The 55,231-nt window shown below is 59.9% G+C and carries 59 protein-coding genes and 1 pseudogene (2 of these 60 only partly in view); 34 read left to right on the top strand and 26 right to left on the bottom strand.

Annotation, left to right across the window (positions count from 1 at the left end):
• From mdcA to mdcH, 8 genes and pseudogenes are all read left to right on the top strand, one after another.
• On the top strand, positions 1–1,290 hold the 3' portion of the coding sequence (mdcA, locus tag PVE98_RS14440; RefSeq protein ID WP_096072747.1) for a malonate decarboxylase subunit alpha. It extends 366 nt beyond the left edge of the window; 1,290 of the gene's 1,656 nt are visible here — the last part of the coding sequence; its start codon lies beyond the left edge, outside the window; its stop codon occupies positions 1,288–1,290.
• Positions 1,290–2,125, top strand: a pseudogene (locus PVE98_RS14435) (triphosphoribosyl-dephospho-CoA synthase). The gene mdcA and the pseudogene PVE98_RS14435 overlap by 1 nt, the downstream one beginning before the upstream one ends.
• 8 nt (positions 2,126–2,133) lie before the next feature.
• A complete protein-coding gene (mdcC, locus tag PVE98_RS14430; protein ID WP_096072749.1) occupies positions 2,134–2,433 on the top strand; it encodes a malonate decarboxylase acyl carrier protein in 300 nt (99 codons plus the stop codon).
• Positions 2,426–3,259, top strand: coding sequence for a biotin-independent malonate decarboxylase subunit beta (locus PVE98_RS14425; RefSeq protein ID WP_096072750.1), 834 nt, complete (start codon positions 2,426–2,428; stop codon positions 3,257–3,259). Before mdcC ends, PVE98_RS14425 begins: the two co-directional genes overlap by 8 nt.
• Complete coding sequence (gene mdcE / locus PVE98_RS14420) at positions 3,259–4,059, top strand: biotin-independent malonate decarboxylase subunit gamma (RefSeq protein WP_096072751.1); 801 nt, start codon at positions 3,259–3,261, stop codon at positions 4,057–4,059. Before PVE98_RS14425 ends, mdcE begins: the two co-directional genes overlap by 1 nt.
• Positions 4,060–4,195: 136 nt before the next feature.
• On the top strand, positions 4,196–5,155 hold the full coding sequence (locus PVE98_RS14415; RefSeq protein ID WP_096072752.1) for an AEC family transporter: 960 nt from the start codon (positions 4,196–4,198) through the stop codon (positions 5,153–5,155).
• Position 5,156: 1 nt separating this feature from the next.
• Positions 5,157–5,777, top strand: a complete 621-nt coding sequence (locus PVE98_RS14410; RefSeq protein WP_096072753.1) for a malonate decarboxylase holo-ACP synthase — start codon at positions 5,157–5,159, stop codon at positions 5,775–5,777.
• The gene (gene mdcH / locus PVE98_RS14405) at positions 5,774–6,676 is read left to right on the top strand and encodes a malonate decarboxylase subunit epsilon (RefSeq protein ID WP_096072754.1); all 903 of its coding nucleotides are present in this window, start codon (positions 5,774–5,776) and stop codon (positions 6,674–6,676) included. Before PVE98_RS14410 ends, mdcH begins: the two co-directional genes overlap by 4 nt.
• On the opposite strand, the gene PVE98_RS14400 is transcribed toward mdcH, so the two are convergent.
• The 4 genes from PVE98_RS14400 to PVE98_RS14385 all read right to left on the bottom strand — a co-directional run bounded on the left by PVE98_RS14400 (position 6,657) and on the right by PVE98_RS14385 (position 9,571).
• The gene (locus tag PVE98_RS14400; protein WP_096072755.1) at positions 6,657–7,592 is read right to left on the bottom strand and encodes a LysR family transcriptional regulator; all 936 of its coding nucleotides are present in this window, start codon (positions 7,590–7,592) and stop codon (positions 6,657–6,659) included. The two genes, mdcH and PVE98_RS14400, sit on opposite strands and share 20 nt — an antisense overlap.
• Positions 7,593–7,870: 278 nt before the next feature.
• Entirely contained in the window at positions 7,871–8,080 is a 210-nt protein-coding gene (locus tag PVE98_RS14395; RefSeq protein ID WP_096072756.1) for a YdgH/BhsA/McbA-like domain containing protein, read from the bottom strand.
• 223 nt (positions 8,081–8,303) lie between these two features.
• Positions 8,304–8,927 carry a pyridoxamine 5'-phosphate oxidase family protein gene (locus PVE98_RS14390; protein WP_096072757.1) on the bottom strand — a complete coding sequence of 208 codons (624 nt, stop codon included), beginning with the start codon at positions 8,925–8,927 and terminating at the stop codon, positions 8,304–8,306.
• A gap of 80 nt (positions 8,928–9,007) precedes the next feature.
• Complete coding sequence (locus tag PVE98_RS14385; protein ID WP_096072758.1) at positions 9,008–9,571, bottom strand: TetR/AcrR family transcriptional regulator; 564 nt, start codon at positions 9,569–9,571, stop codon at positions 9,008–9,010.
• 113 nt (positions 9,572–9,684) lie between these two features.
• Here PVE98_RS14385 and PVE98_RS14380 point away from each other — a divergent pair, with 113 nt between their 5' ends.
• Entirely contained in the window at positions 9,685–11,094 is a 1,410-nt protein-coding gene (locus tag PVE98_RS14380; protein ID WP_096072759.1) for an amidase, read from the top strand.
• Positions 11,095–11,126: 32 nt separating this feature from the next.
• On the opposite strand, the gene norR is transcribed toward PVE98_RS14380, so the two are convergent.
• The gene (norR, locus tag PVE98_RS14375; RefSeq protein WP_033751899.1) at positions 11,127–12,659 is read right to left on the bottom strand and encodes a nitric oxide reductase transcriptional regulator NorR; all 1,533 of its coding nucleotides are present in this window, start codon (positions 12,657–12,659) and stop codon (positions 11,127–11,129) included.
• 151 nt (positions 12,660–12,810) lie between these two features.
• Here norR and PVE98_RS14370 point away from each other — a divergent pair, with 151 nt between their 5' ends.
• The 7 genes from PVE98_RS14370 (at position 12,811) to PVE98_RS14340 (ending at position 17,899) form a co-directional block, all read left to right on the top strand.
• Entirely contained in the window at positions 12,811–13,068 is a 258-nt protein-coding gene (locus tag PVE98_RS14370; RefSeq protein ID WP_033751897.1) for a hypothetical protein, read from the top strand.
• A gap of 4 nt (positions 13,069–13,072) precedes the next feature.
• On the top strand, positions 13,073–13,306 hold the full coding sequence (locus PVE98_RS14365) for a DUF2526 family protein (RefSeq protein ID WP_096073881.1): 234 nt from the start codon (positions 13,073–13,075) through the stop codon (positions 13,304–13,306).
• A 12-nt stretch (positions 13,307–13,318) separates the two neighbouring features.
• Entirely contained in the window at positions 13,319–13,675 is a 357-nt protein-coding gene (locus tag PVE98_RS14360) for a DUF1971 domain-containing protein (protein WP_096072761.1), read from the top strand.
• A 206-nt stretch (positions 13,676–13,881) separates the two neighbouring features.
• Positions 13,882–15,348: an anaerobic nitric oxide reductase flavorubredoxin gene (norV, locus tag PVE98_RS14355; protein ID WP_033751894.1), complete on the top strand. Its 1,467-nt coding sequence runs from the start codon at positions 13,882–13,884 to the stop codon at positions 15,346–15,348.
• Positions 15,349–15,352: 4 nt separating this feature from the next.
• A complete protein-coding gene (gene norW, locus PVE98_RS14350) occupies positions 15,353–16,498 on the top strand; it encodes an NADH:flavorubredoxin reductase NorW (RefSeq protein WP_096072762.1) in 1,146 nt (381 codons plus the stop codon).
• 112 nt (positions 16,499–16,610) lie between these two features.
• Positions 16,611–16,883, top strand: coding sequence for a hypothetical protein (locus tag PVE98_RS14345; RefSeq protein ID WP_127908371.1), 273 nt, complete (start codon positions 16,611–16,613; stop codon positions 16,881–16,883).
• Between the two features lie 98 nt (positions 16,884–16,981).
• On the top strand, positions 16,982–17,899 hold the full coding sequence (locus tag PVE98_RS14340) for a LysR family transcriptional regulator (RefSeq protein ID WP_096073882.1): 918 nt from the start codon (positions 16,982–16,984) through the stop codon (positions 17,897–17,899).
• On the opposite strand, the gene PVE98_RS14335 is transcribed toward PVE98_RS14340, so the two are convergent.
• Together PVE98_RS14335 and PVE98_RS14330 are read right to left on the bottom strand one after the other, a co-directional pair.
• Positions 17,874–18,662 (bottom strand): extracellular solute-binding protein, encoded by a 789-nt coding sequence (locus PVE98_RS14335; RefSeq protein ID WP_096072764.1) that lies wholly within the window; start codon positions 18,660–18,662, stop codon positions 17,874–17,876. The genes PVE98_RS14340 and PVE98_RS14335 overlap by 26 nt on opposite strands.
• Before the next feature lie 10 nt (positions 18,663–18,672).
• Complete coding sequence (locus PVE98_RS14330) at positions 18,673–19,983, bottom strand: MFS transporter (protein ID WP_096072765.1); 1,311 nt, start codon at positions 19,981–19,983, stop codon at positions 18,673–18,675.
• 420 nt (positions 19,984–20,403) lie between these two features.
• Between PVE98_RS14330 and PVE98_RS14325 the strand changes: the two genes are divergently transcribed.
• Positions 20,404–20,970: a UPF0149 family protein gene (locus PVE98_RS14325; RefSeq protein WP_096072766.1), complete on the top strand. Its 567-nt coding sequence runs from the start codon at positions 20,404–20,406 to the stop codon at positions 20,968–20,970.
• A gap of 133 nt (positions 20,971–21,103) precedes the next feature.
• On the opposite strand, the gene PVE98_RS14320 is transcribed toward PVE98_RS14325, so the two are convergent.
• Positions 21,104–22,246, bottom strand: coding sequence for an AI-2E family transporter (locus PVE98_RS14320; protein WP_033751883.1), 1,143 nt, complete (start codon positions 22,244–22,246; stop codon positions 21,104–21,106).
• A 365-nt stretch (positions 22,247–22,611) separates the two neighbouring features.
• On the opposite strand from PVE98_RS14320, the gene PVE98_RS14315 reads away from it, so the two are divergent.
• The 5 genes from PVE98_RS14315 (at position 22,612) to PVE98_RS14295 (ending at position 28,211) form a co-directional block, all read left to right on the top strand.
• Positions 22,612–23,907, top strand: coding sequence for an HAAAP family serine/threonine permease (locus PVE98_RS14315; protein WP_033751882.1), 1,296 nt, complete (start codon positions 22,612–22,614; stop codon positions 23,905–23,907).
• A gap of 108 nt (positions 23,908–24,015) precedes the next feature.
• Positions 24,016–25,110, top strand: a complete 1,095-nt coding sequence (locus tag PVE98_RS14310) for an ABC transporter substrate-binding protein (protein ID WP_033751881.1) — start codon at positions 24,016–24,018, stop codon at positions 25,108–25,110.
• 143 nt (positions 25,111–25,253) lie between these two features.
• Positions 25,254–25,955 (top strand): EAL domain-containing protein, encoded by a 702-nt coding sequence (locus PVE98_RS14305; protein WP_160173335.1) that lies wholly within the window; start codon positions 25,254–25,256, stop codon positions 25,953–25,955.
• A gap of 794 nt (positions 25,956–26,749) precedes the next feature.
• A complete protein-coding gene (locus tag PVE98_RS14300; protein WP_096072767.1) occupies positions 26,750–27,223 on the top strand; it encodes an RcnB family protein in 474 nt (157 codons plus the stop codon).
• Positions 27,224–27,383: 160 nt separating this feature from the next.
• Positions 27,384–28,211 carry a Cof-type HAD-IIB family hydrolase gene (locus PVE98_RS14295; RefSeq protein ID WP_096072768.1) on the top strand — a complete coding sequence of 276 codons (828 nt, stop codon included), beginning with the start codon at positions 27,384–27,386 and terminating at the stop codon, positions 28,209–28,211.
• A 31-nt stretch (positions 28,212–28,242) separates the two neighbouring features.
• Here PVE98_RS14295 and PVE98_RS14290 read toward each other — a convergent pair whose 3' ends face one another.
• Positions 28,243–29,400, bottom strand: coding sequence for an iron-containing alcohol dehydrogenase (locus PVE98_RS14290; RefSeq protein ID WP_096072769.1), 1,158 nt, complete (start codon positions 29,398–29,400; stop codon positions 28,243–28,245).
• 290 nt (positions 29,401–29,690) lie between these two features.
• Here PVE98_RS14290 and gntT point away from each other — a divergent pair, with 290 nt between their 5' ends.
• Positions 29,691–31,007 carry a gluconate transporter gene (gene gntT / locus PVE98_RS14285; protein WP_033751872.1) on the top strand — a complete coding sequence of 439 codons (1,317 nt, stop codon included), beginning with the start codon at positions 29,691–29,693 and terminating at the stop codon, positions 31,005–31,007.
• A gap of 33 nt (positions 31,008–31,040) precedes the next feature.
• Here the strand turns inward: gntT and PVE98_RS14280 are convergent, their stop codons facing one another.
• Together PVE98_RS14280 and PVE98_RS14275 are read right to left on the bottom strand one after the other, a co-directional pair.
• Entirely contained in the window at positions 31,041–32,123 is a 1,083-nt protein-coding gene (locus PVE98_RS14280) for a malate/lactate/ureidoglycolate dehydrogenase (protein WP_096072770.1), read from the bottom strand.
• Positions 32,124–32,235: 112 nt separating this feature from the next.
• Complete coding sequence (locus tag PVE98_RS14275; RefSeq protein ID WP_033751866.1) at positions 32,236–32,481, bottom strand: hypothetical protein; 246 nt, start codon at positions 32,479–32,481, stop codon at positions 32,236–32,238.
• Between the two features lie 70 nt (positions 32,482–32,551).
• On the opposite strand from PVE98_RS14275, the gene PVE98_RS14270 reads away from it, so the two are divergent.
• A complete protein-coding gene (locus PVE98_RS14270; RefSeq protein ID WP_187143623.1) occupies positions 32,552–32,809 on the top strand; it encodes a hypothetical protein in 258 nt (85 codons plus the stop codon).
• A 30-nt stretch (positions 32,810–32,839) separates the two neighbouring features.
• On the opposite strand, the gene PVE98_RS14265 is transcribed toward PVE98_RS14270, so the two are convergent.
• Positions 32,840–33,052, bottom strand: coding sequence for a hypothetical protein (locus PVE98_RS14265; protein WP_033751863.1), 213 nt, complete (start codon positions 33,050–33,052; stop codon positions 32,840–32,842).
• Between the two features lie 381 nt (positions 33,053–33,433).
• Here PVE98_RS14265 and pagP point away from each other — a divergent pair, with 381 nt between their 5' ends.
• The 3 genes from pagP to PVE98_RS14250 all read left to right on the top strand — a co-directional run bounded on the left by pagP (position 33,434) and on the right by PVE98_RS14250 (position 35,062).
• Positions 33,434–34,006 (top strand): lipid IV(A) palmitoyltransferase PagP, encoded by a 573-nt coding sequence (gene pagP / locus PVE98_RS14260; RefSeq protein ID WP_407568515.1) that lies wholly within the window; start codon positions 33,434–33,436, stop codon positions 34,004–34,006.
• 152 nt (positions 34,007–34,158) lie between these two features.
• On the top strand, positions 34,159–34,368 hold the full coding sequence (gene cspE / locus PVE98_RS14255) for a transcription antiterminator/RNA stability regulator CspE (protein WP_033751857.1): 210 nt from the start codon (positions 34,159–34,161) through the stop codon (positions 34,366–34,368).
• Between the two features lie 268 nt (positions 34,369–34,636).
• On the top strand, positions 34,637–35,062 hold the full coding sequence (locus tag PVE98_RS14250) for a GNAT family N-acetyltransferase (RefSeq protein ID WP_033751856.1): 426 nt from the start codon (positions 34,637–34,639) through the stop codon (positions 35,060–35,062).
• Here PVE98_RS14250 and PVE98_RS14245 read toward each other — a convergent pair.
• Entirely contained in the window at positions 35,046–36,401 is a 1,356-nt protein-coding gene (locus tag PVE98_RS14245; RefSeq protein WP_096072772.1) for an aminotransferase class I/II-fold pyridoxal phosphate-dependent enzyme, read from the bottom strand. The genes PVE98_RS14250 and PVE98_RS14245 overlap by 17 nt on opposite strands.
• A gap of 131 nt (positions 36,402–36,532) precedes the next feature.
• On the opposite strand from PVE98_RS14245, the gene PVE98_RS14240 reads away from it, so the two are divergent.
• The 6 genes from PVE98_RS14240 to tatE all read left to right on the top strand — a co-directional run bounded on the left by PVE98_RS14240 (position 36,533) and on the right by tatE (position 41,231).
• On the top strand, positions 36,533–37,501 hold the full coding sequence (locus PVE98_RS14240; RefSeq protein WP_096072773.1) for a nitrate ABC transporter substrate-binding protein: 969 nt from the start codon (positions 36,533–36,535) through the stop codon (positions 37,499–37,501).
• Positions 37,501–38,295: a deaminated glutathione amidase gene (locus PVE98_RS14235; RefSeq protein ID WP_096073883.1), complete on the top strand. Its 795-nt coding sequence runs from the start codon at positions 37,501–37,503 to the stop codon at positions 38,293–38,295. The genes PVE98_RS14240 and PVE98_RS14235 overlap by 1 nt, the downstream gene beginning before the upstream one ends.
• Positions 38,296–38,316: 21 nt before the next feature.
• Entirely contained in the window at positions 38,317–39,204 is an 888-nt protein-coding gene (locus tag PVE98_RS14230; RefSeq protein ID WP_096073884.1) for an ABC transporter substrate-binding protein, read from the top strand.
• The gene (locus PVE98_RS14225; protein WP_333620633.1) at positions 39,201–40,157 is read left to right on the top strand and encodes an amino acid ABC transporter permease; all 957 of its coding nucleotides are present in this window, start codon (positions 39,201–39,203) and stop codon (positions 40,155–40,157) included. Before PVE98_RS14230 ends, PVE98_RS14225 begins: the two co-directional genes overlap by 4 nt.
• Entirely contained in the window at positions 40,154–40,924 is a 771-nt protein-coding gene (locus PVE98_RS14220) for an amino acid ABC transporter ATP-binding protein (RefSeq protein ID WP_096072775.1), read from the top strand. Before PVE98_RS14225 ends, PVE98_RS14220 begins: the two co-directional genes overlap by 4 nt.
• A gap of 103 nt (positions 40,925–41,027) precedes the next feature.
• A complete protein-coding gene (gene tatE / locus PVE98_RS14215) occupies positions 41,028–41,231 on the top strand; it encodes a twin-arginine translocase subunit TatE (protein ID WP_096072776.1) in 204 nt (67 codons plus the stop codon).
• A 103-nt stretch (positions 41,232–41,334) separates the two neighbouring features.
• Here the strand turns inward: tatE and lipA are convergent, their stop codons facing one another.
• The 13 genes from lipA to leuS all read right to left on the bottom strand — a co-directional run bounded on the left by lipA (position 41,335) and on the right by leuS (position 54,843).
• Positions 41,335–42,300 (bottom strand): lipoyl synthase, encoded by a 966-nt coding sequence (gene lipA / locus PVE98_RS14210; RefSeq protein WP_033751839.1) that lies wholly within the window; start codon positions 42,298–42,300, stop codon positions 41,335–41,337.
• Positions 42,301–42,469: 169 nt separating this feature from the next.
• Positions 42,470–43,129, bottom strand: coding sequence for a lipoyl(octanoyl) transferase LipB (lipB, locus tag PVE98_RS14205; RefSeq protein ID WP_033751837.1), 660 nt, complete (start codon positions 43,127–43,129; stop codon positions 42,470–42,472).
• Between the two features lie 81 nt (positions 43,130–43,210).
• Positions 43,211–43,474 (bottom strand): DUF493 family protein YbeD, encoded by a 264-nt coding sequence (gene ybeD, locus PVE98_RS14200; RefSeq protein ID WP_033751835.1) that lies wholly within the window; start codon positions 43,472–43,474, stop codon positions 43,211–43,213.
• A gap of 100 nt (positions 43,475–43,574) precedes the next feature.
• Entirely contained in the window at positions 43,575–44,786 is a 1,212-nt protein-coding gene (dacA, locus tag PVE98_RS14195) for a D-alanyl-D-alanine carboxypeptidase DacA (RefSeq protein WP_048783118.1), read from the bottom strand.
• 131 nt (positions 44,787–44,917) lie between these two features.
• Positions 44,918–46,006: an endolytic peptidoglycan transglycosylase RlpA gene (gene rlpA, locus PVE98_RS14190; protein WP_096072778.1), complete on the bottom strand. Its 1,089-nt coding sequence runs from the start codon at positions 46,004–46,006 to the stop codon at positions 44,918–44,920.
• 10 nt (positions 46,007–46,016) lie between these two features.
• The gene (mrdB, locus tag PVE98_RS14185) at positions 46,017–47,129 is read right to left on the bottom strand and encodes a peptidoglycan glycosyltransferase MrdB (protein WP_033751950.1); all 1,113 of its coding nucleotides are present in this window, start codon (positions 47,127–47,129) and stop codon (positions 46,017–46,019) included.
• Between the two features lie 8 nt (positions 47,130–47,137).
• Complete coding sequence (gene mrdA / locus PVE98_RS14180; RefSeq protein ID WP_033751830.1) at positions 47,138–49,042, bottom strand: peptidoglycan DD-transpeptidase MrdA; 1,905 nt, start codon at positions 49,040–49,042, stop codon at positions 47,138–47,140.
• Between the two features lie 34 nt (positions 49,043–49,076).
• Positions 49,077–49,547, bottom strand: a complete 471-nt coding sequence (rlmH, locus tag PVE98_RS14175) for a 23S rRNA (pseudouridine(1915)-N(3))-methyltransferase RlmH (protein ID WP_096072779.1) — start codon at positions 49,545–49,547, stop codon at positions 49,077–49,079.
• A 3-nt stretch (positions 49,548–49,550) separates the two neighbouring features.
• Complete coding sequence (gene rsfS, locus PVE98_RS14170) at positions 49,551–49,868, bottom strand: ribosome silencing factor (protein ID WP_033751826.1); 318 nt, start codon at positions 49,866–49,868, stop codon at positions 49,551–49,553.
• A gap of 119 nt (positions 49,869–49,987) precedes the next feature.
• Positions 49,988–50,632 (bottom strand): nicotinate-nucleotide adenylyltransferase, encoded by a 645-nt coding sequence (nadD, locus tag PVE98_RS14165; protein ID WP_096072780.1) that lies wholly within the window; start codon positions 50,630–50,632, stop codon positions 49,988–49,990.
• Entirely contained in the window at positions 50,625–51,656 is a 1,032-nt protein-coding gene (gene holA, locus PVE98_RS14160; RefSeq protein WP_096072781.1) for a DNA polymerase III subunit delta, read from the bottom strand. The genes nadD and holA overlap by 8 nt, the downstream gene beginning before the upstream one ends.
• Complete coding sequence (gene lptE, locus PVE98_RS14155; protein ID WP_407568514.1) at positions 51,653–52,246, bottom strand: LPS assembly lipoprotein LptE; 594 nt, start codon at positions 52,244–52,246, stop codon at positions 51,653–51,655. The genes holA and lptE overlap by 4 nt, the downstream gene beginning before the upstream one ends.
• A gap of 14 nt (positions 52,247–52,260) precedes the next feature.
• The gene (gene leuS, locus PVE98_RS14150; protein WP_096072782.1) at positions 52,261–54,843 is read right to left on the bottom strand and encodes a leucine--tRNA ligase; all 2,583 of its coding nucleotides are present in this window, start codon (positions 54,841–54,843) and stop codon (positions 52,261–52,263) included.
• A 224-nt stretch (positions 54,844–55,067) separates the two neighbouring features.
• Here leuS and PVE98_RS14145 point away from each other — a divergent pair, with 224 nt between their 5' ends.
• A protein-coding gene (locus PVE98_RS14145) for a zinc ribbon-containing protein (protein ID WP_033751817.1) crosses the window boundary here: on the top strand, positions 55,068–55,231 show its 5' portion. The gene runs 325 nt beyond the window's last position; the window shows 164 of its 489 coding nt (coding positions 1–164); its start codon is at positions 55,068–55,070; its stop codon lies off the right edge, out of view.

The following is a 55,231-nucleotide window of genomic DNA, read 5'->3' as shown; positions in this document are numbered from 1 at the left end:
CAGCTGGAAATTGGCGCCATCCACACCTACATCGAACTCTATTCCCGACTCTACGTCGATCTCAGTCCGAATGTGGCGCTAATTGCCGGTTATAAAGCTGACCGCAAAGGCAATCTCTACACCGGCCCCAGCACCGAAGATACGCCGGCGCTGGTGGAAGCCGCCGCATTCCGCGACGGCATCGTTATCGCCCAGGTCAACGAGCTGGTGGATGACGAAAGCGACCTGCCGCGCGTCGATATTCCCGCCTCCTGGATTGATTACATCGTCGTCGCCGACAAGCCTTTCTTCATCGAACCGCTGTTCACGCGCGATCCGCGCCTGATCAAACAGGAGCATATCCTGATGGCGATGATGGCGATCAAAGGCATCTACGCCGAACATCAGGTGCAGTCGCTCAACCACGGCATCGGCTTCAACACCGCCGCAATCGAACTGCTGCTGCCGACCTACGGCGAGCAGCTCGGGCTGAAAGGCAAAATCTGTAAACACTGGACGCTGAACCCGCATCCGACGCTGATCCCGGCGATTGAGAGCGGCTGGGTAGAGAGCGTGCACTGCTTCGGCGGCGAGCTGGGTATGGAAGAGTATATCCGCGCCCGTCCGGACATTTTCTTCACCGGCAGCGACGGCTCGATGCGCTCTAACCGTGCGTTCTGCCAGCTGGCCGGTCAGTACGCGGTTGATATGTTTATCGGCGCGACACTGCAGGTCGACGGGCTGGCGAACTCCTCTACCGTCACGCGCGGTCGCCTTTCCGGCTTCGGCGGCGCGCCCAACATGGGCCACGATCCCCACGGTCGCCGCCATGCGACGCCCGCCTGGCTCAATATGATTACCGAGCCGGACCCGATGCAGCGCGGTAAAAAGCTGGTGGTGCAGATGGTGGAAACCTTCCAGGCGGGCGCGAAGCCGACCTTCGTCGAGCAGCTCGATGCCGTGGACGTGGCGAAATCGTCCGGTATGCCGCTGGCGCCGGTCATGATTTACGGCGATGACGTGACCCACGTGCTGACCGAAGAGGGCATCGCCTATCTCTATCGCGCCGACAGTCTTGAAGAGCGCCGCGCCATGGTGGCCGCGGTAGCGGGCATCACTGATATCGGTCTGGGCGTCGACGCCGCGCGCGTGGCTGCGCTGCGTAAAAGCGGCAAGGTCGTCTATCCGGAAGATATGGGCATTCGCCGCTCAGACGCCACGCGCTCTCTGCTCGCCGCAGGCAGCGTCGCGGATCTGGTCGAATGGTCAGGCGGCCTCTACAACCCGCCGGCAAAATTCCGGAGCTGGTAATGAAACTCCTGTCACAGACTCAAGCCGAGGCGCAGGTTAGTCAGCTGGCGGCCATCGCGCGCGACTGCCTGATCGATGAGGCGCGCCTCAGTCCGAAGCCGGGTCTGGTGGACAGCCGCGGCAACGGCGCGCATCAGGATCTGACGCTGGCGCTGATGGAGCGCTCGGCCTGTAGCCTGCAGCCGACCTTTCTGGAGCTGGCGCGTCAGTGCTGGCAGCGTCCGGCCGCCTTGGGCGGGAAGGGGAGCGGCAGATGATGGCGGCTACCGGCGGGGTCAACACCCATCGGGGCGCGATCTGGGCGCTGGGCCTGCTGGTCAGCGCCGCGGCGATGAACGGCGGCCGCGCCGACGCGGAGCGGCTCGCCCGTACTGCGGCGTCGCTGGCCAGCCTGCCCGATCGCGCCGCGCCGAAGCTGTTCAGCAAAGGGCTGAAGGCGACGCATCGCTATCGCGTGCCCGGCGCGCGGGAAGAGGCGCAGCAGGCCTTTCCTCACGTCGTCAGGCTGGCGCTGCCGCAGCTGCTGCGCAGCCGCGCGGCGGGTGCGAGTGAAAGCGAAGCCCGGCTTGACGCGCTGATGGCGATCATGACCTCCCTCAGCGATACCTGCGTGCTTTCCCGCGCCGGCCTCGAAGGCCTGCAGGCGATGCAGGCGGGCGCCCGTGCGGTGCTGCTGGCCGGAGGCTGCATGACGGCGCAAGGCCAGCGCGCGCTGGCGCAGCTGGACGCCGACATGCTGGCCCTGAACGCCTCGCCGGGAGGCGCCGCCGATCTGCTGGCCGCCACGCTGTTCATTGACAGGGTAGCCGTTACTGCCCATCACTCTTTTCTTTAGAGGACGTTATGGAACACATCACATTATCTTTCCCTGCTAACCGCACCTTCAGCGGCAGAGCCCTTGCAGGGGTCGTTGGTTCCGGTGATATGGAAGTGCTGTTCACCGCAGCCGAAGGGCAAACGCTGAGTATTGATATCACCACCTCCCTCGACAATAGCGACGCTCGCTGGAAGGCGCTGTTCGATCGCCTCAGTCTGCTCAACGGCCTGCCTGCCGGGCAGCTGGTTATCCACGATTTCGGCGCGACGCCGGGCGTTGCGCGCATCCGTATCGAACAGGTTTTTGAAGAGGTAAGCCATGCGTAACGATCCGAGTTTTATCGAACTGCGCGCGCGCGAGCGCGCTCATGCGCTGCTGGACGAGGGCAGCTACCGCGAACTGCTCGATCCCTTTGAGGGCATCATGTCGCCCTGGCTGGCGCCGCAGGGCGTCGTGCCGCAGTCCGATGACGGCATGGTGGTGGCGCGCGGCACCATCAACGGCCAGTCCGCGGTGGTCATCGCCATCGAGGGGACCTTCCAGGGCGGCAGTATGGGCGAAGTCTCCGGCGCGAAAATGGCGGCGGCGTTAGAGCTGGCGGCGGAAGACAACCGCAAAGGTATTCCGACCCAGGCGGTGCTCTGCCTGGAAACTGGCGGCGTGCGCCTGCAGGAGGCGAATCTGGGACTGGCGGCGATTGCCGATATCCACGCCGCTATCGTCGATCTGCGCCGCTATACGCCGGTTATCGGCATTATCGCTGGCACCGTCGGCTGCTTCGGCGGCATGTCGATCGCCGCCGCGCTCTGCAGCTATCTGATCGTCACGCGCGAGGCGCGTCTGGGGCTTAACGGCCCGCAGGTTATCGAGCAGGAAGCGGGTATCGAAGAGTACGACTCGCGCGACCGCCCCTTTATCTGGAGCATGACCGGCGGCGAAATCCGCTACGCGAGCGGCCTGGCCGACGCGCTGGTCGATGACGGTATCAGCGCGGTGAAAACCGCGATGAATACCTTTATCGAGAAGGGCGTGCCGGCGCAGCACCGCAGCGACAAGTATGCCGACTTCCTGCCGCGTCTGACCCGCTTCGATACGCGTCAGCAGGCAGATACGGCGCAGATTAAACAGCTTTTTGCCCGGGAGGATAAATAATGACCCAGACTATCAGCCGCGGTGCGACCTGGCTGGAAAAACTGGCACCTAATGCGCAGCGCCTGAGCGGCCTGTGCGACTCGGTTCAGGTGGCTGACGGCGAACTCAACGGCGAGCGCGTACGTCTGATCGCCGTGGTTCCCGATGCAAACAACCACTACCCGCGCGCCGCGCGCGGCGAAGTCGGGCTGCTGGAGGGCTGGACGCTGGCGAAAGTGGTGAATGAAACCATCGACGCAGATAAAAACAGCGACGTGAAGCGCCCGATTATCGCGGTCATCGACGTGCCGAGCCAGGCCTACGGTCGACGCGAAGAGGCGTTCGGCATTCATCAGGCGCTTGCCGGCGCAGCCGGCGCCTATGCCAAAGCGCGTCTGGCGGGACATCCGGTGATCGGCCTGATTGTCGGCAAGGCGATGTCGGGCGCGTTTCTGGCGCACGGCTATCAGGCAAACCGTCTGATCGCGATTAACGATCAGGGCGTGCTGGTGCATGCGATGGGCAAAGCGTCCGCCGCGCGCATTACGCTGCGTACGGTCGAGGCGCTGGAAAAACTGGCGGCGACCATTCCGCCGATGGCCTATGACGTCAGCAACTTCGCCACCCTTGGTTTGCTGGCCGATCTGCTGACCATCAGCAACCCGGACGCGCCTTCCGACGCCGATCTGGCGCAGGTAGAAATCGCGCTGCAAAAGGCGATCGCCGACGCCCGCCAGGATCCATCGCTGAAAACCCGGCTCGGCGCGGAAAACCGCCGCAGCTCCTCCCTGGTGCGCGAGCGTATGCGCGCCGCCTGGTAAAACACAGAAACAGATAAAAAAGACCTGCCGAAATCGGTCTGTTCGGGGCGCGTCGCCGCGCCCCGGAGTGAGGGCCGCTTTTAGAAATTATAAACATCGCGTGACTGGAATCTTATTTCTTCAATACAGGTGATTTATGATTTACATAATTGTTCATGCCCTTGCTCCAATCTTTGTGATTATGCTGCTGGGTTTCTGGGCCGGTAAAGCCGGTATGGTCGACAATAAAGACGTCTCGCTGCTGAATATTTTCGTGATGGATTTTGCGCTGCCCGCCGCGCTGTTCAGCGCCACGGTGCAGACCTCCTGGCCCGGCATTGTCGCCCAGTGGCCGCTGATTGTGGTGCTTACCGGCGCCATGTGGATCACCTATGCGGCAATCTATTTTCTCGCCACCAAAGTCTTTAAAAAATCCCCGCAGGATGCGGCGGTGCTGACGCTGACCGTGGCGCTGCCGAACTATGCCGCGCTGGGGCTGCCGATCCTCGGCAGCGTACTGGGAGAAAATGGTGCCACTTCGCTGTCGGTGGCGATCTCTATCGCCTGCGGCTCGGTGCTGCTGACGCCGCTTTGCCTGCTGATTCTGGAGCGCGAAAAGGCGCGCGCCGCCGGCGAGGACCACGGTTCGACCTCTGCCATGCTGCCGGTGCTGATGTGGCGTTCAGTGAAAAAACCGATCGTGGTTGGCCCGCTGGTGGGCGTGGTGCTGTCGGCCATCGGCATTAAAATGCCGGATCTGGTGCTGGCGGCGATTAAACCGCTGGGCCTGGCGGCGACGGCGGCGGCGCTGTTCCTGACCGGCGTCATCCTCTCGGCGCGTAAGCTGAAACTCAACGCCGTGGTCGGCGTCGGCACCGTCGTCAAGCTGCTGATTCAGCCCTTTATCGCCTGGGGTATCGTCGCCGCGCTCGGCCTGAGCGGCCCGGTGGCGATTACCGCGATTCTGATGATCGCGCTCTCCGCCGGCTTCTTCGGCGTGGTGTTCGGCAACCGTTTCGGCGTGCAGTCGCCCGATGCGGAAGCGGTGCTGCTGCTTAGCTCGGTGCTCTGTATTCTGTCGCTGCCGCTGTTTATTACGTTGACTTCAGGAATTTGATATGACGATGACCCCGCGCCCTCACGACCTGCTCTGGCTTCGCGCCGACAGCGCGCTGCTGTCGGTGAAAGAGGCGTGGGTCAGCCAGCACTGGCACGTCGGCTTGCCGGTGGTGGTAAGGCGCGACGTCGCGACGGCGGAGCGGATCCCGGTCGGCGTGCGCGGCGAGCGACGGGAGCAGCGCGCCGCAGCGTGGGTGCAGGCGGCGGATATCCTGCGCGTCACCACGCCGGAAATGCTCGCCGATCGCGCCTGCCTGCTGGCGTCGCCTTTTGTCGCTTACCGCCCGATCCAGGCGGCGCTTGCGCTCAGCGAGCACCGCTGGCCCTGGCGCTGGGGCGTTACCGGCAGCGTCGGCTATGCGCTGGCGACGGCTATTTCGGTGCTGCATCCCGGCAGCGATCTCGATTTAACCATCCGCGCGCCGCAGCCGCTGGCGCGCGACCTTTTACAGCAGTGGCAGGCGCAGACGGAGAGTTTGCCCTGCCGCGTCGACACCCAGGTTGAAACGCCGTCAGGCGCGTTCGCGCTCAGCGAGTGGCTGCGCGACGGGCGCGCGCTGGTGAAAACCGTCACCGGCCCGGTGCTGACCGCGTCGCCCTGGAGCAGGGAGACTTTATGAAAATCCTCTTTACCTTTCCTGGCCAGGGCACGCAGCGTCCCGGCATGCTGCGCAATCTGCCTGACGGAGACGCGCTGCTGAGCAGCGTGCGCGCCGTGCTGGGAGAGGAGACCGACGCGCTCGACAGCCCAGAGGCGCTGCGCCACACACGCGCCGTACAGCTCTCTCTGCTGATCGTCGGCGTCGCCTGGGCGCGCGAGCTGATCAGAAACGGCGTGAAGCCGGACATCGTCAGCGGCTTATCTATCGGCGCCTTTCCCGCCGCCGTGGCGGCGGGCGCGCTCGATTTCAGCGACGCGCTGCGGCTGGTCGCCCTGCGCGGCGATCTGATGGAGAGCGCCTATCCCCACGGCTACGGCCTGACCGCCATCGTCGGGCTGACGCTCAGTCGGCTGGAAAAGCTGATGGCGGGCAGCAATACCTATATCGCCAATATCAATGCGGAAACCCAGACGGTGATCGCCGGACGCGACGAGGATATGGCTGCTGTGGCGCAAAAAGCGCTCGACGCGGGCGCCAGCAAGGCGGCGCGGCTGGCGGTCAGCGTGCCGTCCCACTGCGCGCTGCTGGATAAGCCAGCGGCGGAGCTGGCCAGCGCCTTCGCCTCGGTTTCGCTGTCACGGCCCTCATGCGCTTATCTGAGCGGCTCGACCGGCCGCGTGATCTGGGAGCCCGCCAAAATCGCCGACGATCTGGCGTTCAATATGGCGCGTACCGTGCAGTGGAGCGACGCCGTGATCGCGGCCAATCAGCGCGACGCCAGGCTGGCGATTGAGATGCCGCCGGGCAATGTGCTGACCGGGCTGACGCACCAGGCGGGCTGGCAGGGAGAGGCGATCTGCATGGAGCGCAACAGCGTCGAGGTCGCGCGCCACCTGGCTAAACGGCTGAGTCAGTAAGGCTGCGCGCGTACATGCGGCCTTCCGCTGCGAGCGCCAGCAGATCCTGATCGCGCTCGCGATGGTGCGAGTAGACGATGGAAACCCGCTGGCGCATCTGGTAGGGCTCTGCCAGCCGGACCAGCTGCACGCTGTTTTCATAAACCTTTTTCATGCGGCCGGGGATCAGCGAGAAGCCCATGCCCGCCTGCACCAGACTGACCAGAGAGAAGATGTCGTTTACTTTGGTGACGATGCGCGGTTCGAATCCGGCCACCTGAAACGCCTCCTGAAAGCCGGCGTAGGTGGCGAAGCCCTCCGCCAGCGAGACAAAATCGCGATCGGCGAAGTCGCGCAGATCCGCGTCGCGCGAGGTATCGAGCTTTTCGCCTGCCGGCGCGGCGAGAAAAATATGGTCGTGGAACAGCGGGATCACATCAAAATTGGGGTTGCTGAGTTCGCCGCTGTCGGTGGCGATTAAAATCGCGTCGAGCGCATCGTCCTCAAGCATATTGAGCAGCATCTGGTTGGAGCCCATAGTCAGATCGAGCTCAAGCGCGGGGCGTCGTAGCTTCATGCCCATAATCAGACGGGGAATGGTCTCCAGCGTAAGCGAGTAGAGCGTGCCGAGCCTTAATCGACCGCAGCCTACGCCTGCCACCTGTCTTGCCTCTTCTATGCCTTTGCTCATCAGCGCGGTAACGTCCTGGCAATACTCCAGCAGCGTCCAGGCGGCGGGCAGCGGCACCAGATTGCGCCCTTTATGGATAAACAGCGGGCAGTTGATTCCCTCTTCCAGCGTGTGCAGCGCGCGGTGCACGCTGACGCTGCTCAGATCGAGCGCCTCCGCCGTGCGCGCGATATTGCCTTTGGTCATAAACATCATAAACACGCTGAGCTTACGGAAGGTAATCTCCTGATTGATATCGTTATTCATGCTTTTTCCTTCGCAGGTGTCCTTAAGCGGGCGTAAAGAGTAATCCTGGCGCGACAAAAGAGGCAAAGCCCAACGCGCGGGATCGCCAGCGCGCAGCGTAAGAGAATGAGTGCTTCTTCGGCTAAGTGTACCGTTAATCCTGCATTCCGCAGGGAATATAAGCTGGCGCCGCAGAGCAGGTATTGATCCGGCAAAGAGAAGAGTGAATAAACGCAGAGAGGGGAGAGGTCAGTAGAGATTTAACAACCAAAGGCCGCGCAGGCGGCCTCTGAAAACGCTTATTTGGTCAGCTCGGCTGAAACATAGGCGCCGTTATTAAAGCGCGCGCCGGTAATTTTATAGGAGGCGCCCGCCTGATGCGCCTGGGCGGCGATCTGCGCTTCCGCCGCGTCCAGGGTAGAAGCTGAAGCGGTAATGGTCTGCGCGAAGCTGCCGAAAGAGATCAGCGAAAGTGCGATAACAGCGACGAAATTTTTGATGGTTTTCATGGTCAGTTCCTTAATGAGTTTTTCAGTTTGTGAGGCGGTTTGCCTCGATGGAGTGATAGTGCGCCTGACGGTGATAATTTAAAAGCTGACATAATTGCTTTACTTAATCAAAAAATATGAATGATTAAACGGCGCGCCTTTTCTGTTAACACCAGGCAGGCAGGGCGATGTGCGGCAAGGAGGGAGAGAGCCCCGATCGCATCAGGGCTTGAGAGCAGGCTGTTCAGTAAAGGGTGTTCTTTAAGCGCTCCGGCAGCGCCTGGTCATAGGCATCGCCGTCTATTTCCGCCTGCGAAAGCTGATGCAGAATTGCTCCCGGACTGGGCAGCCTGTCACGCGCGATCTGCGCGGCGGGATCCCAGAGTTTTGAGCGGATAATCGCCCGGCTGCACTGAAAAAAGACGCTCTCCACCCTAATGCGCAGCACCGTTTTCGGCAGCTGATTGTTGACGGCAAAGCGGGTAAGGAGATCGGGATCGTTGCAGATCTCCGCGGTTCCGTTCACCCGCAGCGTTTCGCCGATGCCGGGTAGCAAAAAAAGCAGTGCCACGCGATTATCGTGTAGAATATTGCGCAGGCTATCGATGCGGTTATTGCCGCGTCGGTCAGGCAGCAACAGCGTCTTCGCATCTTCGATAACGATGAAGCCTGCCGGATCGCCTCGCGGCGAGACGTCAAGCCCGCCCGGTCCCGAGGTCGCGAGGGCCGCAAAGGGCGCCGCCTCGATAAAAGGGCGGTAGGCGGGATGGATATGGTCGATCTCCTTGGTCAGCGAGGGTCTGGCGACCGCGCCATAGATCCGTTCCAGTTCCGCTTCGCAGGTAATGTTTCTCTTTTCATCCGTCATTACGTCACCGCCTCAGTATGCAGGAATGCGCCTTACTCTTTTATACAGCAGCACGCCCGGCGACGCACCGGCTGTCGAGGCTACGCCGGCAACAGCCCGGCCTGAGCGTAGCTCTTCACCAGGCTGTCGAACAGCGCGATATCCGACCGGCCGCGCGCCATCAGCTGGGCGCCCGCGATAGCCGCATAAATCGCCTGCGCCCGGCTGTTGCGCTCTTCGTCGCTGGCGATGCCCGCTTCCTCAAGCTGAGCGGCGAGCCAGGCGATATTGACCTCGGCGAAAATCTTCACCTCCTCTTTTACCTGATCTGGCAGATCGTCATACTCCGCCGCCATAAAGCTCGCCATGCAGATGCGGTTGTCGCGCTCCAGCGAGCGGCGAAAGATCTCGGGGTAGCGCCGCAGACGGCTGATCGCATCCGGCTCGCTTTCGCGCAGCGCGTCCAGATCGGCCGCCGTCTCTTCCCAGTAGCGTCTGGCAACGGCCGCGCCCAACTCCGCCTTGCTGGGAAAGTGGTGATAAATGCTTGCCGCCTTAATGCCGACCTCGCTCGCCAGGCTGCGGATATTCAGGCCGCTATAGCCATGCGCCTGCGCGCTCAGGCGCGCCGCGTGAAGAAGGGCCTCTTTAGAGGTTTTGCTCATACTCGTTCTCCTGTCAGTTAATGAATATTCTAACATGTGTTAGGTAGGTGTTGACAAGAAGAGGATTAAACCGCTAACTTAAAACCTACCAAACGTTAGATAGGTAATTAATCATGAGCAAAGAGATCTTTTTTTCCGACGCTACCCGCCTTGCCGAACTGATCCGCCGCCGCGACATCTCGCCTGTTGAGGTGATGCAGGCCCATCTTGATCGTATTGAAGAGACTAACCCGCAGGTCAACGCGATCGTCACTGTCGCCGCTGGCGCGCTGGAGGCCGCCCGCGCGGCAGAAGCCGCCGTGATGGCGGGCGAACCGCTCGGCCCGCTGCACGGCGTGCCTTTTACCGTCAAGGACTCGATCGACACCGCTGGCGTGATGACCCAGCGCGGATCGCCCATTTTTAAAAATCGGCTGCCGACCGAAGATGCCACCAGCGTGGCGCGTATCAAGGCTGCCGGCGGCATTCTGCTGGCGAAAACCAATCTGCCTGAGTTCTCATACTGGATTGAAAGCGACAACCTGCTTTCGGGCCGGACAAACAACCCCTGGGATTTAAGCCGTACGCCGGGCGGCTCCAGCGGCGGCGAGTCGGCCGCCATCGCGGCGGGGATGTCGCCGCTGGGACTGGGCACCGATCTGGCTATTTCGGTTCGCGGCCCGGCTGCGCAGACCGGCATTGCCTCCATGAAGGCCACCCACGGCAGCGTGCCGATGACCGGCATCTGGCCGCGCGCGCCGCGCCGCTTCTGGCACGTCGGCCCCATGGCCCGCTCGGTGCGCGATCTGACGCTCGCCTTTTCACAGCTCGCAGGCCCCGACGGACAGGACGCCTTTTCCAGCAGCGCGCCGCGCCTTTCTGACGGGCTGCGGTTTAACGCCAGCCGACCGCTGCGCATCGGCTGGATGACCGGCCCCGGTTTTGGCCCGATCGATGGCGAGGTGGCGGCCGTGGTCAGGGCGGCGGCGCAGGCGTTGAGCAGTATGGGGATAGCCGTTGAGCAGGTGGGCATTCCGGCGCTGGAGCGGGACGTTGCGCTGGATATTTTCAACCGCATCCACGTTATGGAGATGAAGCCGGCCTTTGCAGCCGCTACCGCAGGGCGTCGACCAGATGAGATCTATAAAATGGCAAAAACCATGCTTTCGCTGCCTGATTCCTCGATGGCCGAGTTTATTGAGGCCGAGCAGGCGGCAGAACGGCTAAAAGATGGCTTCGCCGACTACTTTTCGCGCTACGACGCACTGATCACCCAGGTGCTGCCGATCCCGGCCCATAAGCACGGCGTCGATCGCTTTATCATTGAGGGTCAGAGCGTGGATGCGACCTGGCTTCAGGGCGCGACCGTGCCGCTTAACGTGACGGGGCTGCCCGGCGTCGCGCTGCCTTTTGGCCGCAGTCGCGAAGGGCTGCCGATTAGCGTACAGATTGTCGGCAAATGGCACGACGAGGCCGCAATTCTGCATATCGCCTCGCTGCTGGAGGCCGTCAGCCCGATGAAAGGCGCGCATCCCGCGCTGTAACGGCGAACGGCGACGGACGCCGTTGCGGCCTGTTATTTCAGGCCGAGCTTGCGGGCCAGACGGTGCAGGTTGCCGGGATCGATCTCCAGCTGGCGCGCGGTTTTGGCCCAGACTTTGCCGCTGTTTTCGTAGACATAGCGAATGTACTCATACTGAAACTGCCGCGTCGCCTCCGCCAGGCTTCTTATCGGCAGCGAGGTCAGCGGCGCGGTCGGCACGCTGCCTGCCGCTGCGTCCGCCGGGGTTTCGCCTTCCAGGCTGAAGTGCTGAGGCAGCAACACGATTTCGCCGCTGCGTGACTCCGCCTGCGCGATAATCACCGCGCGATAGATGGCATGCTCCAGCTCGCGCACGTTTCCCGGCCAGCTCGCCGTTTCGAGCAGGGCGCGGGCGGCCGGGCTGAGGGCGATAGTGCTCAGGCCGAACTTTATTCGGCACTTTTCACAGAAATAGCCGGCAAGCAGCACGATATCGTCGCGCCGCTCCTGCAGCGACGGCACGAACAGCGGGAAGACGCTGAGTCGGTGATAAAGATCCGCGCGGAATTTTCCCTCCGTGACCGCTTTGCGCATATCCATATTGGTCGCCGCGATAATGCGTACATCGACAGTCAGGGCTTTATCTTCGCCCACGCGCTGCAGATCGCCATACTGCAGCACCCGTAGCAGTTTGGCCTGCAGCGAGAGCGGCAGTTCGCCAATCTCATCGAGAAACAGCGTGCCTTTATCTGCCAGCTCGAACTTGCCTGGCCTGTCGTGAATCGCGCCGGTAAATGCGCCTTTGACGTGGCCGAACAGCTCGCTTTCCGCCACGGTTTCCGGCAGCGCGGCGCAGTTGAGGTAGATCAGGGGCTGGGTAGCGCGATGGGAGAGGCGATGCACCGCCTGGGCGACCAGCTCCTTGCCGGTGCCGGTCTCGCCCATAATCAGGACGCTCAGGTCAGAAGGGGCGACCACGGCGATCTCTTTTTTCAGATGGGTGAGCGGCGCGGATTGGCCGACGATCTGCATCTCCTCGCGCTCTTCCGGCCGCCTGTGCGGCGGGATAAACGAGGAGGCGGGCTGCTCGAGCTGCTCCACCAGCAGGGCGTTGTTCAGCGCGCCGGCGGTCAGGCTGGCCAGCACGCGCAGCTCCTCGTCGCTATAATCATCGAACTGGTGCGCATCCATGCCGTCCAGGGTAAGGGCGCCGATCAGGGTCTGACCCGCAAACAGCGGCATGCCGACGCAGGCGTGCACATGCAGTTCGCCCTGTTCGGGGATCAGGCCGTCGTAGGGATCGGGCAGGTCGTTATCTGCGGGAAAGCGCACCACGTCGCCCGCGCGCGCGATCGCCTCCAGCCGCGGATGCGCATCAAGACTAAAGCGGCGGCCCATCACGTCAGGCGCCAGCCCGGCGGTGGCCAGCGGTCTGAACTGCTGGTTTTCATAGCGCAGCAGGGCGGTCGCGTCGCAGTTCAACGCCTGGTGGATGCCTTTCACCATCTGCATAAAACGGTCGCGCTCGCGCACGCCGTTTTGAATATCCACGGCTAGCGCCGCCAGGGTGTCGACTGAAAGAGCCATGTAGTCACCTGTACAGGGAGTGTCTTAATAACAATAGAAAGGCTTGTTATAAATACAATGCTTGTTTTCTCTTTTGACCAGAATCAATAGCTTAAGAAATGGCACGGAATATGCCTTATTAGCGTAGTGAATAACGCTAAGGAGCAAACCGATGTCCAGCCACGCAACGTTAAAAGCGCTCAGCGCAAAACAGATCAAAGCCGCTGCCAACGCCCTGCGCTGGGCGGCGTTCGGCGGCCGCCGCGGGCCCGATTTTACGTACTATCAGGCCTCGCCGGACCGGCTTCATTTCGAAACCGAATATGACGGACGCAAAGCCTGGGTAGACTTAGATATTCCCTATACGCCGTTGTCGCTGCTGATCGCCGGTTCGCTCCTGCTACAGCAGCTTAATACTTATGTCGGGTGAAACCATGACGCATCTGGACGAAGTGATTACCGCGGTCGACGCCGCCATCGCCAACAACGTGATTCGCGAGATGAACGAGCTGCTGTGCGAACTCAGTGAGGATGGCCGGCTGACGCGCGAAGAGCGCTTTGCCCAGCAGCAGCGCCTGCGCGTTGCGGTTTTTAAGCACAGCACCGAGAAACACGAACTCGCCGAGCAGCGCCGGGAATGGCTGACGCGCGGCGGCATCATCAGCTAGAGGAGGCCCACCATGGCTCACAGCATTCCTGAACATTTCGTTCATACCCGCTCCACGCCTTTCTGGAAAAGAGAGAGCGTGCCCAACGCGCTGTTAACCCATCACAACACCAAAAAAGGGGTATATGGCCGGCTCTCGGTGATGCGCGGCGCGGTGAACTATTTCGGCTTCGCCGGCGAAAACGAGGCGGAACCCGAGATGACGCTAACCATCAACGCCGGTCAGTTTGGCATTAGCCCGCCGCAGTACTGGCATCGCATCGAACTGTTGACCGAGGACACCTGCTTTAATATCGATTTTTTCGCCGACCCCGATATCGCTCTTGAGGGCGAAGGGTTTGCGCGCGAGGTGCATATTCCTGCGCGCTAACCAGCGTTATGACCCTGGCCCGCTTCGGCGGGCTTTTTTGTCTCTGTCACATTGTGTTTAAGACAATGGCATGTGAATAAAACACGCTTTCTTATTGTCTTTTAAACAGCGTATTAAATTAATAGACATATAAATCAATAAGATAAAAACTGGCACGTCAGATGCAAAGCAGTAAGGGAATCCACCTTAAGCTAACAGGGCATCTGATGAACATTCACGTCAAAAACAATATTTTTTGGGTCGGCAAACGGGACTGGGAAGTAGAGCATTTTCACGGCAAAGAGTACAAAATGCAGCGCGGCACCAGCTACAACAGCTACCTAATCCGTGAAGGAAAGAACGTTTTAATCGATACCGTGGATCTCAAGTTCCGCAGCGATTTCGTCAAAAACCTCAGCGAAGAGATCGATCTGAAACAGATCGACGCCATCGTGATCAACCATGCGGAGGAAGATCACGCCGGCGCCCTGGCTGAGCTGCTGGCGCTGATCCCCGGCACGCCGATCTACTGTACCGCCAACGGCGTGGAGTCGATTAACGGTCATCACCACCATCCCGAATGGAACTTCAACGTGGTGAAAACAGGCGACTCGCTCGATATCGGTAACGGCAAAAAGCTGATCTTCGTGGAAACGCCGATGCTGCACTGGCCAGACAGCATGATGACCTATATGACGGAAGACGCGGTGCTGTTCAGCAACGACGCCTTCGGGCAGCACTACTGCGATGAGCATCTGTTTAACGATGAAGTTGATCAGCACGAGCTGTTCGACCAGTGCCAGCGCTACTTCTCCAATATCCTGACCCCTTTTGCGCGCCTCGTGACGGCGAAGATCACCGAGATCCTCGGCTTCAATCTGCCGCTCAGCATGATCGCCACCTCTCACGGCGTAGTGTGGCGCGATAACCCGGCGCAGATTGTCGAGCTCTACCTGAAGTGGGCCGCCGATTACCAGGAAGATCGCATCACCATCTTTTATGACGCCATGTCGAACAATACCCGCATGATGGCGGACGCCATCGCGCAGGGCATTCGCGAGACCGATCCGCGCGTCGCCGTGAAGGTCTACAACGTCTCGACCCACGACAAAAATGAGATCATCACCTCCTGCTTCCGCTCCAAAGGCATTCTGGTCGGCTCCTCCACCATGAACAACGTGATGATGCCGAAGGTGGCGGGCATGCTGGAAGAGATCACCGGGCTGAAGTTCCGCAATAAACGCGCCTCCGCGTTCGGCTCCTATGGCTGGACGGGCGGCGCCGTCGACCGCGTGGCGACCCGTCTGCAGGATGCCGGTTTCGATATGACCATCGCCCTGAAAACCAAATGGCGTCCCGACCTCTCCGCGCTGGAAGCGTGTCGCGAACACGGCCGCAGCATCGCGCGCGCCTGGGCGCTCTCGCCGATCCCCACGGCCGCGGCTGCCGTCGACAGCGCCGCCGCCGCGATCGCCGCCGCCGCGCCCGAAAGCAGCGGCTGCGGCACGGCGGAAGCGGACAGCGCGAGCGGTCAGAAAATGATTTGTACCGTATGCCAGTGGGTTTACGACCCGGCAGAGGGCGAACCCGGTCAGGAGGTCGCGCCCGGCACGCCGTGGGAGGAGGTGCCGGACGATTTCTTATGCCCCGGCTGCGCGCTGGGCAAATCCGTGTTCGATCCTTATGAGGGCTAAACCTGTGTCAGCAGATATCGTTATTATCGGCTCCGGCTTCGCCGCGCGGCAGCTGGTGAAATTTATCCGGCAGCAGGATAAAAGCGTGCCGGTTCGCATTATCGCCGCCGACAGCTGCGATGAATACAACAAGCCCGAGCTCAGCCATGTCTTCAGCATGGGCTATCGCGCCGAGGCGTTAACCCGCCAGACGGCCGCGCAGTGGGCGGAAAGTCAGAACATCATGCTGTATCCCTTTACCCGCGTCAGCGGCATCGATCGCGCGGCGCGCCTGGTGCAGACCAGCGCCGGAGATTTTCCCTACGGCAGGCTGGTTCTCGCCACCGGCGCCGGCGCCATGGTACCCGCCGTGAAGGGCAGCGAACTCATCTATACCCTGAACAGCCAGCAAGAGTACCGGCAATGCGAAGCGGATCTGATTAACGCGGAGCGGGTGCTGATGATCGGCGGCGGCCTGATCGGCACCGAGCTAACGATGGATTTTACCCGCGCCGGCAAGCAGGTGACGCTTATCGACCGCAGCGCATCACTGCTTTCCGCGCTGCTGCCGCCTGAGATCGGCGGCCGCTTGCAGCATCATCTGGTGCGCAGCGGCGTTCAGTTCCGGTTCCAGACCGAACTCGTCGAGCTGGCGCGCGACGGCGACGCGCTGGAAGCGCGCTTCAGCAACGGCGAGCGAGGGCGCTTCGACGCCGTGGTGTGCGCCATCGGCCTGCGTCCCGATCTCGATCTGGCGCAGAAGGCGGGCATCGAGGTGCGGCGCGGCATTGTGGTCGACGACGCGCTCGCCACCTCCGCGCCCGATATCTACGCGCTGGGCGACTGTGCGGAAATTCAGGGCAGGCTGATGCCCTATCTCCAGCCCGCCATGCTGGCGGCGATGACGCTGGGCCGGAATCTCACCGGCGGCGGCGCGAAGCTGACGCTGCCCGCCATGCTGATCAAGGTGAAAACGCCCGATATGCCGCTCCACCTGGCAGGCGATCCGGCGAATCCCGCTTATCAGTGGCAAATGTCGTTTTCAGCGACCGGCCTCGTCGCCAAAGGCTATGACGAGCGCGGCGTCTTCAGGGCGTTTGTCGTCAGTGAAGATCACATGAAAATGGCGTTCAGCCTGCTGAAGGAAATTAAGCTGGCGGACGCCGCTTAGCCGCTGAACGATCGCGCCACGCGCTGTTACCGGCTGCCGACAAGGCAGCCATTGCCGCCAGGCCGGCAGATAACCGGCCTGCAACGCGGCCTCTATTCGCTTAATGGGCTCTATGATGAACACCACAGAAACCTCAACGTCAGTCACCCTGCATAATCCTTCATCCTGCACCTGCGGCAGAATAATCTGGCTAAGCCAGCACTGCGATGGCTTCGTGCTGAATCTCGGCACCGGCAAGTGCGAGGCGCGCATCGAGGCCGTGCTCGGCCCCGCCTGCAGCAGCGTCCAGTTTCAGCCGGAAAACCTTAAAGAGGTGGTCGCCGACGTTTTTTGGCGGATGTGGAACGCCTGGCAGCCTGCTGAGGGGATTAAAGTGGCGGGATAGCTCCGGCGCTGTAGCAAAGATGCCCGCAACGGCGGCGTATCTCTGTAGAATAAGGCGCTTACCGCCGTCAACCTGGAACCCACTGCGATATGAAGCCGATGACGTTAAACGTCGACCTTAACGATCTCTACGCTTTTCAGGCTCTGGTGACATTCAGAAGCTTTAAAGCTGCCGCAGAGGCGATTCATCTTTCTCAACCGGCGCTGAGCCGACGCATCGATAAGTTAGAGACGTCGCTTGGTGTCAGGCTGTTCGAAAGAACCACGCGGCGCGTTAGCCTGACCATGGCGGGCCGCAGTTTCGCGCCGCGCGCGCAGCAGATCCTGAAAGATCTAGAGAGCGCCATCGCCGACGTCGGGGATGTCAATCCGCACCGAACGGGCCTGGTTACGGTCGCCTGCGTGCCGTCGGCCGCCTACTATTTTATGCCCAAAGTCATCGCGCAGTTTCAGCTTCACTACCCGCGCGTACGTATTAAGCTGATCGATTCCAGCGCCGGCGACGTCTACGACGCGGTCATCTCAGGACAGGCCGATTTCGGCCTGAGCTTTACCGGCGCGCCGCAGCCGGATGTCAGATTTCTGCCGCTGGTGGATGAGGCCTACGTCGCCGTCTGCCCGCGCGACCATCCGCTCGCCGGCAGGAAGAGCCTGGGCTGGCGGGAATTTTATAGCTGGCCCTATGTCTGGCTGGATAAAACCTCAGGCAACCGCAACCTGCTCGATCAGGCGCTGACGGGCATCGTGCCGGAAAAGCCGAGCGTTTGCGAAACGCGTCACGTTACGACGCTGCTGGGCATGGTGGAGGCCGGGCTGGGGATCGCCGCGGTGCCGGGGATGGCGATGCCGAAGGCGGGCCACCCGTTTTTAGCCACCATTCCGCTGAATGAGCCGACGGTACGCCGCACGGTCGGCATCGTGAAGCGCACCGGTCAAGAGCTGCCGCATCTTGCCGGTGAGCTGGAGGCGATGATTATTGCGATAAACGCGTCTAAGGGGCAGGCGAACGACCGCTAACGGAATCGAGACCGGTTGCCTGAATCTGCTGTTGCACCCCGGGAGAGGAGAGGTACGCCAGCAGGGCTTTCGCCTCTTCCGGCTGGGCTGAGTGGCTGGAGACCGCGCCGGCGAAGCGGGTGACATACTGCATATCCTCCGGCAGCTTGCCGATAAAGGTCACCCCGGCCACCGGCAGCAGTTCGCTGACCTGCTGGAAACCGATCTCGTAGCGGCCGCTGGCGACGCTTTGCGCCACAGGGGTTTTCTCAACCATCGTCGCCTTAGGCTTTAGCTGCTCAGCGATGCCCAGCTTGTTAAACAGCGTCGTCTCGACATATTTCCCGCTGGCGCTGTCGGAATAGGCGACCGAGTGCGCCTTCAGCAAGGTAGCCCTGAGCGCGTTCGCCGTCGTGATATCGGGCACGGCGGCGCCTTTTTTCACCACTGCGCCGATTTTTGAGTCGGCGAGCTCGGTGCGCGTGCCGGGCAGCAGGCGTCCCTCTTTATCGAGCTTATCCAGCGCATAGCCGACCATAATAATGACGTCCGCTTTTTCGCCCGCGGCTAACCGGTTGGGAATCGCCTCCGGCGACTGCCCCATCGACGGCCCAGGCACCGTCTTGACGGTATAGCCTTTTTCAGCGGCGAAAGCGGGCCTGAGCTTTTCCCAGGCGGCCTTGAAGCCGCCTGAGATCATTACCGTGATCTCTTTTGCCGACGCATCCCAGCTCAGGATAAACAGCGGCGCGATAAGCAGCAGGCGGGATAACCATCGTTTCATCTTTTTTTCCTTAACCGAACGTTTTTTTAGCGGCGTGATGATGAACCGCCTCTTGCTTATAGAGAAACAGGGTCGCCAGCAGCGCGCACGCGGCGGCGAAGCTCATCCATAAACCAGGCGCGGCTTTGTCGCCGGTCACTTCAATCAGCGCGGTGGAGATGGCGGGCGTAAAGCCGCCGAACAGCGCGGTGGCCAGGCTATAGGCCAGCGAGAAGCCCGCGACCCGGACCGAGACCGGCATGATCTCCGTTAACGCCGGGATCATGGCGCCGTTATAGAGCCCGTAAATAAACGAGAGCCACAGCAGCACGCCCAGCATCGAGTAGAAGCTCGGATCGGCCGCCAGATATTTAAGGGCAGGGTAGGAGGTCGCGATGGCGATGAGCGCCATGGCGATCAGCACCGGTTTACGCCCGTAGCGATCTGAGATAGCCCCGCCAATCGGCAGCCAGATGAAGTTTGATACCGCCACCAGCAGAGTCACCAGCAGGCTGTCCGATGCGCTGAGCATCAACACTTTTTTGCCGAAGGTGGGGGCATAAACGGTGATCAGATAGAAGGCGGTGGTGGTCATCGCCACCATCAGCATGCCCGCCATCACGGTTTTCCAGTTGCCGAGCAGGGTGCTAAAGACCTGACGCATTTCAGGATGTTGACGGCGGGCGCTGAATTCCGCCGTCTCCTCGAGGTTGCGGCGCAGGAAGAAAATAAACGGCACGATCAGGCAGCCGAACAGGAAAGGAATGCGCCATCCCCAGTCGCGAATCGCGCTCTCCTCCATCAGAGCGTTGAGGGCGAATCCCATCGCCGCCGCCACCATAATAGCGACCTGCTGGCTGCCGGATTGCCAACTGGTATAGAAGCCTTTTTTGCCCGGTGTGGCGATTTCAGAGAGATAAACCGAGACGCCGCCCAGCTCGGCGCCGGCGGAAAAGCCCTGCAGCAGCCGTCCCATCAGCACAATCAGCGGCGCCCAGTAGCCGATCGCCGCATAGGAAGGAATCAACACGATCAGAAAGGTGCCCGTCGCCATAATCGAGAGCGTGACGATAAGCCCTTTGCGTCTGCCCACTTTATCGATATAGGCGCCCAGCACCACCGCGCCGATGGGGCGCATCAGGAAGCCGGCGCCGAAAACGGCGAAGGTCATCATCAGCGAGGCGAATTCGCTGCTCGCCGGAAAGAAGGTATGGGCGATATAGGTGGCGTAAAAGCCGAACAGGAAAAAGTCGAACTGCTCGAGAAAGTTTCCCGAGGTGACGCGAAAGATCGCGCCTGCCCGGGCGCGAACCGTGTTGATTGATGCAGAGGATGTTTCCATTAAATGCTCCAGCGTTTACGTAATGTTAATGATTCATTACTTTGTTGTGACTCAAGACTGGAACAGGAAGGCGGCGTTAATAAGTGCATTTTGCGTATCGATTAATGCGTGCGGCGCATGAGTTTTCGGCCTGCTGAGAGCGACCTCCGGCAGCGACTGGCGATAGCGCGCCTGAGCGGTCGCTCGCCGTCTCTGACGACTCCTTTTTGCCTTATCAATTTCGTGACCGGCTTCATACCGGCGCGGTACGACATCCGCTCGCCGCCGGTCTCTTTGGTTGGCTTCGCGCCTGCTCTCAGGCACACTATCCGCAGCGAAATAGATTCCCTGCTGAGACAAGGTTCTCTCACCCGACTTTCCACAGGGCTGCCTGCCAGCGCGCGCCGCCCACCCCTTCGACACACCACAAGAGGAATTACCATGGCTACAGGCCCACTGAACGCAGACGAAATCGAGTGGATGGAAGATGTGTTGATGGAGCACGACAGCGAAGACGGCTTGATCGATATCAGCGAGCTGGACGGTCTTTTCACTGCGGCGCTCTCCAGTCCGTCGCCGCTGGCGCTCGATGCGATGAAGCCGGTAATCTGGGGCGAAAGCGCGCCGGACTGGGCTGATCCTGCGGATGAGCAGCGTTTCAATACTCTGGCGGCGCAGATGATGAACGATATCGCCGAGCGCCTCAGCCTCTATCCGGAGCAGTTTGAGCCGCTGTTCGGCTATCGTGAAATGGACGGCCGCGAACTGCTGGTGGTGGAAGAGTGGTGCTTTGGCTATATGACCGGCGTGGCGCTGGCGGAATGGCCGGAGCTGCCCGCCGAGCTACAGCCGTCGCTGCAGGCGATTGCGCTGCATGGCGCTATCGATGAGGTCGAGAAACTCGACGGTATGGATGAGATCGCCTACCTGCAGAGCACTGACGCGATACAGCCTGCGGCGCTGCGTCTCTATAACTACTGGCATGGCAAAACCGACGCGATTCACTAAGCGCGCCAGAGCCGCCTGAGTGCGTCCCACACAGACGGCTCCCAGAGCCTGTAAAAGGTGCGCTGGCCCGGCAACTGCCGCACCTCAGAGATGAGGTGCCTGTTTGCGCGGGCCGCGTCGGCAGGGATGCCGTTTACGCACCACTACCCGCGTCATTCCCGAGAGCGGCCTCGTCCGACAGCTTTTTCCCTTCCTCGATAAACTCTTCGTCAATCTCTTCGACGTTGTCGCGGTTATCCTTGCCCGACAGCAGGTTCCAGCAGGCGATAAACAGCGCGGCGATCAGCGGACCAATCACAAAGCCGTTAATGCCGTAAATCTCCATGCCGCCTAAGGTGGCGATCAGGATCAGGTAATCAGGCATTTTGGTATCTTTGCCCACCAGCAGCGGACGCAAAATATTGTCCACCAGTCCGACGATCACCACAAAGAAACCGACCAGGAACAGCCCCTTCCACAGCGCGCCGGTTGCGAAGAAGAAGATCGCCGCAGGCACCCAGATAATCGCCGAGCCCACGGCGGGGATCAGCGACAGGAACGCCATCAGCGCGCCCCACAGCAGGCTGCCGTCGATATCCACAAACCAGAACGCCAGCCCGCCCAGAATTCCCTGCACGATGCCGACCACCACCGTGCCTTTGACCGTGGCGCGTGAAACGGCGGCAAACTTCATAAACAGGTGATGCTTCACGTAGGTCGAAAGCGGCAGCGCCTCCAGAATCAGATGCACCAGATAGGAGCCGTCTTTCAGCAGGAAGAAGAGCAGATAGAGCATCACGCCGAAGCCGACGGTAAAGGTGAAGGTGCCTTTGCCGATCAGGAAAACGCTGCCCGCCATATACTGGCCGCCCTTCAGCGCGAAGGTCGACAGCTTCTGCTGGATCTGCGCCGCGTTATTCATCTGATGCTCAGAGAGGAAGTTGCGTAGCCAGCCGGGCAGGTGATGCAGCAGATCGGCGAATACCGTCGGAAACTGCGCCGAATTGCTCTGCAGCTTGAGATAGACGGCGTTAACCTCCACCACCAGCGAAGAGGCGATAATCGCCAGCGGCGTAAACACGATCAGGCAGATAATCAGCAGCGTCACCAGCGACGCCAGACCGTTACGATCGCCCATTTTGTGCCGCAGCCAGGTCTTCAGCGGGGCGAAGATCACCGCCAGAATGGCCGCCCAGAGAATGGGTGAAAAGTAGGGCGCCAGTACATCGAAAAACGCAACGGTCACTATCGCCAGAATCACGATGAAGAAACCGATATTTAGTCCTTTAACACGCATGCATAAACCTCAGGGTTAAGTGTTGCGGGTGAACTATAGAACGCCCGGCGCGCTTTGTAATGCCAATCTGTGGTTTCGTTTAAAAATTTAAATCCAGCGCGGCGGAGCGCGCGCGACAACGCGGGCGCATCGCCGCGTTAACGGATATTCGACCTAAATATGCACGATTAGCGCATCGCGGTTGAAGCCTGTCGTTAAGGTGTGTAAAAATCCTGCGCAATCGTTTACTCCCGCCGTGGAGAGACATTTTTTTGCCGCAAATCGCCGTGCTGCCGCAAAGCGGCAGAGCAGGGCGGCGCGGTAATGTGGCCGTCGATGCCCACTCACCGTCGACGGCGTTGAGGTTATGAAGACAGGACAGGCAGATGAAAACCACGCAAACCGGCGCGCTGACCGCAGCCGCAGAGGCGCCCGCCGAACGCGGCTGGCGCAAAACCGATACCACCTGGATGCTGGGGCTTTACGGCACCGCAATCGGCGCAGGGGTACTCTTTTTGCCGATCAACGCGGGCGTCGGCGGGCTGCTGCCGCTGATCATTATGGCGATCCTCGCCTTTCCTCTGACTTTCTACTCCCACCGCGCGCTGACCCGCTTTGTGCTCTCTGGTAAAAACGCGGGAGAAGATATTACGGACGTGGTGGAAGAGCACTTCGGCGCCGGCGCGGGCAAAATCATTACGCTGCTCTACTTCTTCGCCATCTTTCCCATTCTGCTGATGTACAGCGTGGCGATCACCAATACGGTAGAGAGCTTTATCGAACATCAGTTAGGGCTGGTGTCGCCGCCGCGCGTGCTGCTGTCGCTGATACTGATTATCGGCCTGATGACGGTAGTGCGCTTCGGCGAACAGATGATCGTCAGGGCGATGAGCATTCTGGTCTTTCCCTTTGTCGCGGTACTGATGCTGTTGGCGATTTATCTGATCCCACACTGGCACGGCGCGGCGCTGCAGACCCTGTCGCTGCACCACAGCGGCGGCGGCAAAGGCATCGCGATGACGCTGTGGCTGGCGATCCCGGTGATGGTCTTCTCTTTTAACCATTCGCCAATCATCTCCTCGTTCGCCGTGGCGAAGCGCGCGGAGTATGGCGAAGGCGCGGAGCCCAGGTGCTCGCGCATTCTCGCCTGTTCCCATCTGCTGATGGTGGCGACGGTGATGTTTTTCGTCTTTAGCTGCGTGCTCAGCCTGTCGCCGCAGGATCTCGCCGCGGCGAAGGCGCAGAACATCTCGATTCTCTCCTATCTCGCTAATCACTTTAACGTCCCGGTGATCGCCTGGCTCGGCCCGCTGATCGCCATCGTCGCCATTACCAAATCCTTTCTCGGCCACTATCTCGGCGCGCGCGAAGGCTTTAACGGTCTGGTCAATAAAATGCTGCACAGCCGCGGCAAAAGCCTGGCGCCTGCGAAGCTGAACCAGGCGACGGCGCTGTTTATGCTGCTCAGTACCTGGCTGGTGGCGAGCTGGAATCCGAGCATTCTCGATATGATCGAAACCCTCGGCGGGCCGGTGATCGCGATAATCCTGTTCCTGATGCCGATGTACGCCATCCGCCACGTTCCCGCAATGCGCAAATACAGCGGGCATCTCAGCAATCTGTTCGTGGTGCTGATTGGACTGGTGGCGATCTCCGCCATCTTCTACTCCCTGCTCAGCTAACGAGAAGGCGCCCGCTACGCGCGGGCCGTTTAGCGGCGGTTTAGCTTTCCCGTCCCGCAACATGCTAGCTTTGTTGAGAATAATTATTAGTTACTGAGGTAGTAAGCGATGAAAAAGGGACTTCTGCTGGCCGGACTGCTGACGTCGGCAGCGTGCGGCGCCACCACTTATCCGCTGCAGATCACCGATCTCGACGGCAACGCCATTCGGCTCGATCATGAGCCGCAGCATGTGATCCTGCAGGATGGCCGCGACGTGCTGGCGCTGGCGCTGCTCGACCGCGACAATCCCTTCAGGCGCGTGGTAGCCTGGAATAACCTGCCGAAAAAGCAGGATACCCAGACCTGGGATCTGCTGAAGCAGCGCTGGCCGCAGGCGAGCAACATTGTTGATATGGGCTTCAACGATCAGGGGCAGGTCAATCTCGAAAGCGTGCTGGCGCAGAAGCCGGACCTGATGATCGCCCAGCTGCGCGCGAAATCGGCGCTGCAGCAGTCAGGCGTGCTGGATACGCTGAAAGGGCTCAATATTCCGGTGCTGTTTATCGACTATGAGCTGCACCCGAAAGAGAACACCGCGCGCAGCGTGACGCTGCTCGGCAAGGTGCTTAACCGCGAGAAAGAGGCGGCCGACTATACCGCCTTTTATCAGCAGCGCTTACAGCAGCTCGACGCGGCCATCGCAAAAGTGCCGCAGAAGCCGACGGTGTTTATCGAGCCGATTGCCGGCAACAGCGACAACTGCTGTTTCACTCACGGCCATAACGGCTGGGGCGGGCTGGTGGAGGCGGTGGGCGGTAAGAATATCGGCTCTGCGCTGCTGCCGGGCAACGCCGGCTTTGTCTCGCTGGAGAAGATTATCGCCATGAAGCCGGACGTTTATATTATGACCGGCTCGAAGCGTCCTAATCCTGGGGTGCTGCCGTTTGGCTATAACACGACGCCGGAAGAGGTTTCAGCGACCTTTAGCGGCCTGCTGAATCGCAGCGGCCTGAAGCAGATCGCGCCGGTCGAGAATGGCCGCGTTTATGGGGTTTATCACCACTTCTATAACCATCCTTACAACATCATCGGCATGGAGATTCTGGCGAAAGATCTCTATCCGCAGACGTTTGCACAGCTCGATCCCACGGCCGATTTCCACTACATCGTGACCCACTTTACCCGTCTGCCAGATGCGCCGGTGACCCTAAGCGCGCCCTGAACCGCCGACCGCGCGTTGACAAAACGCGCGGTTAATTTACCTTCCCGTCGCTCTATCTTTCGCTACTCTTAAATAAACCGCAGCCAGTCTTAACGTGCGTTATGCGGTCGATCGCTGCCGTTTGGGCTCTGCCCGAGGTATTTATGAATTCACACTCCCTGGCCTCTACGCTGAGTAAAAAATTTATCCTTGAGCCGGTTATGTCGCAGAGCGGCCGCTTTGTCGGTTTTGAGCTGCTGACGCGCTATACCTCGCTGGCGGGAAAATCGCGCAATCCCTTTATGGTGATTGAAAATATGCCGTGCAGCGAAAAGCGCGATTTGCTCTATGAGCAGCTGAGCGATTTGTCGCCGGTCGTGGCGCAGCTTGAGGCGTATCACCTGTTTGTCAGCATCAATGTTGATCGCGATATGGTGACCATGCTGGAGGAGGATGCGCGGCTGGGCTGGCTGCTCAGCACCGCCAGCGTCATACGGCTGGAGGTCTCTGAAGCTATCGACTTTCATCAGGATTACGAGGCGCGCGAAACGCTGCATCGGCTGAAGGCGCGCGGCATCCGTTTCTTCCTTGACGATCTTGGCACCGGCTTCGCCAATCTGGAAGCGCTCTATACCGGCCTGTTTGAGGCGGTGAAAATCGACAAGCGCTTTTTCTGGGAGCAAAAGGATAAATCGATCTTTCCGGTATTAATGGCCAATATTCAGCGCTATTGTCCGCAGATAATCGTAGAGGGCGTCGAGAATAAAGAGGATCTGGCGGCGCTGGAACATATTCCGCTTTACGGTCTGCAGGGATACTATTTTAGCGCGCTGGAAATAGAAGATTTACCGCAGCTTTTCTGCTGAGTCTGTTTTTATTATGCGCAGCGCATATCGCAAGATTTATCGCCTTCGCTAAAAAAGTGTGATTAATGAAGCTGGCTAAGCCGAGCGGATAAAACGTAAATAAAATGAAAACAATATTGCTTTTTTAGTTCGCGCTGTGCTTCGTTACGGGCAGGGCTGGCGTGGAATACGGGCGAGTAGCCAGACCGTGCGCTAAAGTTTCCGTAAGGCAATATTTAGCAGCCAAATTAATAGCCCGAATAATTAATTTCTCTCGCTGGTCAGACCCCATACCTGTTTTGCCTGAATAGAGATGCCCGAAGCAGATATTTAACGGAACGTCTAATTCACGCTAAAAAATAAGTCGGCGCAGGGTGATATAAATCAGGAAATATCCTAATCAGGAAAATTAGTGGTGCCAAAATAATAGTTGCAGTGTTACTCTCTTTGTTCAACACTGGTGATGTGGTGTTGTCTCCTCTAGTTTTTTCCTTGATTTGGCAAGGATTAGCCGGCCTTCGGTTTAAAGGAATTTCGATTCCCCCGATCGATTTCGATCGGGTTTTCATTTCTGTTTGATTCTATTTTCCGCTTTGTTAAACCGCCCTTTTACGTGCTACCGCCCGCTCTGTTCGTCGCACCGCCCGCAGGTCCAGCGGTCTCCACAATTTCTGCCGAGTGTTAAGGAAGCGCTAAACGGCGTAATAGTCTGTAAGTTAGCGATTTTTAAGAGTTTTGGAGGTGCAGACGCCATGCAAATCGCCGATAGTAGAGCTCAACGGCGCGACGTTCGCTGTTGCCACTGGAGGTTTACGATGAAAAAAACAACATTACGCGTTATCGCGACTTTTATTGCATGCAGCTCATTGATTTCTACCCTTTCCTGGGCTGACGGCCCGGGCGACCATCATGGCCAGCCCTGGCAGCAGCATGACGGCGACCGTCGCGATGGCGACCGCCACGACGATCGCGGCCGTGGTCCGCAGGGCCATGGCCCGGATCGCGGTCCGGATCGCGACCGTTTCGCCGGCAACCCGCATGGCGACCGACATGACTATCGCGACCGTGACCGCGATCATTTCGCCTGGAACGGGCACGATTTTCGCCGCGGCCACCCGATGCCGCACGAATATCGCGGCCCGCACTATCGGGTAGACGACTGGCGCGAGCGCCGTCTGCCGGAGCCGCCGCGCGGCGAGTACTGGTCCTATATCGACGGTAACTATGTGCTGATTGCCGCCGCGACGGGCATTATCACTTCGCTGATCCTCGGCAACGCCTTTAACTAAGCCTGCTCTTCGGGCGGCCCCGGCCGCCCGTTCTCCTTGATTTCCGCCTCAATCCTCTGAAAACCGGCTGCCTGCGCGCGCGCCTGTTCCTCTTTTTTTCACGCTCTCCAGGCTATGCTTTGCTTCCACACTGTTCCCTTTCGCCTGATAAGGAGTCGAGATGACAGCGGTAAAAATGGTGGCGGTCGATATGGACGGCACCTTTCTTGATAACCAGAAGCAGTACGATCGCCCGCGCTTTATGCGCTGCTATGAAGAGATGAAAGCGCGCGGCATTAAGTTTGTCGTCGCCAGCGGCAATCAGTACTACCAGCTGAAATCTTTCTTTCCCTCTATCGCCAGCGAGATCGCCTTTGTGGCGGAGAACGGCGCCTGGATTCTGGATGGTGAAGAAGAGCTGTTCTGCGGCGCATTTTCTCGCCCGGACGTGCATGCGGTGCTCGATACGCTGCAAAACGGCAACTATCCAGGGCTGCGTTATATCCTGTGCGGGCGTGAAAGCGCCTACTACTTCAGTGGCGTGGTGGAAGAGCAGTGGCTGGCGAAAATGCGCCACTATTGCCATCGGCTGAAGGCAATTAACTCGCTGGAAGAGACGGGCGACGATCGGCTGTTCAAGTTCGCGCTTAACCTCTCCGACGACTATGTCGAACCGCTGATGGCGGATATTCAGCGCCTGCACGCGGGCGCGGCGGCGGCGACCTCGAGCGGCCACGGCTCGGTGGATCTTATCGTGCCGGGCCATCACAAGGCCAACGGCCTGAATATTCTGGCGCAGCGCTGGGGCATCGATCATCAGCAGGTGCTGGCGTTTGGCGACGGCGGCAACGATCTGGAAATGCTCAGGCAGTCCGGGTTTAGCTTCGCCATGGCCAACGCGCCGCAGCGGGTAAAAGAGGCGGCGCGCTACGCTGCGCCCGGCAACAACGAGGCGGGCGTTCTGCAGATTATTGAGAAGATGCTTGCGGGCGCGCCGCCGTTCGCCTGAATGCTGCGCGGGCGGGCGGCGTCGCTGCCCGTTATGCCTGCGCTGGCACCACGCGCCACGCCTGCGTCAGCATCGCGCGCATCGCCTGCTGGCTGTAGTTCACCAGCGAGTTTTTGCTGTTGGCGCGCGCCAGAATCCACTCCGCCTCTTCGCTGCTCAGCGTCTGGGTCTCCTGCCAGAAAGGCGCGATCGCCTGCTGCTGCAGCCAGTTTTTCAAAAAGCGCGCTGGCTGCGCCTCCGGCACGGCGAAAAGCTGCTGCTGCAGATCCTGCATCAGCTGCTGCTGCTGCGCATCGTCGCTTTCTGCCAGCAGATCGAGGAACGGAAAGAGCAGCCGGCCGCAGACTTCGCCGTGATGATAAGGCTTGATGGCGCCCAGCTCGCCGGCGATGCCGTGGATCACCCCCAGACCGGCGCTGCTGAGGCAGACGCCGCCCAGCCAGGAGGCCATCATCATCGCTTCGCGCGCCGCGTCGCCTTGCGCATCGTCGCGGTTTAGCGCGGGCCAGGCCTGAACGAACTGGCGCAGCCCGGTCAGCGCCAGCTGGCGAGTAAACAGATTGCCCTTGCTGGAGAGGTAAGCCTCGAACAGATGGGTAAAGGCGTCGATGCCGCAGGTCGCCAGCACCTTATCGGGCGCGCCTTTCAGCAAATCTGCATCCAGAATCGCCACCTGCGGAACAAATACCGGATGGCGCAGTGAAGCCTTAACCTTAATGTCATGCTGGTCGGTCACCACGGCGTTCTGCGTCGCTTCGCTGCCGGTGCCGGCCGTGGTCGGCACGGCGATCAGCGGCAGCGTCACCGCCTGCACCGGCGTGTCGCCGACCTTTTCCAGATAGCGCGCGGTGGGCAGTGGATGCTGCATCATGGCGCTGAAAGCTTTGGCGCCGTCGAGCACGCTGCCGCCGCCAATCGCCACCACGCGGTCCACGTGACCGCGCCAGCGTGTGACCCAGGCGTCAATCTCAGCCGGTGACGCTTCATGCGCCACGATTTCATAACCAATAATAAGATCGTTCAGTTCGCTTTTCAGACGCGCATAGACGGGGCCGTTAAGAAAAGAGCGCCCGCAGAACAGCAGCGTAGGCTGAGGATCGGCGCTCAGCAGCGGCACCAGCTTACTGATGCTGCCGCGTCCAGAAAGGGTTCGTTGATTGCTGTACAGCTCGATCAGGTTCTCACTCACCGCAACATCCTTATGTCATCAGGAAAAGAGAGAGTGTAACCAAAAGCCGAACGGCGGCAGCGGCAAACTTTCTGATAACGCCGCGATGAAAAGTTGATCACCTTCGCAAAACAGAAATTCAGCCTCTGCGGGGAGGTGCTTTCATCAGGATGTTACCCTTAACATGTTACTGGTAACAGGCTGTGTCTGACTGTTAGTTCGTTTTTTCGATGCCGTACCCAATGTCCGTTTCGGACCCATGATAACAATATGCTGCTGGCGCTGGCCGGTCAGTAAGGTGGAGAAAACCTATGCCCTTACTTATTGTGGCGATCGGCGTGGCGTTACTGCTGCTGCTGATGATTCGCTTCAAACTTAATGGATTCATCGCGCTCATTCTGGTGGCGCTGGTGGTCGGCATGATGCAGGGCATGCCGGTCAATAAAGTGATCCTTTCGATTAAAAACGGCGTCGGCGGCACGCTCGGCAGTCTGGCGCTGATTATGGGGTTCGGCGCCATGCTCGGCAAACTGCTGGCCGACTGCGGCGGCGCGCAGCGCATCGCCACCACGCTGATTGAGAAGTTCGGCAAGCAGCATATTCAGTGGGCGCTGGTGCTGACCGGCTTTACCGTCGGCTTCGCGCTCTTTTATGAAGTCGGCTTCGTGCTGATGCTGCCGCTGGTGTTCAGCATCGCCGCTTCGGCGCGCGTGCCGCTGCTCTACGTCGGCGTGCCGATGGCGGCCGCGTTGTCGGTAACGCACGGCTTCCTGCCACCGCATCCCGGTCCGACGGCGATCGCGACGCTGTTTAACGCCGATATGGGCAAAACCCTGCTGTGGGGCACGCTGCTCGGCATCCCGACGGTGATCCTCGCCGGCCCGGTTTACGCCCGCTTCCTGAAAAGCATCGATAAACCGATTCCGGAAGGGCTCTATAACCCGAAAACCTTTAGCGAAGAAGAGATGCCGGGCTTCGGCGTCAGCGTCTGGACCGCGCTGGTACCGGTGGTGCTGATGGCGCTGCGCGCGCTGGCGGAAATGGTGCTGCCGAAAGGACATGTGCTGCTGCCCTACGCGGAGTTTTTCGGCGACCCGGTGATGGCGACGCTGATTGCGGTGCTGATCGCCATCTTCACTTTCGGCCTTAATCGCGGACGCAGCATGGATGAGGTGATGGGCACCATTACCGATTCGATTAAAATTATCGCCATGATGCTGCTGATTATCGGCGGCGGCGGGGCGTTCAAACAGGTGCTGGTGGACAGCGGCGTCGATAAATATATCGCCGCGATGATGCAGGAAAGCAACGTGTCGCCGATCTTTATGGCCTGGTCGATTGCCGCAGTGCTGCGTATTGCGCTTGGCTCCGCCACCGTGGCGGCGATTACCGCGGGCGGCATTGTCGCGCCGCTGATCGCCAGCAGCGGCGCCAGTCCGGAGCTGATGGTGATTGCGGTCGGCTCCGGCAGCGTCATCTTCTCCCACGTCAACGATCCCGGCTTCTGGCTGTTTAAAGAGTATTTCAACCTGACGATTGGCGAGACCATTCGTTCCTGGTCGGCGCTGGAGACCATCATTTCGGTGTGCGGTCTGGTGGGTTGTATGCTTCTGTCGATGGTGATTTAAGCTTTACCGCCGGGCGTTGCCCGGCGGATAGCCTTAACTGGCCAGCGCGCGAAACGCGGCCAGCTCCTCGTCAGGCATTCCCGCCTGGGTCGCCGCCAGACAGATTTGTCCCCAGCTGTTGGCGTCCAGCGGGATCCCCTCACGCTCGCGCTGCGCGCGATTAGCCTCTTCCCATTCTCCCGGCACCTGAATCGGCTCGCTGCCGCTCTGCGGCGATCGCTTCACCCAGTCGAGAAAGGCTTCCGCTTCCTCCTGCATCGCCGGCGCGTTGAACGCTTCCGGGTTAAGGATGATGGCGGTCATGCAGTTGTAGATCGCATCATGGCTGGCAAGCACCGTTTCGTCATGGGTGGTGCGTCCGCCGGAGAGCGCGCCGCCGAGGATTTCACACAACGTTGCCAGCGCATAGCCCTTGTGCAGGCCAAAGGGCAGCAGCGAGCCGTAGGGCGGCTCATGCATAACGGCAGGATGTTCGGTCGGCTTGCCCTGATGGTCGATCAAATAGCCGGGCGGCACGTCTACCCCTTTATTCCAGGCGACGCGCGTTTTGCCGAAGGCGATGCCGCTGGTGGCGAAATCGAGCAGAAGAGGGCTGGCGTCACGGCGCGGAAAAATGGCGCAGAAGGGGTTGGTGCCGAAGCGGCGATCGCTGCCGCCGAACGGCGCCACCATCGGGTCGCCCATCACGTTGACGAAATGAAAAGAGACCAGACCCGCCGCGGCGCACTGTTCAGCCCAGTGGCCGATGCGGCCGATATGGTGCGAGTGGTGCAGGCCGACCGCGGCGATCCCCAGCTGTTGCGCGCGCGCGATGCCCTGTTGCATCGCCTCATAAGCGGCCACCTGGCCGAAGCCGGAACGGGCGTGAAAGGTCAGCACCGCGCCGGCGTCTTTTTCCAGCACCGGATGCTGATTAAGCTGCAGATGGCCCTGGCTGAACGAGCGCATATAGCTGGGGATCATGCCGACGCCGTGGGAGTCGTGTCCGGCCAGATTCGCCGCCACCAGATGATCCGCCACCAGACGCGCCTCGTCGGCTTCGCTGCCGGCGTGCAGCCATATCGCCTGCACAAACTGATGCAGCCGCGCGGCATTGATTCGATAGAGTTCACTCACTTTGCTCTTCTCCTTTTTATGGGTACATCGCATCCTGCGGCTAAAAAAAAGCGACGGCAAGTGATGGTTTCAGGGGAGGAGATGGGCCACAACGCGTGGCCCAAAGAGGGGGTTAATGCGGCTGTTCAAAGCCGGCTTTGACCATTTGCTCGCGCAGCGCGCGCGAAATTTCGCGATTACCGCCGGTAACGGGGTAGATCACGTTATTGATAACATCATCAATATAGTGCTCATCAAACTCTTGCATGCTGAGCTGCGTGCCGCCTTCATCATTGATAGCGAAAGACCCTTTAATGTGATCGCCAGCATTTTTCGCCTTGAGGCTGTAGCGACCCATACTGGTATTTATCATGCTCATAGTGTCTCCTTGTTGCTCATCTTACGGTGATCGTCGCAGAGGCCTGCCTTTGCCGCTAAAAGTTTAGCGGGTGGAAAAGGCGGAAACGAAGCGTGAAGTGGTTAAAAAAACAGCTGCTGCGGCCGGCGTCGCAAAAATAGTTCGGGCTTATCTGGAAAGCGTGCACGTCAGCCAGCGCGGAAAGTGGCCCAGCAAAAACGCAGCGATAGGCTATACTCTTATCCGGAAAGGTTTTTTACTGGCAAAGGAACATGGATATGAAAATAATTTTGTGGATTATCGCCATCATTTTCATTGTTGGGTTACTGACGCTGACCGGCGTATTTAAGTTAATTTTCTGAATCAACGCGGGCACCGCTCAGGTGCCCTTGCTTCTGTCCTTCTTAGACGCCTGCGCGACCAGACAGCGCGCGATAGGGTCGACGAGCGTATTCGGCAACAGATCCCGCGCCGTCAGACGCTTATTGCAGCTGGCGCAGCGTGCGCCATGAAACGCTGGATCTGCTGAAGGATCGTGGGTAAAAGTAAACTTCGCACTGCCGCAGGCGGTGCAGCGAATCTTCATTACCATACTAATGCTCTCCATGCCTGAATCGAACAGGCGCTATTCTAACAAATCCCACCACTTTATTTATCAAAAATCCTAAACAATTAATGCGCGTTATCTTTTGGGGTTGCTGATTAATTATTTAATAATTACATGGCGTTATTGTTGCATTTTGTAACCTTGACGCGCACTGACATATCAGAAGCTATCTGATGAGGCGCTGAAATGGCCTCGGGCGCGCCTGTCGAGGCAGCTAAACGCAGTTATTTTTCTCTGTTTGGTCCCGGTTTGATTTCGGTTGGGCATAATCGCGCCCCTGACGCAGGATTGTATTCAACCAGGATGCGTGCGGCCGGAAAGGAGCAAGCTGGTCGGCGCGCCGTCGATTTGTACAGGAAAAGAGTTGTGAACCGGTCTTCTTCGAGCGCCGTAGTGGGCGCCTGCTCCGCGCTTATTTTTTCATGTTCCCTTCAGGCTGCCACCCTGACGCAAAGTATCCAGAGCGGCTGGAACACCTTTACCAGCAACGTGCAGCAGACCTGGCAGCCGCCGCAGAACAGCGACTTTTATCTGCCCGCCATCACCTGGCATAACCGCTGGACCTACGACGACGAGCATATCAAGCGCTACAACGAGCGTCCCTGGGGCGCAGGCGGCGGCATCTCGCGCTATGACGATAAGGGCAACTGGCACGGCCTCTATCTGATGGCCTTTAAAGATTCCTATAACAAGTGGGAGCCGTTCACCGGCTACGGCTGGGAGGCGACATGGCATCCGATTGACGGGAGCCGTTTTCATCTCGGCGCTGGCTACACCGCCGGCGTCACGGCGCGCGATAACTGGCGCTATATTCCGGTTCCTGCGCTGCTGCCGCTGGCGTCGGTGGGTTATGGCCCGCTGAATTTTCAGATGACCTATATTCCGGGCACTTACAATAATGGCAACGTCTACTTCGCCTGGCTGCGGTTTCAGTTTTAACTTTTCGGGGCGTCTGTCAGGGGAGGACGAAGTGAAAAAAAAGGCGATATTTATCACTTTTTCATCAATTCTCACTGGACAAATGTCACGGCAATTGCTGTACTAGACGGCGACACAGTTTAGTGTCCATTTTTCATGTAAAGGTAATATAGATGTCCAAGATTAAAGGTAACGTTAAGTGGTTTAATGAATCCAAAGGATTCGGTTTCATTACTCCAGAAGATGGCAGCAAAGACGTGTTCGTACACTTCTCTGCTATCCAGAGCAACGGCTTCAAAACTCTGGCTGAAGGTCAGCGCGTAGAGTTTGAAATCACCGAAGGCGCCAAAGGCCCATCTGCTGCTAACGTTATCAGCCTGTAAGTTAACAGTCAGAATTTCAAAAACCCGCCTTATGGCGGGTTTTTTTATGCCTTAAAAAAGGCGCAAAACCCGCTCGTTACGCTGCCTGACCTTGCCGACAAAGATTTACTCCGCCTCAATCGCTTAGGATGAATGCGTAACGCCGCACGAACTGCGGCGTCAGTCACATAAAAGCCTCGTAACATTATTATAACAACCCGTAGTTGCAGCTTTTTGTTTGCTGACGCTATATAACAGAGCGGCAGCATTATCTTCTTCAGGAGGCAGGATGAATATACGTCAGGCACAGGCGAAAGACAGCTTTGCACTCAGCGCGCTGCTGGCCGAATTAGGCTACGGCGGCACCGAGAGCTTTATCGATAAACGCCTTGCCCAGCTGAGCAGCGATCCCGACGAGATGCTGCTGGTGGCGGAGTATGGCACCCAGGTGCTGGGATTCCTGTCGATGCATTTTATTCCTCAGCTGGCGCTGGCGGGGGACTTTGCGCGCATCAGCTACTTTTGCATCGCAGAAGGGGAACGCAGCAAGGGCGTCGGCCAGCAGCTATTGCAGCACGCCGAAGCGATGGCGATGCAGCGTGGCTGCGACCGCATGGAAGTGCACTGCCACGCATCGCGGCTCAAGGCGAACCAGTTTTACCTGCGTGAAGGCTATGAAGAGTCGCCGCGCTACCATATCAAAGGTCTGAACTAAGCCGCGCCTCGCGCCCGGCGGCGATCGCCAGCGCGCTGGCCAGCATCTCCAGCTGCCTCTCCTGCAAACAGGCGATGCTGACGCGGATAAACTGCGTCGGCCCCAGCCGACAGCGCTCCCCGGGCAGCACGGCGATGCCGCGCGCCGCCAGGGTAATCATCGCATATTGCTCCGACGCCACCGGTATGCAAATGCTTAGCCCGTCGCGCATCGGCAGCCTCAGCCCATGCGCCGCCAGCGCCGCCAGCATTTGCTCGCGACGCTGGCGATAGATTGCGCGCGCGGCGGCGATCGTCTCCTGCGTCGCGGCGTCCTGCAGCAGCCAGGCGACGCTGTCCTGCAAAATTCGGCTGGTCCAGCTGACGCCGAAATTGCGCCACGCCTGAATGCGCCTCACCATCTCCGCCGTAGCGGAGAGAACCGCCAGCCGCAGATCGGGGCCGTAAGCTTTGGAAAACGAGCGGACGTGCAGCGTGCGGTCAGGAAAAATAGTGCCGAGGCTCCAGGCGGGCGTCGCGGAGAGATCGCCCAGCCCATCATCTTCGACAATCAGCGTCGCGCTCTGCGCCAGCGTCTGCGCCAGCGCGGCCTGACGCGCTCGGCTGACGCTGCTGCCGGTCGCGGAATGGGTACGCGGCTGGTAAATCACCATCACCGGCGACTTCTGCAGCAGCGCGGCGAGCATCTCTGGCAGCGGTCCCTCATCGTCGCAGGCCAACGGCAGGATCTCCGCGCCGACGTTATCAAGCATATCCAGCAGCCGCGTCGCGGTGGGATCCTCAATCACCACGCGATCGCCCGGCGAGACCAGCGTCTGCACCACCAGATTCATCGCGTCGAAGCCGCCGTCCGTCGCCAGAAAGGCTTTGGCCGCATAGGGCCAGCGCGGCTTGATGGCGGACAACAGCACCGGCGAAATCGCCTCGCGAACATAGCTGTTAAGATGCGGCGACTGCAGCGCCGCCAGCAGGGCAGGTTGCAGATCGGGCAGCAGCGCGGCATCGGGCGAGGCCATCGACAGATCGGCGCGGATGTTGTCGCCGTAGTTGCCTATCTTTTCAAAGCGAATCGGGCGCGGCATCACGGTATTGCCCGACACCCAGACGCCGCTGCGTCCTTTGCCCGCCAGCACCTTATGCTTTTTGAGCTGCCCCCAGGCCGCCGACACCGTCGCCGGACTGACGCCCAGCTTCTCCGCCAGCTCGCGTACGGCAGGCATCTGCATACCTACCGCAATCTTGCCTTCGCGGATCAGCGTGGAGGCTGCCAGCGCAATGCCTTTTACTGAGGCGTCGCTTATCTGCTCGCTCAGCCAGTCGATATCCACCGTTTGCGTCATAAGAAAATACTTTGTTCAGTAACGAATTAATGATTGTTCAGATAAGTATTCCCGAACTAGTATCAAATTCAAGCACTATTTGATGAATAAATCATCGGCGCCGCAGGACGCTACCTGCTAACGGGGCAAACATGAGCAGATTAACCGTCAGACTGGCCGTGCGCGACTGGGATTACTTTACGCCGCTGGCGCTGGGCGACCTGCGACCGGAGGGCTTTGAGCTGGTGATTGACCGCGTCGGCACGCTGGTCGATCACCTGGCCGATAGCCCCGACTATGAGGGCGGCGAAGTCTCTTTCAGCCGCTATGCCCAGGGACGCGCACGCGGCGAAACCGGCCTGCTGGGACTGCCGCACTTTCTGATGCGCGGCTTTCGGCAGCGCTGCATTATCACCACTGCCGACAGTCCGCTCACAACGCCGGCGCAGCTGAAGGGCAAGCGCATCGGCGTCACCGGCTGGCAGGACTCCGGTAACACCTGGACGCGCGCCGTACTGCGCGAAGCGGGCATAGAGATCGACGATGCTTACTGGTTCGCCGGTCGCCTGACGGAGTCGCATCCCGTTGTCGATCGCCTGGCGGGGTTTGGCCGTCCGGGCCGCATCGAAGCCGCGCCGGGCGAGCGTCCGCTGCTCGATCTGCTGCGGGCAGGGGAGCTGGACGCGCTGTTTACGCCTTTTATGCCGGAAGGCTTTTTCCAGCCGGACTCCGGATTGCGTCAGCTACAGGTCGATTTTCAGCAGGCGGAGCGCGACTATTTCCATCGCGTCGGCTACGTGCCGGGCATCCATATTCTGGCGCTCAAGCCGGCGCTGGCGGAGGCGCATCCCTGGCTGCCGCAGGCGCTCAGCGAGATTATCGATCGCTCAGGGCGGCTGTGGATGCAAAAGCGGGAGAAGTACGCCGACACCACGCCCTGGCTGCTGGACGATTTGCGACGCACCGCCCAGGAATTGCCCGCCAGCTGGAATCAGAACGGGTTTGAGGTTAACAAGAAGATGATTGCCGACTTTGCCGATGAGCTTTATCTGCAGGGTTTGACGAAAACGCGCCTGACGCCGGAAGCGATCTTCCCGGCGGCCAGCAAGGGGGACATATGATGAAAGTAGCGATGGGACAGTTCGCGGTCAGCCGCGAATGGCAGGAAAATGCGGCTATCTGCCTCGATCTCATGGCGCGCGCCGAAGCGGGCGGCGCCGATCTGCTGGTGCTGCCGGAAGGGGTGCTGGCGCGCGATATCGCCGATCCCGATCTGGTGCTGAAGGCGGCCCAGCCGCTGGATGGCCCTTTTCTGACGCAGCTGCTGGCAAAAAGCCGTGACAGCGCGCTGACCACCATGATGAGCATTCATGTGCCGACCGAGGGTGACAAAGCGCTGAACGTGCTGGTTGCGCTGCGCAACGGCGAAATCATCGCCGCCTATGAAAAGCTGCACCTCTACGACGCCTTCGCTATGCAGGAGTCGCAGCGCGTCAATCCCGGCGCCGCTATCCCGCCGCTGGTTGAGGTCGCCGGTATGAAGGTGGGGCTGATGACCTGCTACGACGTGCGTTTTCCCGAACTGGCGCGGCGTCTGGCGCTGGACGGCGCCGAGGTGCTGGTGCTGCCCGCCGCCTGGGTAAAAGGCCCGCTGAAAGAGATGCACTGGGAGCTGCTCACGACGGCGCGGGCGCTGGAGAACACCTGCTATATGGTGGCGGTGGGCGAGTGCGGCCCGCGCAATATCGGCAACAGCCTGGTCGTCGATCCGTTGGGCGTCGCCATCGCCAAAGCGCCGGAGTCGACCGCGCTGGTGTTTGCGGAGCTCGATCCGCAGCGTATCGCCTATGCGCGCAGCGTGCTGCCGGTGCTGGAAAATCGTCGCTTCGCCCGTCCGGAACTCAAAACAGAATAAGTACGCTTGGGAGAAACCACCGTGAAAAAGAGTGCAACCGCCATTTTGCTGGCGCTTGGCCTGAGCGCCTCGCTGGCCCACGCCGCCGACGCCATACCGACGCAGCAGGTCGACAAGGGGCTGCATGACCGCCTGCCCGACGCCATTAAGCAGGCGGGCAAGATGATCTCGGTAAACAACGGATCCTTTCCGCCCTATGAAATCGTCAACGGCCCGCACGCCATGGACGGCGCCTCTGCCGATCTCAGCAGCGCGCTGAGCCAGCTGCTGGGCGTAAAAATCGAGCACGCCACGGTCAGCGGGCTGTCAGGGGTGCTCTCCGGCATTAACTCTGGTCGCTACCAGCTGGCGATCGGCCCGATAGGCGACTACCCGGATCGTCAGCAGAAAGTGGATTTTATCGACTTCGTGCAGGAGTTCGTGGTGTTCGGAGTGCAGAAGGGCAATCCGCAAAAAATTAACGGGCTGGAGGATACCTGCGGCAAGCGCATCGCGGTGATGGCGGCGGGATCGGCAGAACAGGTGATCCGCAAACAGTCGGAAGCGTGCGTAGCGGCGGGCAAACCGGCCGTGGTGGTGCAATCCTTCACCGATCAGCCCTCGTCAATTCTTGCGGTACGCTCGAAGCGATCGGACGCCTTCTTCTCCTCGCAGGCGCCGCTGACATACTTTATCGAGCAGGCGAGCGGCCAGCTTGAGCTGGCGGGCAAGGGGCAGAAAAACGGCTTCGGCGATATTTTCCAGGGCACGGTGGTGCCGAAAGGGTCGCCGCTGGGCCAGGTGGTGCTGGATGGCTATAAGGCGCTTTACCAAAACGGCACCTACGCCGCCATCATGAAAAAGTGGAAGCTGGACGGCAATATGATTAGCGCGCCGGGTCTCAACCTGGCGAAAGGGGCGGCAAAATGAGTCCAGACATCCACAATACACGAGCCACGGACAGGGCCGACGTGCAGCAGCGCGACGTGGCTTTCGCCCGCAGCGTGCCCGCCTGGGGACGCTGGGTCTTCTGGATTGTGGCGCTGATCCTCGCCTCCAACTTTCTCTGGCTGGTGGCGACCAACCCCAACTTCGAATGGAAGGTGGTGCTGCAGTGGTTTACCGAGGAATCGGTGCTGAAGGGGCTGGAAATCACGCTCGGCCTGACTGTGGTCTCGATGATCCTCGGCACCGGGCTGGGACTGCTGCTGGCGGTGTGGCGTCTGTCGGAGAACCGGCTGCTGAGCGGCATCGCCAGCCTCTATATCTGGTTCTTTCGCGGCACGCCGCTGCTGGTGCAGCTGATATTCTGGTACAACCTGTCGACGCTGTTTCCCACGCTTTCGCTGACGCTGCCCTGGACATCCGTGACCTGGGCCAGCTGGAACACCAACGATCTGATTACGCCGCTGACGGCGGCCATCGCCGGGCTGGCGCTGAACGAGGCGGCCTATATGGCGGAGATTATCCGCGCCGGACTGCTGTCGGTGGATAACGGCCAGGTCGAAACCACCCAGGCCTTCGGCATGAGCCGCAGTCGCGCGCTGCGACGCATCATCATTCCGCAGGCGATGCGCGCCATTATTCCGCCCAGCGGCAACCAGCTGATCAGCATGATTAAAGCGACCTCGCTGGTGAGCGTCATCGCCATGGGCGATCTGCTCTATTCAGTGCAGGCGATCTATAACCGCACCTTTGAAATTATCCCGATGCTGATGGTGGCGGTGATCTGGTATTTGCTGATTACCTCGATCCTGAACGTCGGCCAGTCGGCGATAGAGCGCTACTACGCGCGCGGCACGCGCCGCACGGTAGAGGCGGCGAAATCGCGCGCATCCACGCCGCTCACCGGCGCGCGCCTGCTGCAGAAGGAGGATGTATGAGTGCTGTCGTGCCGCTGGTCAGCGCGCGTAACGTTCATAAAAGTTACGGCCATAACCAGGTACTTAAAGGGATCGATCTCGACGTCTTTCCAGGTGAGGTAGTGGTGATCCTCGGACCGTCCGGTTCGGGCAAATCGACCTTCCTGCGCTGCATCAACCATCTGGAAGATATGAACGGCGGCTCGATCATGGTAGGAGATGAGCAGATTGGCTACGAGCTGAAAAAGGGCATTCTGCATCGCCTCTCGCCGTGTAAAATCGCCCTTCAGCGCCAGAAGATAGGCATGGTGTTCCAGCAGTTTAACCTCTATCCCCATCTGACGGTGCTGCAAAACATTATCGAGGCGCCGATCGGCGTGCATAAATTTCCGCGTCAAGAGGCGATCGCCTATGCGCGTTCGCTGCTGGCGACGGTAGGATTAAGCGACAAGGCGGACGCCTGGCCGCGGCATCTGTCCGGCGGTCAGCAGCAGCGTGTGGCGATCGCGCGCGCGCTGGCGATTAAGCCGACGCTGATGCTGTTCGACGAGCCGACCTCGGCGCTTGACCCTGAGCTGGTCGGCGAAGTGCTGGCCACCATGCGCACGCTGGCGGATCAGGGGCTGACCATGATCGTAGTGACCCACGAGATTGGTTTCGCGCGCGAAGCGGCCGATCGGGTGGTGTTTATGGATGGCGGCGTGGTGGTGGAGCAGGGGCCGCCCGAGCAGGTGATCGCGCAGCCGCAGCATCCGCGCACCCAGGCATTTTTAAGCCGTTTTATTTAACGCTGCATCAACAATCTTACTCTGTTACAGAATCTAGTTGAGGTTGGCGGCGATCTGCGCGTAAATAGCACTGTTCATTTTCGCTTAGGTTGAAAGGTAAAGTATGGAAGGTATCAGTATTGCCAAACTGCTGATCATCGGTGCGCTCATCGTACTGCTTTTTGGCACCAACAAGTTACGTTCACTGGGTGGCGATCTGGGCTCCGCAATCAAAGGCTTCAAAAAAGCCATGAAAGATGAAGAACCCATCGCAACCAAGACAACGGCTGAAGATGTTCCGGCAGAGCGCGTCACCCATAAAGAGTGATGCATGACCGCCAGAGAATAGATGTAACCATTTATTTCTCACGGACATAAAAAAACCAGACCTAATAGCGTCTGGTTTTTTATTGCCTGCGACAGGGCTGAGTTTATTTCACTTCCAGACCTTTCGCCTGCATATCCGCATGATAAGAAGAGCGCACAAAAGGCCCGCATGCGGCATGGGTAAAGCCCATCGCCAGCGCTTCCTCTTTCATCTCGTCAAACTCGGCCGGGCTGACGTAGCGCTGAACCGGCAGATGGTGACGGCTCGGCTGCAGGTACTGGCCCAGCGTCAGCATGGTGACGCCGTGACGGCGCAGGTCGCGCATCACTTCGATAATTTCCGCATTGGTTTCGCCCAGGCCCACCATCAGACCCGATTTAGTCGGGATCGACGGATGCGCTTCTTTAAAGCGTTCCAGCAGCTTCAGCGACCAGTCGTAGTTTGCCCCCGGACGCACCTGGCGGTAGACGCGCGGCACGTTCTCGAGATTGTGGTTGAAGACGTCCGGCGGCGTGGCGGTGAGGATCTCCAGCGCGCGATCCATACGGCCGCGAAAATCGGGTACCAGGGTTTCGATTTTAATGGTCGGGCTCTTTTCGCGGATCGCGCTGATGCAGTCGGCGAAGTGCTGCGCGCCGCCGTCTCGCAGGTCGTCGCGGTCTACCGAGGTAATGACCACATAGCGCAGCGCCATATCGGCGATAGTCTGCGCCAGCTTCAGCGGTTCGCCGGCGTCCGGGGCGTTAGGGCGGCCGTGCGCCACGTCGCAGAACGGGCAGCGGCGGGTACAGATGGCGCCGAGGATCATAAAGGTCGCGGTGCCATGGTTAAAGCATTCAGCCAGGTTAGGGCAGGAGGCCTCTTCGCACACCGAGTGCAGGCCGTTTTTGCGCATCGCCGCCTTGATGCCCTGGATTCGACTGGAATCCGCAGGCAGCTTGATTTTCATCCATTCGGGCTTGCGTAACAGCTCCTGACGTTCTGTCACCACGGTTTTCACCGGGATCAGCGCCATTTTATCTGCGTCGCGATATTTGACGCCGCGTTCCATCTGAATTGGTTTACTCATAAGTCTGCAGGTTCCGGTCGGATTGCGTGATGAGAGCTTTCGCCTTCAGGCCAGCGGTAAAGCTTTCAACTTTATTTGATAAAATTTCAAAAATTATATCAGTTCCGCCTGGCAGAAGCAGCCGTCCGGCGGCGGGAAAAGTTACAATTTTGTAAATTCGCATGCACGGTTAAGGCAGCGGCGCCGATTCAGCCGCCAGCCACTCAACCTGGGCAAAGCCCAGCTGGCGCGCGAAGGCCGCCACCAGCAGCGGCTGCACGTCCGCCAGACTGACGCCGGGCTGAAATGCGCTGAGTTGCGTCATGCGCATTCCGGCGTAGCCGCAGGGATTGATGCGCAGAAATGGGGTTAAATCCATCGCGACGTTAAGCGCCAGACCGTGAAACGAGCAGCCCTTACGGATGCGCAGACCGAGCGAGCAGATCTTCTCCTCGCCGACATAGACGCCCGGCGCGTCGGGACGCGCGCATGCCTCTACGCCGAAGTGTGCCAGCGTGCCGATCACCGTCTCTTCCAGCGCGGTCACCAGCTGACGCACGCCGATCTTGCGGCGCTTAACGTCAATCAGCACGTACATCACCTGCTGGCCCGGGCCGTGATAGGTGACCTGACCGCCGCGATCGCTCTGCACCACCGGAATATCGCCCGGCATCAGCAGATGTTCGGCCTTGCCGGCCTGGCCCTGGGTGAAAACGGCGTGATGCTCCACCAGCCAGACTTCGTCGCGGCTGTCGCCGTTACGGCGATCGGTGAACTGATGCATGGCATCGGAGACGGGTTGCCAGTCGCGCTGGCCGAGCTGACGAATAAGAAGCGTATCTGCTGACAAAACGGCGGTCCGGTTAAGGAGGAAAGGCTGAGTATAACGTCGGCAAAGGGCAAGACCAAGACCCTTCGCCGACGCCGGCACTTACAGCACCATGCGCACGATATCGATATTGCCCAGCTCTTCATACAGGGTTTCCACCTGTTCGATATGCGTGGCGTTAATGGTGATCGATACCGAGTGGTAGTTGCCTTTGCTGCTTGGCTTGACGTCGGGCGAGTAGTCGCCTGGCGCATGGCGTTGCACCACTTCAACCACTTGATCAACCAGCTCCGGCTGCGCCAGACCCATCACTTTATAGGTAAAAGGGGTAGGGAATTCGAGCAGTTCATTCAGTTTGGTTTTCATATTGACTCCGGTGCATAAAAAACAGGCTCCCGCCGAAGCGGGAGCATTATCATAGCGTAGTTATGGCGACGACGTGGCGACTTTTCAACCGCCAGGCCGCTTAGCCGAACCAGTGATGGAACATCAGCTTGATGTAATCGATGATGCGGCTGAAGAACCCGCCTTCCTGCACTTCGTTCAGCACCACCAGCGGACGCTGTTCCACGGTCTTGCCGTCAAGCTGGAAGTTGATGCTGCCCACGACCTGATTTTTCTGCAGCGGGGCGTGCAGTTCGCTGTTGTTCAGCACATAGCTGGCTTTCAAATCTTTCATGCGGCCGCGCGGAATGGTCAGGTAGGCGTCTTTCTCTACGCCGAGCTGTACGCGATCGCTGTTGCCGAACCAGACCGGCTCAGAGGCGAACTCTTTGCCCGCCTTCAGCGGCGCCACGGTTTCAAAGAAGCGGAAGCCCCAGGTGAGCAGCTTTTTGCTCTCGACTTCGCGTCCTTTGAAGGTGCGGCCGCCCAGCACCGCCGAGATCAGACGCATCTGGCCTTCGGTGGCGGAAGAGACGATGTTGTAGCCTGCCGCTTCGGTGTGGCCGGTTTTAATGCCGTCGACGTTGAGGCTGGTATCCCACAGCAGACCGTTGCGGTTGGTCTGGCGGATATTGTTAAAGGTGAACTCTTTCTCTTTATAAACCGAATACTCGTCCGGCACGTCGCGGATCAGCGCCTGGCCGATCAGCGCCATATCGCGCGCCGAGCTGTACTGGCCGTCCGCATCCAGGCCATGCACCGTCTGGAAGTGGGTATTCTGCAGGCCCAGCGCCTTCACGTAGTTGTTCATCAGGCCGACGAAGGCGTCCTGGCTGCCGGCGACATAGTCCGCCATCGCCACGCAGGCGTCGTTGCCCGACTGCAGCACGATGCCGCGCGTCAGCTGGGAAACCGGCACGCGATCGCCCGGCTTCAGGAACATCAGCGACGAGCCTTTGAACACCGGGTTGCCGGTCGCCCAGGCGTCTTTGCCGACGGTCACGATATCTTCCTGGTGAATCTTGCCTGCTTTGACCGCCTGACCAATCACATAGCTGGTCATCATTTTGGTCAGGCTGGCGGGATCGCGACGGGCATCGGCGTTCTTCTCGGCCAGCACTTTGCCCGAGTTGTAGTCGATCAGCACATAGGCTTCGGCATCGATATCCGGCACGCCCGGGATCATCGTTTTAAGGTTGACGTCATCAGCAAATGCTACATGGCTGAGCGAAAAGGCGACCAGTGATCCCACTGTCAGGCGTTTCAGAAAACGAGAGGGTTTCAGCGTGTTCATGTTATGGACTACAACATCCGTGAGTTAAGGTTAAAAAAAAAGTGGCTCATCATAGCAAATGCCTGTTTTACAGGCATCTTGCTTTGGCATTCTGTTGTTAGCAGAGATGTCCAGCGCGGCGAGCCGGGAATTCAACGACGCGCGCTGGTGATAAATGAAGCCTGGCCGTTGGCGTTCAGGCGCTGCTGCAGCGCAGCGGCATCGGCGCGGTTTTTAAAACCGCCGAGCTGAATGCGATAGACGTTGTTGCCGGCATTCTCGACCGAGCCGGGCACGCCATATTTCTCTCCGAGGCTATGCGCCATCTGCTGCGCGCGCGCAGCGTCGTTGATGGCGCCCACCTGCACCACGAAACCGCCGGACGGCTGCGCGGTTGCGCTGCTGGCGACAGGCGCCGCTGCCGCTGGTGCGGCTACAGGCGCGGCGACCGGCTGCGGTGCAGGCTCGCTGCCCTCCAGCACGCCGTTTGCCAGCGGCTGAGGAGCGCCGAGGAAGCCGCTGCTGCTGACAGGCGCGCCCATCTCGCCGTTGCTCTGCAGAGTACGGTTGTCGACGGCGCGAATATCCTGCGCCGGCACCGGCGCGGCGGCAGGTTCGCTGCTGCCGTTCATCACGCCGCTGCCGCCGAGATCGGGGCGCGCGGGCAGGGCGTAGCTCTGCTTCGCCACCACGGTGCCTATGGTGCCGGGGCCGGAGAGCGTGCCGTCCGGCGCGACCTTGATGTAATCGACGCGCACGCGGCTATTGTTAGAGATATTGAGGCGATCGCCCGCCGCGCGCGACAGGTCGATAATGCGTCCCGGCGTATAAGGACCGCGATCGTTGACGCGCACCACGATCTGGCGACCGTTGGCAAGGTTGGTGACGCGCACGTAGCTGGGCAGCGGCAGCGTAGGGTGCGCCGCGCTCAGCGCGTCGGGATCGTAGCTTTCGCCGGTAGCGGTGCGCTTGCCCTGCGCTTCTTCGCCGTACCAGGCGGCTAATCCCACTTCGCTGAAGTTAGAGGGATCCTTGACGATACGGTAAGACTTGCCGTTCGCGCTGTAATCCTGGCTGGTGCCGGGATTAATGGGCTCATATTTTGGCTCGACGCCCGGGATTTCCACCACCGGGCCGTTATAGGCCGGTTGCGGCGGCGCGGTGTTTTGCGGTTCCTGAGTGGTGGTACAGGCGGTCAAAACCAGTAGTGCCAGAGCAACAGCAGGCCATTCCTTACGCATGTGCAGCCTCTTAAACGCTTTTAGATAACATTTTTCTGTGAGTATGGATCGACATTACGATGCCGAATCCCGCCATAAGGACAATAAGCGCCGAGCCGCCATAGCTGACCAGCGGCAGAGGAACGCCAACCACCGGTAAGATACCACTTACCATGCCAATATTAACGAAAACATAAACGAACAAAATCAGCATTAATCCGCCCGCCATTACGCGGCCGAAGGTGGTCTGGGCACGCGCGGCGATCACCAGCCCGCGCAGGATCAGCAGCAGATAGAGCACCAGCAGGATCAGCACACCCACCAGACCGAGCTCTTCCGCAAGCACGGCGAAGATAAAGTCGGTGTGGCGCTCCGGCAAAAACTCCAGCTGCGACTGGGTGCCGTGCAGCCAGCCCTTGCCGCGCAATCCGCCGGAGCCGATAGCGATTTTAGACTGAATAATATGGTAGCCCGCGCCGAGCGGATCGCTTTCCGGATCGAGCAGCATCATCACGCGGTCGCGCTGGTAGTCGTGCATCAGGAAGAACCAGAGCACCGGAATAAAGGCCGCGACCAGCAGCACCGCCACGCCGATCAGCTTCCAGCTCATGCCGGAAAGAAACAGCACGAACAGCCCGGAGGCGGCAATCAGGATAGAGGTGCCAAGGTCGGGCTGCGCCGCGACCAGCAGCGTCGGCATAAAGATCAGGATCAGCGCGATGCCGGTATTCTTTAAGGTCGGCGGGCAGACGTCGCGGTTGATAAAGCGCGCCACCATCAGCGGCACGGCGATTTTGGCGATCTCCGAGGGCTGGAAGCGCACCACGCCGAGGTCGAGCCAGCGCTGCGCGCCTTTACTGATATGGCCGAAGGCGTCCACCGCGATCAGCAATATCACGCAGATAATATAGAGATAGGGCGCCCAGCCCTCATAGACGCGCGGCGGCACCTGCGCCAGCACCAGCATCATCACCAGGCCCATCGCAATCTGGCCGATTTTGCGCTCCATCATGCCCGGATCCTGGCCGCTGGCGCTCCAGATCACGATGGCGCTATAGGCGAGCAGCGCCAGAATCACCAGCATAAACAGCGGATCGATGTGGATACGCGTCCAGATCGATCTTTTCTGCGGACTATCGTTCATCGACATCGTTATTCACCTTCATAGCCGGGCGGAGTAGGGGCCGCGTCCGGCAGAGCCGTATTGTTGTCGCCCAGCATAATGTGGTCGAGAATCTGTCTCATCACCGTGCCGACCGCCGGGCCTGCGCCGCCGTTTTCCAGAATCATGGTGACGGCGACGCGCGGTTTGTCATAGGGGGCAAACGCAGTCATCAGTTTATGGTCGCGCAGACGCTCGGCGATTTTGTGCGCGTTATAGGTCTCGTTCTCTTTCAGGCCGAAGACCTGCGCGGTACCCGATTTGGCGGCGATTTTATAGGGCGCGTCGGCGAAGCTTTTATGCGCCGTGCCGTTGGCGCGGTTCGCCACGCCGTACATGCCGTCTTTGGCAATCTCCCAGTAGCCGGAGTGAACGTCGCCGATCGGCTCGCCCGGCGGCTGACGCCAGGGCACCATAGTGCGTCCCTCGCGGGTGGCGCGCAGCAGGTGCGGCACTTTGACCACGCCGTCGTTAATCAGGATCATCAGCGCCTTGTTCATCTGCAGCGGCGTCGCGGTCCAGTAACCCTGACCGATGCCGACCGGAATGGTGTCGCCCTGATACCACGGTTTTTTGAAGCGCTTCATCTTCCAGTCGCGCGTCGGCATGTTGCCGGCGCTCTCCTGCGGCAGATCGATGCCGGTGCGGTGGCCGTAGCCGAATTTGTTCATCCACTCCGACAGGCGATCGATGCCCATGTCATACGCCACCTGATAAAAGAAGGTATCCGCCGACTCCTCCAGCGATTTGGTCACGTTGAGGCGGCCGTGACCCCATTTTTTCCAGTCGCGATAGCGCTTTTCCGAGCCGGGCAGCTGCCACCAGCCGGGATCGAACAGGCTGGTATTGCGGTTGATGACGCCGGCGCTCAGCGCCGAGACCGCTACATAGGGCTTCACCGTCGAGGCGGGCGGATAGGAAGCCTGAATGGCGCGGTTATAGAGCGGGCGGTTTTCGTCGTTGAGCAGGCCGCGATAATCTTTACCCGAAATGCCGTCGACGAAGAGATTCGGATCGTAACTGGGCGTGGAGACCATCGCCAGAATCTCGCCGGTGCGCGGATCGCTGACCACTACCGCCGCGCGACTGCCGGCCAGCAGCGTTTCGATATATTGCTGAAGCTTGAGATCGATGGTCAGCCAGATGTCGCGTCCGGCCTGCGGCGACTGCTCGTGCAGCTGGCGGATCACGCGGCCGCGGTTATTCACCTCGACCTCTTCATAGCCGGTAATACCGTGCAGCACATCTTCGTAGTAGCTTTCGATGCCCAGCTTGCCGATATCGTGCGTCGCGGCGTAGTTCGGCCACTTGCCCTCTTTATCGAGGCGCGCCACGTCGCGGTCGTTGATTTTGGAGACGTAGCCGACGACGTGCGTCAGCGTCGGGCCGTAGGGATAGTAGCGACGCTGATAGCCTTTCACCTCGACGCCGGGAAAGCGGTACTGGTTGACGGCGAAACGCGCCACCTGCACGTCGTTAAGGCCGACCTTAACGGGAATCGAGGTAAAGCGACGCGAGCGCTTGCGCTCTTTATCGAAGGCGTCGAGATCCTCGTCGGTGATATCCAGCACCGGGCGCAGATCTTCCAGCGTTTGCTTGAGGTTGTCGACTTTTTCCGGCACCAGCTCCGCCTGATAGATGGTGCGGTTAAGCGCCAGCGCGGTGCCGTTGCGGTCGTAGATAATGCCGCGGCTCGGCGCGACCGGCACCAGCTTGATGCGGTTTTCGTTAGAGCGGGTACTGTAATCTTCAAAGCGCAGGATTTGCAGGTGGTAAAGATTGACCACCAGCACGCTGGAGAGCACCAGAATTCCGAAGAACGCAATTAACGCCCGACGGACAAAGAGTTTCTGCTCGGCACTGTAATCGCGAAAGGCGTTGCTTTGTAATTTCATCCGCTACTTAAAATGTCGGGGTTAGCCTTACCGGTTATTCACGATGATAAGGATGATTGGCGGTGATGCTCCAGGCGCGATAGAGGCTTTCAGCGACCAGCACGCGCACCAGCGGATGAGGCAGCGTCAAAGTGGAAAGCGACCAGCTCTGCTCGGCGGCGGCTTTGCAGGCAGGCGATAATCCTTCCGGACCGCCAATCAACAGGCTGACGTCGCGGCCGTCCTGTTTCCAGCGCTCCAGCTGCTGAGCAAGCTGGGGCGTTTCCCACGGCTGGCCGGGAATATCGAGCGTAACGATGCGGTTGCCCTTGCCGGTTGCGGCCAGCATCGCCTCGCCTTCTTTTTCCAGGATACGCTTGATATCGGCGTTTTTGCCGCGTTTTCCGGCAGAGACCTCCACCAGCTCCAGCGGCATATCTTTGGGAAAACGACGCAGATACTCAGTAAAACCGGTTTGCACCCAGTCGGGCATCTTCGTGCCCACGGCCACAAGCTGCAGTTTCACGCGTCAGCTCCAGAGTTTTTCCAGCTCATACAGCTGGCGGCTCTCTTCCTGCATGACGTGCACGATGACGTCGCCCAGATCGACCACCACCCAGTCAGCGGCATTTTTGCCGTCGACGCCGAGCGGGATCAAACCGGCAGCGCGCGACTCCTGCACCACGTGATCGGCGATAGACGAGACGTGGCGCGTCGAGGTGCCGGTGCAGATGATCATGCAGTCGGTGATGCTGGATTTACCCTGAACGTCGAGCGCGACGATATCCTGACCTTTAAGATCATCAATCTTATCAATAACGAAATCTTGGAGTGCTTTACCTTGCAAAAGGTTCCCCTTTAATACGGATAGTAGCGGGCCGGCTGCTGGCCCCGATGAGGCAGCCAAAAAATTAAGCCGCGCAGTATAGCACGCCTTTGCCCGTGCGATATATGCCCGGTGAGCGCTTATTTCAGATAGAGCCCTGCGCGGTCGATATAGTCGATAACGGCCGCCGGCAAGAGCTGCTCGCACGACAGGCCGGCGTGACGGCGCTGCCGGATTTCCGTGGCGGAGATATTCACCAGTGGCGTATCGGCCAGCCAGATAAAGCCGGCGGGCTGCTGGTGCAGCTGCGCCGTATCAACAGCCAGATGGTTCTCCAGCCAGCGCTGCATCTCCGGCGACGCCATCTCGGTCGGGTAACCGGGACGCTTGCATACCAGCAGATGACAAAGCGACAGCAAATCGTGCCAGCGGTGCCAGCCCGACAGGTTAAGCAGCGAGTCCTGACCAATGATAAATCCCAGCGGCTGATCCGGCCCGCGTTCGGCGCGCAGCGCCTCCAGCGTCGCCACCGTCCACGACGGCGTTTCGCGCATCAGCTCGCGAGTATCGATATCGAACAGCGGCCGATCCTGAATGGCACAGCGCAGCATCTCGACGCGCTGCGCCGCGCTGGCTTCCGGCTGCGGACGATGCGGCGGTACGTTATTGGGCAGCAGCAGCACGCGCGCCAGCCCGGTTTGCTGCGCCAGCGCTTCTACCGGCCGCAAATGGCCGAAGTGGATGGGATCGAAGGTGCCGCCGAACAGGGCGTGAAGTTCAGACACTGGCGAAGCTCGCAGGAAAATGTCGGTGACAGAGCAGCAGCGAGAGCGTCTCCAGCTGCGGCCAGATACGCTGCCCGTAATCTTGCTTCAGGGTGAGTTCAATCTGCGTCAGCAGGCGAATCGCGCGCTGCAGGCGCGCGCCGTCCACGCGCTGCAGCGCCTCGGTAAACAGCGCGCGGCGATTCTGCCAGATGCGCTGCTGATCCATCAATGCGCGCAGCGGCTGCTGCGCCTGATGACGCTGCAGGTGCAGCAGCGTCATCAAATCGCGCTGCAGGGTGCGCAGCAGAATAACCGGCTCGCTCTCTTCTTTTTCCAGCTGATGCAGAATGTGCAGCGCGCGTTTGCTTTTGCCCGCCAGCAGCGCGTCCACCCAGTGAAACGGGGTAAAGTGCGCCGCATCGCTGACCGCCTCTTCCACGCGCGGCAGCGTCAGCTTGCCGTCGGGCCAGAGCAGCGACAGGCGCTCAAGCGCCTGCGCCAGCGCCAGAAGATTGCCCTCATAGCAGTAGCAGAGCAGCTGGATCGCCGCGTCGTCTACCGAGAGTTTCATGCTTTTGGCGCGCGTCGCCACCCAGCGCGGCAGCTGCGCCTGCTCCGGCGTCTGGCAGGGTACCAGCACGCCATGAGAGGAGAGCGCTTTAAACCAGGCGCTGTTCTCCTGGGCTTTGGTCAGCTTCGCCAGGCGGCAAATCAGCAAAATATCGGCATGCAGCAGGCCCGCCAGCTTATTCAGCTGTTCGGCCATCGCGGCGTTGGGGCCGTTTTCCGGGAAGAGCAGCGTCATCGTCTGACGCTGAGCGAACAGGCTGAGCGCCTGACAGCTGGCAAAGAGGCTTTCCCAGTCGGTCTGGGCGTCGAGCGTAAAGCTTAAATGCTCCTCGAATCCCTGCGCAACGGCAGCGGCGCGAATCGCGTCGGCGCTCTCCTGCAGCAGCAGCGGTTCGTTTCCGGCTAACAAATAGCAAGCGCGCAGCCCCTCGCGGAGCTGCGCGCCAAGTTGCTCAGGATAGATCCTGATCATTGCGTACTGGTAGCGGAAGAAGAGGAGGCTGGCGCGGGCACCGCAGGTTCGCTGGCCGACGCTGGCAGCGTCTCTTTCTGGTTCATCTGCGCGGCATGCACGGTCAGCAGCTTACGCACCAGCTGCTCTGCGGCGCTCTGACGCATCTCCTGCACGATCATGTCCTGCTCGGCATCTTTCGCCAGCGCCGCGTTCGGGTTATCGAAGAACGAACGATACACCGTGGTGCTGATCGGATAAATGCCTTTGCCCGGCAGCAGAACCTGCGCCGTCACGTTCATCATCAGCGAGTATTCCGCCGTGGTACCGCTGATAAACACCGAGGCGGTATCGCGGCCCTGCGTTTCAGCGCCCAGGCGCAGCGTCGGGATGTCGGTACGGTTCTGCTTCGTATCTTCAACGATGGTGACGTTGTTGATGCGCAGCTGCTGACGCACCGTGCGCGCCAGCGGACCGTACGGATCGCCGCTGTTCAAGATCAGCGTTTTCAGCTCGCTCGGCACCTGCGTGGTGCCGCGCGGATGAAAACCACAGCCGGCGGTAATCATCACCGCCAGCAGGACAAACAGCCTGATAATCAGATGTCGCACAGTTCCTCCTGAACTTAACCTACGACCAGGTTAAGCAGTTTGCCGGGTACATAAATCACTTTGCGGATGGTGACGCCGTCAAGGTACTTCGCTACCAGATGTTCCTGGGCGGCGCGAGCCTGAACCTGCTCCTGCGTCGCGTCGGCGGCCACGGTAATTTTACCACGCACTTTACCATTTACCTGCACAACCACCAGCAGTGACTCTTCCACCATCGCCGCCTCGTCCGCTACCGGCCAGTCGGCGTTGTCCACGCTGCCTTCGCCGCCCAGCTCCTGCCACAGCACATAGCTGGCGTGCGGGGTGAACGGGTAGAGCATGCGGACGACGGCCAGCAGCGCTTCCTGCATCAGCGCGCGGTCCTGCTCGCTCTCCTGCGGCGCGCGCGCCAGCTTGTTCATCAGCTCCATAATCGCCGCGATGGCGGTGTTGAAGGTCTGACGGCGGCCGATGTCGTCGGAAACTTTGGCGATGGTTTTGTGCAGATCGCGACGCAGCGCTTTCTGATCGTCGTTAAGGCTGCCGATATCCAGCGCTGCCGTCGCGCCTTTCGCCGTATGCTCGTAGGCGAGTTTCCACACGCGCTTCAGGAAGCGGTTCGCGCCTTCGACGCCTGACTCCTGCCACTCCAGCGTCATTTCCGCCGGCGAAGCGAACATCATAAACAGGCGAACCGTGTCGGCGCCGTAGCGCTCGACCATCAGCTGCGGGTCGATGCCGTTGTTTTTCGACTTCGACATTTTACTCATGCCAGCGTAAATCACCTCGCGGCCCTGGCTGTCGGTCGCTTTCACGATGCGGCCTTTCTCGTCGCGTTCGACGGTGACGTCCACCGGAGAGACCCAGTTGCGCTCGCCGTTGGCGCCGTGGTAGTAGAAGGCGTCCGCCAGCACCATGCCCTGACACAGCAGACGCTTCGCTGGCTCGTTAGAGGTTACCAGGCCCGCGTCGCGCAGCAGCTTGTGATAGAAGCGGAAGTAGAGCAGGTGCATGATGGCGTGTTCAATCCCGCCGACATACTGATCGACCGGCAGCCAGTAGTTGGCCGCAGCCGGATCCAGCATGCCTTCATCGTAGTTGGTGCAGGTGTAGCGCGCGTAGTACCAGGAGGACTCCATAAAGGTGTCGAAGGTGTCGGTTTCACGCAGCGCCGGCTGGCCGTTGACAGTCGTTTTCGCCCACTCCGGATCCGCCTTGATCGGGCTGGTAATGCCGTCCATCACCACATCTTCAGGCAGGATCACCGGCAGCTGATCTTCCGGCGTCGGCATCACGGTGCCGTCTTCCAGCGTCACCATCGGAATCGGCGCGCCCCAGTAGCGCTGACGGGAAACGCCCCAGTCGCGCAGACGGTAGTTGACCTTGCGTACGCCGACGCCTTTCGCGGCCAGCGCGTCGGCGATAGCGTTGAAGCCCGCTTCATGGCTCAGGCCGCTGAATTCGCCGGAGTTGAACAGGGTGCCTTTTTCCGTCATGGCGGCGGCGCTGACGTCCGGCTCGCTGCCGTCCTGGTTCAGCACGACCGGCGTAATCGGCAGATCGTATTTGGTGGCGAACTCCCAGTCGCGCTGGTCGTGCGCCGGAACCGCCATAACGGCGCCGGTGCCGTACTCCATCAGCACGAAGTTGGCGACCCAGACCGGCACTTTGTCGCCGGTCAGCGGATGGATGGCGAACAGGCCGGTCGCCATGCCTTTTTTCTCCATCGTCGCCATCTCTGCCTCGGCGACTTTGGTGTTGCGGCATTCGGCGATAAAGTCAGCCAGCACCGGGTTGCCCATCGACGCCTGCAGCGCCAGCGGATGGCCAGCGGCGACCGCGACGTAGGTGGCGCCAAGGAACGTGTCCGGACGCGTGGTGTAAACGGTCACTTTCTCTTCGCTGTCGGCGACGTCGAAGGTGATCTCGACCCCTTCGGAACGACCAATCCAGTTGCGCTGCATGGTTTTGACCTGCTCCGGCCAGTCTTCCAGCGTGTCGAGGTCGTTAAGCAGCTCATCGGCATAGTCGGTGATTTTAACGAACCACTGCGGGATCTCTTTGCGCTCGACTTTGGTGTCGCAGCGCCAGCAGCAGCCGTCGATAACCTGTTCGTTCGCCAGCACCGTCTGATCGTTCGGGCACCAGTTCACCGCCGAGGTTTTTTTATAAACCAGGCCTTTTTCATACAGTTTGGTGAAGAACCACTGTTCCCAGCGATAGTATTCCGGCTTGCAGGTGGCCAGCTCGCGGCTCCAGTCATAGCCGAAGCCCAGCAGTTTCAGCTGGTTCTTCATATATTCGATGTTGTCGTAGGTCCATGGCGCGGGCGCGGTGTTGTTTTTTACCGCCGCGCCTTCCGCCGGCAGGCCGAACGCGTCCCAGCCGATCGGCTGCAGCACGTTTTTGCCGAGCATACGCTGGTAACGGGCGATCACGTCGCCAATGGTGTAGTTACGCACGTGGCCCATATGTAGGCGGCCGGAAGGATAGGGCAGCATGGAGAGGCAGTAATATTTCTCTTTGCTCTCATCTTCGGTCACTTTGAACGTTTGGTTTTCGTCCCAGTGTTGCTGGACGCGGGATTCTATCTCTTCCGGGCGGTATTGCTCTTGCATGGCAGCCTGTGGTCCTTAATGAATAACGCTTAGCTTACTTTAAGATCCGCATAGCATACCCATATGGCTGCCGGTCAACAACACTTCACCGCCCTGTTACGGCGATTTCTCGCGGAAGGCCGCATCCTGCTCTCATATTCCGATTCGCTTTGCTAAACAACGCGGCAAACGGCGCAAAGCGGCTAAACTTAAAGCTGGCTTACCCGCGCAGAAAGGAGAATAAAATGAACAAAGTGGCGCAAATTTACCGTGAATCTCTGGCCGCGTTGACGGAGCGACTGCGCCAGGGCGATCGGGATATCGACGCGCTGGTGACGTCGCGACGTCAGCAGCTCATGGCCAGCGAGTCCGCGACGCCGGGCGAGATCGACCAGGCGCTGGCGGCGGT

The organism is Pantoea sp. GABEPS69 (genome assembly GCF_045780835.1).
In the GTDB taxonomy this organism is placed as follows: Bacteria; Pseudomonadota; Gammaproteobacteria; order Enterobacterales; family Enterobacteriaceae; genus Pantoea; species Pantoea septica.
This window is presented reverse-complemented; position numbering and strand designations above follow the sequence as displayed.

Bases quoted from the DNA above. Each gene is read 5' to 3' on its own strand.
- mdcC (WP_096072749.1), top strand. From the start codon at position 2,134: ATGGAACACATCACATTATCTTTCCCTGCTAACCGCACCTTCAGCGGC.
- PVE98_RS14425 (WP_096072750.1), top strand. From the start codon at position 2,426: ATGCGTAACGATCCGAGTTTTATCGAACTGCGCGCGCGCGAGCGCGCT.
- mdcE (WP_096072751.1), top strand. From the start codon at position 3,259: ATGACCCAGACTATCAGCCGCGGTGCGACCTGGCTGGAAAAACTGGCA.
- PVE98_RS14415 (WP_096072752.1), top strand. From the start codon at position 4,196: ATGATTTACATAATTGTTCATGCCCTTGCTCCAATCTTTGTGATTATG.
- PVE98_RS14410 (WP_096072753.1), top strand. From the start codon at position 5,157: ATGACGATGACCCCGCGCCCTCACGACCTGCTCTGGCTTCGCGCCGAC.
- mdcH (WP_096072754.1), top strand. From the start codon at position 5,774: ATGAAAATCCTCTTTACCTTTCCTGGCCAGGGCACGCAGCGTCCCGGC.
- PVE98_RS14400 (WP_096072755.1), bottom strand. From the start codon at position 7,592: ATGAATAACGATATCAATCAGGAGATTACCTTCCGTAAGCTCAGCGTG.
- PVE98_RS14395 (WP_096072756.1), bottom strand. From the start codon at position 8,080: ATGAAAACCATCAAAAATTTCGTCGCTGTTATCGCACTTTCGCTGATC.
- PVE98_RS14390 (WP_096072757.1), bottom strand. From the start codon at position 8,927: ATGACGGATGAAAAGAGAAACATTACCTGCGAAGCGGAACTGGAACGG.
- PVE98_RS14385 (WP_096072758.1), bottom strand. From the start codon at position 9,571: ATGAGCAAAACCTCTAAAGAGGCCCTTCTTCACGCGGCGCGCCTGAGC.
- PVE98_RS14380 (WP_096072759.1), top strand. From the start codon at position 9,685: ATGAGCAAAGAGATCTTTTTTTCCGACGCTACCCGCCTTGCCGAACTG.
- norR (WP_033751899.1), bottom strand. From the start codon at position 12,659: ATGGCTCTTTCAGTCGACACCCTGGCGGCGCTAGCCGTGGATATTCAA.
- PVE98_RS14370 (WP_033751897.1), top strand. From the start codon at position 12,811: ATGTCCAGCCACGCAACGTTAAAAGCGCTCAGCGCAAAACAGATCAAA.
- PVE98_RS14365 (WP_096073881.1), top strand. From the start codon at position 13,073: ATGACGCATCTGGACGAAGTGATTACCGCGGTCGACGCCGCCATCGCC.
- PVE98_RS14360 (WP_096072761.1), top strand. From the start codon at position 13,319: ATGGCTCACAGCATTCCTGAACATTTCGTTCATACCCGCTCCACGCCT.
- norV (WP_033751894.1), top strand. From the start codon at position 13,882: ATGAACATTCACGTCAAAAACAATATTTTTTGGGTCGGCAAACGGGAC.
- PVE98_RS14345 (WP_127908371.1), top strand. From the start codon at position 16,611: ATGATGAACACCACAGAAACCTCAACGTCAGTCACCCTGCATAATCCT.
- PVE98_RS14340 (WP_096073882.1), top strand. From the start codon at position 16,982: ATGACGTTAAACGTCGACCTTAACGATCTCTACGCTTTTCAGGCTCTG.
- PVE98_RS14335 (WP_096072764.1), bottom strand. From the start codon at position 18,662: ATGAAACGATGGTTATCCCGCCTGCTGCTTATCGCGCCGCTGTTTATC.
- PVE98_RS14330 (WP_096072765.1), bottom strand. From the start codon at position 19,983: ATGGAAACATCCTCTGCATCAATCAACACGGTTCGCGCCCGGGCAGGC.
- PVE98_RS14325 (WP_096072766.1), top strand. From the start codon at position 20,404: ATGGCTACAGGCCCACTGAACGCAGACGAAATCGAGTGGATGGAAGAT.
- PVE98_RS14320 (WP_033751883.1), bottom strand. From the start codon at position 22,246: ATGCGTGTTAAAGGACTAAATATCGGTTTCTTCATCGTGATTCTGGCG.
- PVE98_RS14315 (WP_033751882.1), top strand. From the start codon at position 22,612: ATGAAAACCACGCAAACCGGCGCGCTGACCGCAGCCGCAGAGGCGCCC.
- PVE98_RS14310 (WP_033751881.1), top strand. From the start codon at position 24,016: ATGAAAAAGGGACTTCTGCTGGCCGGACTGCTGACGTCGGCAGCGTGC.
- PVE98_RS14305 (WP_160173335.1), top strand. From the start codon at position 25,254: ATGAATTCACACTCCCTGGCCTCTACGCTGAGTAAAAAATTTATCCTT.
- PVE98_RS14300 (WP_096072767.1), top strand. From the start codon at position 26,750: ATGAAAAAAACAACATTACGCGTTATCGCGACTTTTATTGCATGCAGC.
- PVE98_RS14295 (WP_096072768.1), top strand. From the start codon at position 27,384: ATGACAGCGGTAAAAATGGTGGCGGTCGATATGGACGGCACCTTTCTT.
- gntT (WP_033751872.1), top strand. From the start codon at position 29,691: ATGCCCTTACTTATTGTGGCGATCGGCGTGGCGTTACTGCTGCTGCTG.
- PVE98_RS14275 (WP_033751866.1), bottom strand. From the start codon at position 32,481: ATGAGCATGATAAATACCAGTATGGGTCGCTACAGCCTCAAGGCGAAA.
- PVE98_RS14265 (WP_033751863.1), bottom strand. From the start codon at position 33,052: ATGGTAATGAAGATTCGCTGCACCGCCTGCGGCAGTGCGAAGTTTACT.
- cspE (WP_033751857.1), top strand. From the start codon at position 34,159: ATGTCCAAGATTAAAGGTAACGTTAAGTGGTTTAATGAATCCAAAGGA.
- PVE98_RS14250 (WP_033751856.1), top strand. From the start codon at position 34,637: ATGAATATACGTCAGGCACAGGCGAAAGACAGCTTTGCACTCAGCGCG.
- PVE98_RS14245 (WP_096072772.1), bottom strand. From the start codon at position 36,401: ATGACGCAAACGGTGGATATCGACTGGCTGAGCGAGCAGATAAGCGAC.
- PVE98_RS14240 (WP_096072773.1), top strand. From the start codon at position 36,533: ATGAGCAGATTAACCGTCAGACTGGCCGTGCGCGACTGGGATTACTTT.
- PVE98_RS14235 (WP_096073883.1), top strand. From the start codon at position 37,501: ATGAAAGTAGCGATGGGACAGTTCGCGGTCAGCCGCGAATGGCAGGAA.
- PVE98_RS14225 (WP_333620633.1), top strand. From the start codon at position 39,201: ATGAGTCCAGACATCCACAATACACGAGCCACGGACAGGGCCGACGTG.
- PVE98_RS14220 (WP_096072775.1), top strand. From the start codon at position 40,154: ATGAGTGCTGTCGTGCCGCTGGTCAGCGCGCGTAACGTTCATAAAAGT.
- tatE (WP_096072776.1), top strand. From the start codon at position 41,028: ATGGAAGGTATCAGTATTGCCAAACTGCTGATCATCGGTGCGCTCATC.
- lipA (WP_033751839.1), bottom strand. From the start codon at position 42,300: ATGAGTAAACCAATTCAGATGGAACGCGGCGTCAAATATCGCGACGCA.
- ybeD (WP_033751835.1), bottom strand. From the start codon at position 43,474: ATGAAAACCAAACTGAATGAACTGCTCGAATTCCCTACCCCTTTTACC.
- dacA (WP_048783118.1), bottom strand. From the start codon at position 44,786: ATGAACACGCTGAAACCCTCTCGTTTTCTGAAACGCCTGACAGTGGGA.
- rlpA (WP_096072778.1), bottom strand. From the start codon at position 46,006: ATGCGTAAGGAATGGCCTGCTGTTGCTCTGGCACTACTGGTTTTGACC.
- mrdB (WP_033751950.1), bottom strand. From the start codon at position 47,129: ATGAACGATAGTCCGCAGAAAAGATCGATCTGGACGCGTATCCACATC.
- mrdA (WP_033751830.1), bottom strand. From the start codon at position 49,042: ATGAAATTACAAAGCAACGCCTTTCGCGATTACAGTGCCGAGCAGAAA.
- holA (WP_096072781.1), bottom strand. From the start codon at position 51,656: ATGATCAGGATCTATCCTGAGCAACTTGGCGCGCAGCTCCGCGAGGGG.
- leuS (WP_096072782.1), bottom strand. From the start codon at position 54,843: ATGCAAGAGCAATACCGCCCGGAAGAGATAGAATCCCGCGTCCAGCAA.